The sequence below is a fragment of the Bradyrhizobium sp. USDA 3364 genome, assembly GCF_054056355.1.
This window is the reverse complement of the sequence record NZ_JBSRYG010000002.1, coordinates 110,593-165,294: the sequence shown is the minus strand read 5'-3', so window position 1 is coordinate 165,294 and position 54,702 is coordinate 110,593. Positions and strand designations below refer to the sequence as shown.

Here is a 54,702-nt window from a genome sequence, read left to right as displayed (position 1 = left end):
ACATCCGCAGCATGAACGCAGTCTTCTCGGACGCGCGCATCTGGTCACCGTCGGCGGTGTCGATCGGCACGATATCGCAGGCGATCTCGAATTCGGCTAGTTTCTCCCGGAGCGCGTGGGCGTGATCGTCGCCGCGGGCGCGGGGATAGCAGGAGGCCACGCGCAGCGGCACATCGGATCGGGAGCCCTCTTCGGGCGCGATCGGGCGCCAGGTCAGGCCGCCCCACCACATCTCGTGCGGGCCGTCGAAGCTCGGCCCGATCGTGCCGAAATCGGTGAGCTTGGACTTGAGGAAATCGAAGGCGGGGTTTTCGCCGAAGGGGACGACGACCGCGCAGTCGGCGCGCAGAGAGCGGTATAGCATTTCGGCCGCTGGGCCGCTCGGCGACTCGACGAGGATGATGACGCCGTGCTCCCGCGCCGGCACGGAACCGGCCTGATGCACGGCCACGTGCCCGAGCCGCGCGGACAGCCACGCCAGCCGGCGGCGCTGTGCAGCGCTCATCCGGATGCCGTTCGCCACCAGCAATTGGTCGAAATTCGTCGGCAAGCCGTCCGCTTGCACCGTGTCAGCCGAAATCATGCCCGCGCTACCCCTCGTTAACTTCTACGTGCGGGGCGGCCAGATCAGGCGGACAAATCAGTTGCCGTTTGCCGGCGTGCCGTTGGCGCTGCGCCAGGTCAGCGTGGCCGAGGGGACTCCGTTACCGTCGCGGTCCTCGACCGCAAGGATGCGGTCATGGTCGAGGGCGGTCAGCGCGACGGTGTAGATCGCAACATCGTCCTCGAGGCTATCGACCGGGATCAGCAACATGCCGTCGTCATTGAGGGCACGGAACTGACGGCCGCTTCTCTCGAGGCCGGCATCGATGAGCCGTCCCTCGGCGATCGCCGTCACGTTCGAACTCTCCGCTGCCTTTGCGGCGCTCTCGCCGTACTGGACCGTGATGCCGTGGAGCATCCCGTTACGGGTGAGTTTTGCCAGCGGCAGCGCGATGGTCGCGACCGCCATGCGACGCGACAGCGGGATCCGCAGACGAAGGTCGCCGAGGCCAGTATGATAGACGCTGATGGCTTGCAGCGACGCCTGACCGTCGCGCCCGAACAGGCCGGCCTGCAGCGTCCCGCATGGCGCCTCGCCGAACACGTTCGCCGGCAGCCGGTTGGCGCCGAAAAGCGTGTAGAGCCAGGCGTGCGACGGCGACAGCGCGGCAAAACTGCCGGCCAGCCACATCGGAGGCGCCGGCGCCGTGCAGGCGGTCACGAGCCCGCGTGCAACAATGCAGTCGTTGACGAAGTTGGCGTCGAGCAACGGCGCGAGCGCCTGGGTGCCGAGATTGACGTCGTGCTTGATGCCGCCGAGAAGCACGAGCTCATCATCGTCGGGCAGCAGCAGGAGACGTCCGAGGACGGCGGCTGCCCAGCGGGCGGCGACCGCGGGGTTCGCGTCAGGCTGCAGCGCATAGCGCGGGGCGAGCTCGCGGGCGCGTGACGCGTAGGCCAGCGTGCCGGATTGCACCTCGGTCGCCAGCGCCAGCTGGGCGGCCGGGCGCTGATCGTCCTCGCGCAACACCTCGTCGCCGCGATAATCGCGCACTGATCCCTCGGCTGAACAGCAAAGCTGCTCCAGCAAGGCGACGTTGCGTATCAGCATGCGTTTGACGTGCGGCGTGACCACGCGATCCGAGATCAGGCCTTCCGCGGTGTCGTCGTCGGCGATGTCGTCGAAGGCATCGTCCAACGTCAGCAGATAGGCGCCGTGCAGGCGGATGCGCATGCCCTCGCGGTCGAAGATGCGCCCGCAGCGACTTCTGCACGCTTGCGGAATAGCCGAGGTCGACCAGGATCAGGTCGGTGCAATCGTCGAAATCGCTGATTTGCGCGCGAAGGTAGGCGAGCAGGCGGGCGCGAACACCGGCAGCGATATCGGTGATCTCGCGCGGATCCATTAGGTCGGACAGGGCGTCGGCGAGCTCGCGCCCGCTCGCAATGCCGTCGGGATATTGCGCAAAGAACTTCATCACCGCGGGCGGCTGCACCTTCACAATATCGACAAAGGTTGCCGCGTCGATCTTGACGACCCGGCTCAGCAACTCGCTGAGCGTGTCGGCGGATCCGACCAGGCTGACGCGACGATTGATCTCGACATAGGCGCCGGTGTCGCCATGGTTTGCCTGCCGGACGCGATACGGCAACAGACCGTCGCGCCCGAGGAATCCAATCGCTACACGCGCACCTTCGCGAGCCAGCGCCGCACGCCGTGCTTCTAGGAATGCGTCGAACGCCGCCATCACCGGACCGAGCACGGTCACGCCGAGGTTGAAGGCAGCAGAATGCTCGGCGCTTCGTGCTGTCACCGCGCGCCGCAGCGTGCGGGCGCCGCAATCGAGCCGTGACGGCTGATGGGGACACAGCAATTCGAAGATCGATGTCTCGCGCTGAAATTTCGACGCCAGTGCCGCGCTGGCCTGCGGATAGTAGCGCGGGCGGATGCCGTGACGCTGCGCGCCCTTGATGTCGGCGTTGTGGTTGTCGCCGACATGGAACGAGCTCGCCGCATCGATGCCTTGCTCGGTGAGATAGGCCGCAAACAGCGCTTCGCTCTTGCTGCTGCCGCGGTCGCAGGATGCGTAGAGGAAATCCCAGGTCAGCCCGGGGCTGCAGGACCGCAGCAGCTGTGCGAGCTGGTCGGTGCTCCAGTAGGTGTCGGAGATGAAGCCGGTGCGAAAACCGCCGCGCTTCATGTCCAGATATTGCTCAAGCATGTCCGGATTGACGCGACACAGCTCGAGCTCAGCTTCAAATTCGATCTGTGCGAGAGCCTGAAGCGCATCGCGGCTTAGGCCGAACAGTCTGAACGGAAAGTATTTATAGATGTCGGCGATGCGCACTTCGGTGGAGCCGTTGCGCGCCTGCGCGAGCTTGCGCGCGCGCGCCTCGGCCTGGATTCGATGTTGAACGAAACTGATGGACATGTTCGGAAATTTTTCAGCAATGCGAGAAAGCTGAAAAACCCTTTCAAATACGCCATCCGGCGTCGTGCAGGCGCGCAACAGAAATGTATCGAAAACATCGAATGAACATGCAGAAACATTCTGCGCTCGACGCGTCGCGTCGATCGTCATGATCGTCATGCGCAAAATTCCCGCCAGTCCTCATGCATTGAACGCGTGCGTGAGACAGATCAGGCGCGTCGGTCCAAAAAAGTTGATGCGGGATTCGAAAACGCGCGCTTCGCGACTGACAGATTCAAAAAATCCGATAACGTCGAAATCGTGATTCGGAAAAAATTGCCTAGTCGCGATCGTCGAATGCAAGATGACGACCAACGGCAATGGATCACTCGCATGCTCCGCGCATGCATGCGTTCGCGTGGCGTTAGTTGATGTGACAACAGCGTTTTCCGGCGCGACGAACTCTCCCGCGGGAATGCGAGGCGATGCTGAACGACTGCTCCAGATTCCGTCGAACTTTTCCCTGCGCCTCCGCGCAGCGGCAGCTTTTGCCGGGCGGGCGGCAAAAAAATCCATCTAAGCATTTGAAAAACAACAAAAAAACTTCGCCTGGTTTGCTCGACCCCTCCGTTCAACGCTCAGAAGCCGCATGGGATGTGTGCCAGCGGCGCTGGTTGGAGAGCGGGGCATGAGTTACGCGCTTGAGGTGATGGCAGCGGCCGAGGTGGAGGCCACGACGGCCGCGGTTGCGCCGGTCGAAGCGGATGCTCCCTGGAGCAACGTCCCCACGGTTGCCGATGCGGGCCCGCTCGACACCGTCGAGATCCAGGACGAAGACAAGGAGCTGCTCGACCGCCTTGCCGCCGGCGACGAGGCGGCGTTTCGTGCGCTCGTCGAACGTCATGTCGATCGCGCCTACGCGATCGCGCTGCGCATCGTCGGCAACGCCGCCGACGCCGAAGACGTGGTGCAGGACACGATGCTGAAGGTGTGGACCCATCGCGGCCGCTGGCAGCACGGCCGCGCCAAGTTCTCGACCTGGCTGTATCGCGTCGTCAGCAACCGCTGCATCGATCTGCGCCGCAAGCCGCGCACCGAGAATGTCGACGTCGTGCCCGAGGTTGCCGACACGCAGCTCGACGCCTCGACCGTCATCGAGCGCAACGAAATCGGCAATCTCCTGGAGGTCGCGATGCAGCGGCTGCCCGAGCAGCAGCGCGTCGCCGTGATCCTCTCCTACCATGAGAACATGAGCAACGGCGAGATCGCCGAGGTGATGGATACGACGGTCGCCGCGGTGGAGTCGCTGCTGAAGCGCGGGCGGCAACAGCTGCGCGAAATGCTCAAGCGGCACGAGCGGGACCTGCGCGGCGCGTTTACCGACTGCTAACCATAAATTCCGGCTTCTGAAGATTTCGCGCCTGACCACCGGCGGCCGACCCGTTTGATCGGGCGGACGGGGGCTGGATCCGCGTCACCTCACGTTTTCACGATGCGGCATGCCATGCCCCATCAGCACAGGAGCTAAACATGCCGGCAATTTCCACCAACACCGCCGCGAACTCTGCGGTCCGCTACCTCAACATCAACTCGCAGCAGGAAACCAGCGCGCTGTCGAAGCTGTCGAGCGGCTCGCGCATCACCTCGGCTTCCGACGACGCGGCCGGTCTCGCGATCTCGACCCGCATCTCCTCCGACATCACGACGCTGCAGCAGGCCGCCACCAACGCGGCGCAGGCGACCTCGATCCTGCAGACCGCCGACGGCGGCGCGTCCAACATCTCCGACATCCTGGCCCGCATGAAGTCGCTGGCCTCCGAGTCCGCCTCCGGCACCGTGGCCGACTCCAGCCGCGCCTACATCAACTCGGAATTCACGCAGCTCAAGGGCGAAATCGACTCGATCGCCTCCGGCACCCGCTACAGCAGCCAGAGCCTGCTCGATGGTTCGAGCGTGTTCTCCTCGGGCGTCTCGGTGCTGGTCGGCTCGACCTCGGCCGACACCATCACCATCACACTGACCAGCCTGACCTCGTCCTCGCTCGGCGTGACTTCGCTCGACGTCTCCAGCCTGTCCAGCGCCACCAGCGCAATGTCGGCCCTCGACAGCGCGATCGACACCGTGTCGTCTGCCCGCGCCGAGATCGGTGCACAGGAATCGCGCTTCAACTTCTCGGCGGACTCGATCTCGACCCAGACCCAGAACCTGCAGTCCGCCAACTCGGCGATCAAGGACGTCGATATCGCCGCCGAGCAGGCGACGCTGTCCTCGGCCGAAGTGAAGACCCAGGCTGCGGTCTCGGCCGAAACGGCGGCCAACCAGATGCCGCAGTACCTGCTGAAGCTGCTCGGCTAATTCGAAAGACAGATCGGGCCGGCATGATGCCGGCCCGATTCTCACTGCGGCGGAAGTGTCGACATGACGGTTAGCAGCGCCACCTCGAGCACATCAAGCACGACGTCGACCAGTTCCGCCAGCACGGTGACCACGACCGGCACAACCAACTCGACCAGCATCGATTGGGATGCCCTGATCGAGGCCGAGGTCAACGCCAAGCTGGCCGCGGCCACCTCGATCACCACGACGATCACCGCGAACCAGGCCAAGATCACGGCCTACCAATCCTTGCAGACCGAGCTGTCGACCCTGGCGAGCGGGTTGTCGTCGCTCAGCACCTCGATCATCAACTCGATCGCCACCAACGCATTCGCCACCCGTTCGGCGACGATCTCGTCTACCGGCGACGTTAGCGCCTCCTCGGCGCTCGACATGAGCGTCAACAGCGGCTCGGCGACCGGCGATCACACGCTCCAGATCACCCAGCTCGCGACCGCGCAGAAGGTGATCGGCTCCGCGCAGTCGAGCACGTCGGCGGCGCTGGGCCTCGCCGGCACGTTCTCGCTGGGCCTGTCCGGCGGCACCAGCACGGCGATCTCGATCACCAGCGGCATGTCGATGCAGGATATCGTCGACACCATCAACGCCCAAACCTCGACCACCAACGTCCAGGCCTCCATCGTCCAGGTGTCGAGCGGGTCGTATCAGCTGGTGCTGACGGGAACCGAGGACGCTGCCGACATCACCTATTCGTCGACATCGGGCGACGACATCCTGAACAAGCTCGGCGTCACCGACACGACCGGCGCCTTTACCGATGTGCTGCAGAAGTCGCAATCCGCTGAATTCTCCCTCGACGGCATCGCGCTGACGCGCAACACCAACGATATCTCCGACGTTCTGTCCGGCGTCACCTTCGACCTGCTGCAGCCGACGCCGAGCGGCACCAGCCTGAACATCAGCATCGAAACCGACACCAGCCAGATCACGACGGCGCTTCAGACCTTCGTCACCAACTACAACGCGTTTCGCGACCAGGTGATCGCGCAGTCCGCGCAGAATTCCGATGGCACGGCCGCATCTAGCGCGGTGCTGTTCGGCGACAGCACGATGCGCGATATCATGACCCAGCTGCAGCAGGTGCTCAGCGGGACCGTGAACGGCATGACGATGGCGGATCTCGGCCTGTCCTTCAACGAGAACAACGAGCTGCAGCTCGATACCGGCACGCTGTCGACCGTGCTGACGCAAAGCCTTTCTGGCGTCACCAAGCTGTTGTCCGCGCAGACGACGACGTCGTCGAGCCAGCTCGGCGTGGTCAACACCGGAACGTCGCCGCAGTCATTCACGCTCGACCTCACGGTGGATTCGACGGGAACGCTGACCGGCGCCTCCGTCGGCGGCGACAGTTCCGGCTTTTCGGTGGTCGGCAATACCATCATCGGCAATTCGGGCACGATCTATGCCGGCATGGCGTTCAGCTATACCGGATCGACCTCGCAATCGATCACCGTCACGTCGACATCCGGTCTTGCGACGCAGCTTTACCAACTCGCGCACACCAGTTCCGGGACCAGCGGTCAGCTTCAGACCCTGATCACCAATTTGCAGTCGCGCGATACCGATCTGTCGTCCCAGGTCAGCGACATCCAGAGCAATGCGGCGACCTTCAAGGCGCAGCTGCAGGTCCAATACGCCAACTACCAGGCCGCTATCGAAAGCGCGAACAACACGCTGGGCTACCTGAAAGCACTCCTAGACGCAGCATCGAGTAACTGATGACACAGAACGCGACCGCCTACCTCGCCAACAATGCCTATCGATCCGCCGCGGTGGCGGTGCCGCCCCTGAAGGCGGTGGTGATGCTGTGCGACGGCGCCATCACGCTGTTGCAGAAGGCGCTGGATGCGCACGAGGCGAAGCGCTTCGAGGAAGGCCACACCTATCTGACGCGGGCGACCGCGATCCTGCGCGGACTGAGCCACCATCTCGACGTCGCCCGCGGCGGCGCGATGGCCGATCGTCTGTTCCGGACCTACAACGCGCTGATCATGGCGTGCTTGCGCTCCTACGGCCGGCCGCACGCCAGGGAGAATTTCCGGCGCATCATCGCGAGCCTGACGGAGCTCCGCGACGCCTGGAAGTTCGTCGAGACGACCGCCGGCAAGGCCGCCAAGGCCAAGGCGCTCGATAAAACGCTCGAATCAGCCACCGGGCGCTGAGCGGGCGAATCCTCCCGGCGAACCCGGTTTCGCCGGGAGGGCGGGCTGTCGTGGCGAGCCTCCTGGTGGGGAAAAAGGCCATCCGGTGAGCCCCATGTTGGATCTGGCGCACCCGCGGCGGAAATTGATTTCCGCCGTCCCGCGAATGCTTTATGACAGCCTTGGCGACGAGGCTGGATCTGCGCGCGGGATGGACGTTGCGACATTCGAAGACCTGATCGACCGGCTGGGGGAGGATCTGTCCCGCTGGCCCGACGATCAACGTCTTGCCGCCGTCCAGCTCCTCGCATCGTCAGCCGAAGCACGGACGCTCTACGAACAGGCGAGCACGGTCCGCCGGGCGCTCGCGGCGCCGCCGGTTCGCGCCCCCAAGGGCTTGGCCGACCGCATCGCGACCGCGGCCGCGAAGCTGCCCCAAGAGAAACTGCAGAAACTGCCCCAGGAGCCGGCCTCGGAGCCGGCACCGCCCAATGATCAGCCGAGCGATGCGCAGGCTGTGGGCGAATCCGCACAGCAAGGCAAGGTGCTGCCGGCGCTGTTGCTGGCGCTCTGCCTGTTGCCCGCGCTGACGCCGCCGGCGTTGTTGCTCGGCGGGTCGGATCTGCCGATCAGCCTCTTGCTCTAAGCTTTCCGCACTTTATGGCGCTCCGCGCTGTCGCGGCAGCTCGATCCGCGCGCGTTCGTGAGCTGTCGTGGCGGCGGCCGATCGGCAAATTCTGCCGATTAATCAAATGATTTCAGGCGGATGAATCCGCGCCTGAATTCGGCGCGTCGTCCGTTTTATCTGCGAACGACTTCAAGACCCCCATGTTCCACCGCGTTCCGTCGCCTAGCCCGCGGCGAAGAGAGCCTTGTCATGACCGTTTCCTCGGCAGTCTCTGCAGCAACCTCCGCCTCGAGTTCGTCGTCGAGTTCATCGACCAGCGCTTCGATGGGGATGAGCTCGACCGATTTCCTCAACCTGCTCGTCAGCGAGTTGCAGAACCAGGATCCGCTGAACGCCACCAGCACGACCGACTTCATCAACCAGCTCACCTCCTACGCCAATTTCACCGAGCAGCAGTCAACCAACGCCAGCATGACGTCGCTGGCGAGTTCGTTCTCGAGTCTCGTGACGCTCAACTCGGTCAACTACATCGGCCACACTGTCGAAGCGAAGACCAACACCGCGGAGCTGACCAACGGCTCGGCGACGTTCGGCTACTCGCTCACCTCGGCGGCCTCCAACGTCGCGATCACGATCCAGGACTCCTCGGGCAACACGGTGTGGAGCGGCAAGGGGACCGGAAACGCCGGCTCCAACAGCTTCACCTGGAATGGCCAGACCACGAGCGGCACCCAGCTCAGCAATGGCGGCCGGTACACGATCTCGGTGACCGCGACCGACTCCGCCGGAAACTCGCTGCTTAGCTACACCACGATGACGGGAACGGTGACCGGGATCGATGCCTCCGGCTCGACGCCGTCGCTGCTCGTGAACGGCGTCCCCGTCAGCGCCGCCAACATTATCGGCGTCACGTCCTGATTGCTTCCGGAGTATTATCATGAGTCTCACTGGTGCTCTTTCCTCGGCGATCTCGGCGCTCAATGCACAGAGCCAGTCGCTCGCAATGATTTCCGATAACATCTCCAACGCCGATACCACGGGTTACAAGACCACGTCGGCGATGTTCGAGGATCTGGTGACGGCGTCGAACAGCGCCACCTCCTACACGTCGGGCGGCGTCACGGTGTCCGGCCGCGCCAACATCACCCAGCAGGGCCTGTTGTCCGCGACCACCAATGCCACCGACGTCGCGATCCAGGGCAGCGGGTTCTTCGTCACCACCAACGCGACGTCCGGCGGCACCACCTCGTATACGCGCAACGGTGCTTTCACCACCGACAATCTGGGTTATCTCGTTAACAACGGCAACTACCTCGAGGGCTGGCGCACCGACGCCGACGGCAACATCGTCGGCAATGCCTCGGCCGCGAGCCTCGGGCCGATCAACACGCAGGTGGCCTCGACCAGCGGCAGCGCCACCACCAAGACGACGGTCGCGGCGAACCTGCCGGCCGATGCCGCCGTCGGTACGACCTTCAACAGCTCGATGACGGTCTACGATTCGCTTGGCACGGCGAGCACGATCCAGATCGATTGGGAGAAGACCGCCGATAATACCTGGGAGGCGAGCTTCGAGACGCCAAAGCTCGCGTCGGACTCCAGCACAGACAGCGCCAACGCGATCACCGATACGGTGGCGATCACCTTCAATAGCGACGGTTCGCTCGCCTCGACGGTACCGAGCCCGCCAACCATCTCGGTGACGGGCTGGAAGGATGGTGCGGCTGACAGCTCCGGCACCAGTGCCATCACGCTCAATCTCGGTACCGTCGGCAAGACCGACGGCCTGACGCAATACTCCTCGGGCCAGACCACGCCGGCGGTCGATCTCACGAGCATCACGTCGGACGGCCTGCCTTACGGCAAGCTGAGCAGCATTTCGATCGGGAAGGGCGGCGTGGTCGACGCGACCTATTCCAATGGTCAGACGATCGCGATCTACAAGATTGCGGTCGCGACCTTCAGCGACCCCAACGGACTGAGCGCGGCCAGCGATGGCATGTATTCCGCGACGGCAGCCTCCGGCAACGCCACGCTGCAGACCTCGGGGAGTAATGGCGCCGGCACGATCTACGGCAGCGAACTGGAATCGAGCACCACCGACACCAGCGGCCAGTTCTCCAACATGATCTCGGCGCAGCAGGCCTATTCGGCGGCGTCGCAGGTGATCACCACCGTCGACAAGATGTTCGATACCCTGATCTCGGCGGTGTCGCGATGATGGAAAACGCAAGCGGCGAAGATGCCTTGTTACGGAAGCTGCGGCGCCTGACTGGACGGGCGGGGGCCGTCAAGGCCCACGATCGGGCCCAGCTCACCGCGCTGCTCGACGATATCGGAACATTGAGAGACCAGATGATGCGCGAATGCGCACGGCTCGACCAGGAACTCAACCGGGCCACGGTCCGGGTCACGGCGATCACGGCGTACGGGCGCAGCGCACAATCGGTCCGCGCCCTGCGTCGCGGACACTAGCTTGAACGGGAGCGATGACATGACACCGGAACGCAACATCAAGATCAATCCCGCTGGCAATGACGAGCGCGCCAGGTCGTTGATCGCGCTGATCGACAATCTGACCGCGATCGTGAACGAGGAGAACGTCGAGCTCGCCAAGGGGCTGCCGGCCTCGCGGCTGAAGCAGGTCGACGAGAAGAACCGTCTCGCCACCCTGTTCGAGCAGTGCGTGGCGGAGGCAGTCGGCAAGGCCGCAAACCTCAATGTCCACGACCGCGTGCTGCGTGAGCAACTGATGGACCGCATTCTGAAGCTGCGGGTCGCGATGGACGAGAACGTGATGCGGCTGCGCGCGGCGATCGATGCCAGTAACCGCAGGATCGAGGCGATCATGCAGGCAATCCGCGAGCAGATCGCAAACGTCTCGCCTTATGGGGCCGGCGGCCGTCGCGTCACGCCCGCGATGTCCTATGGCACCAACGTGCGGGCCTGATCGGGCCGGCGCCGGAGGGAGTGGGCCGTGTCATCGCTCGATATTGCACGAAGCATCGCGTTCAGCGGGCTGTCAGCCACGCAGGTGCAGATCAGCATAGCCTCGGCGAATATCTCCAATGCCGACACCAGGGGCTATACCGAGAAGACCGCCAACCAGAGCAGCAGCGTCACCGCCGGTGTCGGTACCGGCGTCACCATCACCGGCATCACCAGCGCGGTCGACAAGCTGCTGCTGAAGTCGCTGGTCGGGGTCGATTCCGATCTTGGTGCCGCCGACACCAACAACAACTACCTGACCGAACTTCAGCAGCTCTATGGCTCAACCTCGAGCTCGGACAGCTCCACGACGGGGACTTCGCTCGCCAACACAATCGCAGCATTCGAGTCGGCGCTGTCGTCGCTGGCGAGCACGCCGAGCAGCGCGTCGCTGCAGGCGAACGCCGTCAGCGCGCTCAACGCGGTCACGGCCCAGCTGCAGCAGACCTCGAGCGGCATCCAGAAGCTGCGGGCCGACGCCGACCAGGATATCGCCTCGTCGGTCAGCGACATCAATACCGACCTGCAGCAGATCTCCGACCTCAACAAGCAGATCAAGCAGGAAGCGGCGGCGGGCCAGCAGACCGCCGATCTCGAGGATCAGCGCAACAGCGCGCTGCAGGATCTCGCGTCGCAGATGAACGTGAGCTACTTCACCAACTCGAGCGGTGACCTGCAGGTCTATACCGGCTCGGGGCAGGCGCTGGTCGACAGCACGGTGCATCCGCTGAGCTACACGGCGGCGTCCAGCGTCACGGCATCGACGACGTATGTCGCGGGATCAGCGACGAGCGGCTTCAGCGGCATCACCGTCAACGGGGTCGACATCACCTCGCAGATCTCCTCCGGTAAGGTCAGCGCGTTGATCACCCTGCGTGACCAGACGTTGCCGGCGGCGCAGTCGCAGCTCGATGAGTTGGCTCAGCAGCTGACGGCAAGCGTCAATGTGGTATCCAATCAGGGCACCTCGCTACCACCGCCGGCGAGCCTGACGGGCACCGCCACCGTGAGCGGTACAACGCCGTTGTCGGCGACCGGAACGGTGCGGATTGCAGTGACCGACAAGAGCGGCAATCTGGTGTCCTACAAGGACCTCGATCTCTCGTCTGATACGACGGTCAGTGGGCTCGTCAGCGATATCAACAGCAATGTGCCCGGCGTTACGGCGTCGGTCGATGCCAATGGCCATCTGTCGATCTCGGCGACCGGATCCGGCAACGGCGTTGCCATCAACGAGATGACGAGCTCGGTCGGTAGTTCGGGGCAGGGCTTTTCGGACTATTTCGGGCTCAATGACCTCATCACCGGCACCAACGCTTCGAATATCGCGGTGCGGAGCGACATCCTCAGCGGCACGGCGACACTGCCGACGGCGACGCTCGACGCGTCGTCCACCCTGACGGTCGGAAGCTCGGTGCTGTCGTCGGGCTCGGCGACGGTGGTGAATGCGCTCTCGAGCGCGCTGACCGGGTCGACCAATTTCGGCATGGCGGGCGGGCTCGGTGCGACCACCGGCTCCTTCACGGATTATGCGGCTGCGATCGTTGCCAACGTCGCGGGCAAGGCGACCCAGGCGTCGGCGACCTACACCGCCAAGCAAACCGCGCAGTCGACCTATGCGAGCTCACTGTCGTCGCAGTCCGGCGTCAACATTGACCAGGAAAGCGCGAATCTGAGCGCATTGCAGAACAAATACGCTGCCGCGTCCCAGATCATCACGGCCATCAACGCCATGTTCTCGGCGCTGATGACCGCGATGAGCGCAAGCTAAGCGTGAGGCCGTCGTCATGTTGATGCGTGTTGCCACCTTCGCACAATCGGATCAGATGATCACCAATGCGCTGCGCCTGCAGGCGGTGATGGCCAACGAGCAGGTGCAGGAGTCCTCCGGGCTGCAATCCGAGGATTTCGGGGGATACGGTTCCAGCGCCGGGCGCGTCATCAATCTGCAGGTCTCGGTGACGCGCGCCCAGACCTATATCGATGCTAGCAACCTCGCCGACAACAAGGTGCAGGCGATGTACTCGGCGGTCGGCTCGGTGACCGATATCATCACGCAGCTCCGGACCCAGCTCAGCGCCGCCACCACCGGCAGCAGCACGGCGACCGCATCGGTGATCAACTATGCCCAGCAGGCGATGTCGCAGATGCAGGGGTTGCTCAACACCGAGTATGACGGTGAATATGTCTTCAGCGGCGCCCGCACCGACACTGCACCTGTCGATCTGTCGAGCTTCGACACCGGCACCGGCTCGCTGACGACGTCAGACAGCAGCTACTACAAGGGCGACAGCGAAATCGCGTCGGTGCGCGTGTCGGACAGCCAATCGGTCTCCTACGGCGTCACCGCTGACAATTCGGCATTCGAGCAGGTCCTGCGGCTGTTGAAATATGTCGGCAACAGCTCGACGTTGTCGTCGAGCGATATCTCGCAGGCGCTCGGCCTCGCCAGCAGTGCGCTGGATGCAACCTCCACCGTGCAGGCCAAGCTATCGACCGCGGCGTCGCAGATCGAGACCGCCAGTACCAACCAGAGCGACTACCAGAACTTCGCCAAGACGCTGTCGACCAACCTCACCAGCGTCGACGTCGCTGCGGTGACGGCGCAGCTCGCGACCTATCAGGCGCAGCTGACCGCGTCCTACTCGGCGATTTCCAAGATCCAGAGCTTGAACCTGGCGAGCTATCTACGATAGCGGGGCTCGCGTTCCGGTCGGTGTCAGCAAGCAGACCCGAGCTCTTTCCCCGTCATTTGCGAGGAGCGTCAGCGACGAAGCAATCCATGTCTTCGCTTGCGACGCCATGGATTGCTTCGCTTCGCTGGCAATGACATGGAAAGAGCGCGCGCGATGATGTAATGGCGGTCGTCTGCCTAGCTACAATAAGTGCTAGCGGTTCAGGATCTTCAGCCAGACATCGCCGAGGATGATCGGCTCGCGCGGGGGAAGCCAGGTGAGGCCTGCGGCCTTGCCGAGCTCGGCAATGGTGCCCTTGGCTTGCAGATCGGCCAGCACGTTGTTGACCTCCTCCAGCAGCGCCTTGTCGGCTTCGAGCGCGACATAACCGCGGTTGGCGCCGATCGGATAATAATAGCCCGAGGCCGTGATCTTCGTGTCGGGATGTTCAGCGCGGTAGGCGTCGAACCGGCGCAGGTCGAGCAGCGTGGCGTCGTATTCGCCGCGCTCGAGCTCTCTCCCAGCAGGTCGCTGCGCCCGGGAACGAGGTGGGTGATGTCCTCGATCAGCTTTCCCTTGTCGAAGGTCATCAGGATCGCATCGCCCAGCGTGCCGCTTTCGATGGTCAGGCGAAGGCCGGCGAGATCGCCGATATCGGTGATCTTGCGGTCCTTGAGCTTGTCCGTGGCGTTGGGGCCGAGCACGACGCTCATCGGCGAATAGACATAGGGCCGGCTCGGCGCCAGGACCCCGATCGGGATCCGCCGGCGGCGATCCTCGCGGGTGGCGCCATCGAAGTCCGGCAGCTTGGCCGTCGTGACGCCGGGCGCCTTCAACGAGTCTGTGGTGAGCGCGTAGCTGCCGACCAGCGAGCAGCGCCCGTCCGACAGCAGCGCGTTGGCTTCGAGCGCGGGGCTCGAATCCTCGTCGAGCTTGCTCTCGAACCACTGGATCTTGAGCGGCCGTCCCAGCCGCTCGGCAATCACTTGCGCGAGCGCCACGTCGAAACCGGAATCCGGCTTGCCGCGATGATGCGCCGACAGCGGCGGGAGATCCTCGTCGAGGCATACCTTGAGCGGATCATCGGCGGCATGCGCTGCCGCCGTCATGCCAAGAAGCAGGGCCGTCGCCGCGCCGGCAAGCCGGGCCCTCATTGGGGCCTCCGGGTCGCGAGGAACGCCCAGACGTCCGCGATCTCCTGCTCGCTCAGGATGTCGGCCCAAGGCGGCATCTTGCCGTTCTTGCCTTGCTTCACTGTTGTCACGAAGCGCGTCTTGTCGCCGGCAAAGGCGCGCAGGTCCGGCGTGATGGTGCCGGAATTGACCATGTTAGGCCCATGACAATGCGAGCAGTTCTTGGCGTAGGTGACCTTGCCCTGGTCGGCCTGACCTTCAAGGTCGGTTGCGCTGGGTTGCTGCGCGGCCGCCGGGATCAGCATGATCAAGGCTGCCGCGACGGCGGCGAAGATCGCCGCCGTCAACAGGGATACTCTTTCAGTCACGTTTGCTCCGCGCTCAGTTCTTGACCGCGAAGACCCACAGCGAGCCGCCGGGTGGCACCTTGGCGAGCCGCTCGTCGCCGGAGAACAGCGAATAGACGCCGCCATAGCCCGAGTTGACGGCGACGTACTGCACGCCGTCCTGCTGCCAGGTGATGGGTTGTCCTTCGATGCCCGAGCCGGTCTGGAACTGCCAGAGCTTCTTGCCGGTGTCGGCATCGAACGCCTCGAATTCGCCGGTCAGCTGGCCGGAGAACACCACGCCGCCGGCGGTGGAGAGCACGCCGGAGAAGCGCGGAATGTCGCTCGGCGCTTCCCACTTCGCCTTGCCGGTCATCGGATCGATCGCCTTGAGATGGCCGCGCGGTCCGGTGCCCCATTCCCAGGGATCGGTGAGGTCCATGCCGAGATACCATTCGCCCTGCTTGAACGTCACCGGTTCGGCCTTGTACTTGCCGCCGAAGGCCAGCGTGTTGGCGTAGGCGAGGCCGGTCTGCGGATTGAACGACATCGGCTCCCAGTTCTTGCCGCCAAGGATCGACGGATAGACCGTGACCTTCTTGCCCTCACGCGCATCCTTGGCGATGTCGGTCTCGATCGGCCGGCCGGTCTTCATGTCGATCCCGGTCGCCCAGTTGACGTTCACATAGGGATTGGCCGCGAGCAGCTTCCCGTTGGTGCGATCGAGCACGTAGAAGAAGCCGTTGCGGTTGGCGTCCATCAGCACCTTGGTCGGCTTGCCCTCGACATTCATATCGGCAAGCACCATCTCTGCCACCGAGTCATAGTCGAACGGGTTGTTCGGCGAGAACTGGTAGTGCCACTTGATCTTGCCGGTCTTCGGATCGAGCGCGAGCACCGAGCAGGTGTAGAGGTTGTCGCCGGGACGCACCGCCGAATTGAACGGTCCGGGATTGCCGATGCCCCAATACACCGTGTTCAATTCCGCATCGTAGGAGCCGGTGATCCAGGTCGATCCGCCGCCGAGCTTCCAGGTGTCGCCCTTCCAGGTGTCGCCACCAGGCTCGTCCGGGGTTGGGATCGAGTAGGTACGCCAAAGCTTCTTGCCGGTCGTCGGATCCCAGCCGTCGATGAAGCCGCGGGTGCCGAATTCGGCGCCCGAGATGCCGGTGATCACGACGCCGTCGGCGACCAGCGGCGCCACCGTCATCGAGTAGCCTTCCTTGATGTCGGCTGCCTTCTCGCGCCACAGCTCCTTGCCGGTCTTGGCATCGAGCGCAATCACATTGGCGTCGAGGGTGGTGCGGAACACCTTGCCGTCATACAGCGCGGCGCCGCGATTGATGATGCCGCAGCAGACGATACGCGGCGTCTCGGCGGGATATTCGACCTTGGTTTTCCAGATCTGCTTGCCGGTCTTGGCGTCGATCGCGATCGTGGCGTTGTGCGTGGTGACGTAAAGGACGCCCTGGTAAACGAGCGGCTGCGATTCCTCGCTGCGGTCGTCATTCAAGCTGTAATTCCAGACCGGCACCAAATTCTTGACGGTGTCCTTGTTGATCTGGTTCAGCGGCGAGAAGCGCTGAAGATTGTAACCCATTCCGTAATTGAGAACGTTCGATGTATCAGTCGCACCCTTGACCAACTGCTCGTTGGTCTGGGCGCTTGCACCATACGATGCAAGTATTACGAGGCTTGCGGCCAGCGCAATGCGTCTCATCCTATCCTCCCAATGAACCTTTTTCCTTGCACGCCTATTCCTGACGTTGCGGATGGAACCATCCGCCTGAAACCAAAACGGGTCAATACGAAAACGTGAACGAACCCCAGCCGACCGCTGCTGACTCGTTGAGCGCGTCAGGTTTTTCGCAGATGCGGCCGTGGCTTGCCGTCGCGTGGAATACACAACACCAAGCGCGGTTGGCCGTTATCTCGCAGCGCGAACGGCTCGATCAGCTTGACGGCGTATGGGGGCAGACGCTCGAGCGCGGCTTCGTGCCCCGCTTGTCCGGCGGCACATTGCAATTGTCGATGCGCTGCTCGTCGGTCCATTTGCGGCCGAGCCGCTCCTTGCCGGTGAGCGTGCGCTGCTGGACCGCCTCCGCCGCGGGGGCGGGAGCCCGGTTCTGCGCTGACACGGGCGCGATCAGACCGAGCGCAAGGAGGCAGCCCAACGTGGTCCTGCAAATATCGCTCATGAGATCACCTCGCTCGTTCCGGTGCAATGCAATCGACCGAACGCCACAGATGATCCGTGAGGCAGTCCCTTGCCACCCGAATCCCGACAGGGTCTCGCCGGTTGCATGAACTGTAGGAAGCTCCGCCGAAGCTGCTATGATGGGCTTCGATTGCCCGAGCGGCATCAAGGGAGATGAATGATGATTTCGCGCCGATCGGTTGCTCTGACTTTGGCCATGGCCGTCCTGTCGGGCCCCGCTTGGGCTGCATCCGGTGGTCGCAATGTGCTCAAGATGCTCGACCCGGACAATGACGGCACCGTCGACCTTGCCGAAGCGAAGAAGGCTGCGGCCGACCTGTTCGCGAAGCTCGATCCCGATCATGACGGGACGCTCGACGCGCGCGAATTGCGCGGACGGCTGACCGCGAAAGAGCTCAAGATGGCGGACCCGGATCACGACGGCACCTTGACGCTCGACGAGTACCTCGCGGTCGTCGAGCAGCGCTTCAAGGCCGCGGATCCCGACAATGACGGAACGCTGGATGCGAAAGAGCTGAAATCGCGCGCCGGCCAGGCGCTGCTGCGCCTGCTCAAATAGCTGCGCGCAGGCGAATTTGGCCGGGCGGAATCCCGGTATTGGCGCGGAATTCCGCACATAACAAAAAAAGTTGCGATTTCGCTCTTGGGCAAGACGTGGCTGGCGCGATCAGGTCTGCTTATCGGTGCGTCGCTGCCCGGCAACTGGAAAATGCCTGACAGATCAGTGTCGGAGTTTCCCAGCCCTTTCGAAACCGGGCAGATGCCGGCGAGCAGTCGTCCGTTTCGGCATGTCCAGCAGCGAAGTCGGGTCCTGACCACCCCAGCTTGCGCCCTGGAAAAGCCAGCCCTAGCTTGCCGCGCGGCGCGAGGCTTGCGCCAACTTTACCTTGGGAGAAGGAAATGGCCTGGAAAACACCGAAGATCGTCGAAGTGCCGGTCGGCATGGAAATCAACATGTACGCCTGCGCGGCGCGCAAGTAAGACCAACTCACGGCCTGCCGCGGCTTCGACGGCAAACGCCGTCGGAGCCGTGGCAGTGTCGGCGAGCCTTTCGATCGCGGGTCTTTCGATGTCCGCGCGCCCGTCGAATTGACCGCTCCGGCGCCGCCGCGCGCAGCCGCCTCCGAACCGGCTTGGACAATCCTCCCCAAAATCTCAAACCGTCCATTGTCCGATTGTGCTGCGCCGATTCTTGGTCGGCGCCGTTGCCTGGCTGTGAAACGAACCGGATTCAGATCGTCACGTGCCCTGCACGTGTTCAGGGGCGGCTCTTGAAGCGCGCATATCGAAGCGCGAGGGTCGGCAGCACCAGCAGACTGAGCGCCATCGAGGTCATCAGGCCGCCAAGGATGACGATCGCCATCGGGCCCTCGATTTCACGTCCCGGTTCCCCTGCGCCGATCGCGAGCGGCAGCAATCCCAGGCCGGTGACGAGAGATGTCATCAGGATCGGGACGAGACGGTCGGCCGCACCCTCGATCACGGTATCCAGTACCCACACGCGACCATCGACGAGGACGAGGTGCTCGTAATGCGAGATCATCAGGATCGAGTTGCGCAGCGTAATTCCGAACAGCGTGACGAAGCCGACCATCGATCCGAGCGATAGCAGGCCACCGGTCAACGCCAATGCGAATACGCCGCCGACAAAGGCGAACGGCAGGTTGATCATGACCAGCAATAGGTTTCGCCAGTGGCCGGTCACCATCGCGAGCAGAACGACGATGCCCGTCGCGGCCAGCAAGGAGTTGACGATGAGATCGTGCCGCGACCGGGCTTGCGCCTCGGCCGCTCCGGCAAATTCCACATGTGCGCCGGGCGGCAGCGTGACCTCGCGGGCCAGCTTGCGTTTGGCGGCGGCCACGAAGGATTCGAGATCGCGTCCGCTGACGTTCGCCGTTACGGTCTGAACGCGCTGCGCATTCAGGTGCTGAATCTGATAACGGCCAGAGGTCTCGTAGACGTCGGCGATTTGCTTCAGCAGAATGTAGGCGCCGCTCGGCGTGCGCACCGGTAGGTCACCGATCTGGGTGATTCGGGCGCGGGCATGCGCGTCGAGGATCACGATGACATTGAAGATGGCATTGCCTTCATATCCCTGGCCGACGACATCGCCCTGATAGGCGGTACGAATCAGTTCCAGCACTTCGACCGCATCGAGCCCCCAGCGCTGCAGATCCGTCGGGCGAAGCGTCACATTGACCTGCGGCATCCCGGGCGGGGATCGTTGCTGCACGTCGGCGGCTCCCCCGACTTCATCCAGTTCGCGCGCGACGTCGCGCGCAGCGTGCTCGAGCAAGTCGAGATCGGGTCCGTAGATGTTCACGACCACCGCCGCGGTGAAGCCGGAGACGGTCTCCTCGACGCGTTCCGTCAGGTAGGTCTTGCTCGAGAAGGAAACCCCGGGGAAGCCGGCAAGGGCGGCCCTGATGCGCGCTTCTGCCGTGGATTGTGCCTTACCCGAGAGCCCCGGCTCCAGGTCGACCTCGAACTCGCTGGAATGCGGACCCACCGTGTCGATACCGGCCTCGGCACGGCCCGCATGCTGCGCCACCCTGCGCACACCCGGGATTTGCCGGAGCGTATCCGTCATCAACTTGCCGATACGAAGCGATTCGTCGAGCGAGGTGCCGGGGATCGCAGAGACGTGCAGGATCAGATGGCCTTCCCGCAGATCCGGCAGGAAGGTCCCGCCGAAGAAAGGCAGCATTGCCGCGCCGGCGATCGTCAGGGCGGCGGCCGCCGTCATCACCAGCTTCGGGTAACGGCCGATGCGACGCAGCAAGGCCTGGTAGTAGCGGCGGGACCACCGCACCGCAGGCGGTTCGTGCAGGCGCTGTCCGCTGGTCCTCCCGACAAGGAGCAGCATGGAGAGCGCCGGCGTCACCGTGAGGGCGACCGCGAGCGAGGCGAGCACGGCCAGGATGTAGGCGATACCCAGGGGGCCGAACAGGCGGCCGGCGATGCCGGAGAGCGTCAGGATCGGGAGGAAGACCAGCAGCACGGCGAACGTCGCATAAGCAACGGCGGTGCGCACTTCGAGGAAGGCGTCAAGCACGACTCGTGCTTCGGGGCGCGGTGCCGTTGCCCGGCGGTTCTCGCGCAATCGACGCACGACATTCTCGACGCCGATCACGGCGTCATCGACGACTTCGCCGATCGCGATCGCAAGACCGCCCAGCGTCATCGTGTTGAGCGTTTCACCCATCCATCGCAACGCGAGCACGGCCGCGATCAATGAGAGCGGGATGGCGGTGCAACTGATGATCGAGGTGCGCCAGTCGAATAAAAATAGAAACAGAACAACGACCACGAGTGCGCCGCCGATCAGCAAGGCGGTGAGCACGTTCTCGGTTGCCGCGTCGATGAAATTGGCCGGGCGGAAGATGTCCGCATGGAGCTGAACGCCGTCGGCTTCAAGGCCGGGCCGCAGTTCTTGCAGGGCCGCTTCCGCCCGCGTCGTGACCTCTCGCGTATTCGCGCCGTATTGCTGGCTGACCATGAGCATGATGCCGGGCACGCCATCGATGAGGGCGGCCCCGATCGGCGGCTCGGGAGCGGTCACGACGGTGGCGACGTCGCCGAGAACCACGCTTGCGCCGCCTTCGTGCCGAAGAACGGTGCGGGCAAGCTGGTCGGGCGTCAGGGACTGCCCCTGGGTTTGCAGTGTGACGCGCTGATTGGCGGTGTCGATGAAGCCCGCGCCCCGCACGCCGGTGGCCTTGCGCGCGGCGGCCAGCACATCGTTCAGGCCGACCCGAAAACGGATCAGGTCGCCCGGGCGGACCTGCACTTGCAGAGACCTGACGTCTTTGCCGTAAGTGGAGACTTGTGCCACGCCGGTCACCGCCAGAAGCCGCCTTGCCACGGTCCAGTCCGCAATGGTGCGCAAATCCATCAGCGAGAGGTGTTCGGACGTCAGGCCGATAACCAGCACCGTGCCGGCCAGCGGAGTCAATGGCGTCATCGACGGCGCCTGCACGCCCTGCGGCAGTCGCGCGGCCACGGCCGTGAGACGCTCCGTCACCAATTGGCGGGCACGATAGATGTCGCTGCCCGGCTGGAAGACGACCGTCACCACGGAGAGGCCCTGGATCGATGACGAGCGCAGGCTTTCGACGCCGGCCAGACCGTTGATCGACGTTTCGATCGGTTGCGTGACCAGGATCTCGACATGCTCCGGGCTGAGGCCGGGAGCTTCGGTCTGAATCGTGACCTGGGGCGGTGCGAATTCGGGGAATACGCCGTATTTGGCCTCGCCGAGCGTGAACAGGCCATAACCCAGCAGCGCAAACGAAAGCGCGAGCACGATGCCGCGGAAGCGGATGGAGAACGCGACGAGAGCGGCTTGCGGCCCTGACCGGTCGAAGCCGGTGCCGTCAGTCATTGTCATCGCCGCCCCGAAGCTCGCTCCTGGCCTCCTCGGACAGCAAGACCTGGGCACCCCGGATGACGATTTCGGACCCCAATGGGATGTCCCGGACGACGTAATCGTCGTCGGAGACCGGCTGATCCGTGCTGATCGGATACCGTCGGAAGCTGTCGGGACCCGCGCGCAGGTAAACCCACGATCGGCCCTGCCATCGCACGATCGCGGTGTCTTCGATGAACACGCCCTCATAGGTGTTGCCCGACGGCACATAGACAGTGGTGTTCATGCCGGGCAGCAGGCCGCTGTCACCGGGCGCCGAGAAGAAATAGCTCAGCCCCTGAATGCGCGGGTCGGTGCGGGTTGCTGGCGAGATGTACTGCAGATCGATATTCGCATTTCGCGTCGGTGCCTGGGCCAGAGCCGTTCCCGGAGTCCCGCTGACACTCACGCCAGGCGGCAGCGTCACCTGAACCAGAAATTGATCGCGCTCGATCAGCCTGACAACGGCGGGTGAGCGCTCGACGATGCCGCGGCCGATCACCGGCCCCCACTCCTGCTGTGCTGTTGCCGCGAGAGTCCTGAGTTGCGATTCCGCAGCCGTAAGCGCGGCCTTGTCGGTCCGCAACGTTCCCTCCGCGGCTTCGGCTTCCTTTCTCGGGAGTGCGGCGGAGTCGACGAGGTTCTTGGTTCGGTCGAATGCGCTCTTGGCGACTTCGAGCTTGGCCTGCGCCGTCTGGAGTTGAGCCTGCGCGTTGGCGTAGCTGTTGGCGAGCTCCGTAATGCGGGAGATGTCCAGCACTGCACCGTATGCGCGGAATTGCTCGGGATGCGGAGCAGCTTCCACGACCGCGGTTTCGAGTCCAATCTGTCCTTGCTGACTGGGCGTAAGCTTGACCGGCGTCTGGCCGCTGTTTGCACTGCGGGAAGGCTCGGCGCGGCCCGAATCCGACTTGTCCGGCTGCGGCTCTGCCGCGGCGCGCCGGATCTGACCCGTGAGAGCCCAAGCGCAGGTGGCGAGCGCCAGCAAGCACACAGCGACCGCAACGCCGCGCCGGGAGGTTTCCGTAAGAGCCATCAGCCTGTTAGCAGTTGTGGGGAACCAGCTTATTGACGAAATGAACTGGCGGCAAGGCGCCGGTTTCACTGTGGCTGGCTCTGTGCGCTTGCCGAGCCGAGACCGCCAGGTTCCGCCTGATCGCGCACGAAACTGAAACTTCCGGCTGCTGTGGGCGTAGCGCTTATGTTATCTTTTGACGACGCCCGCGAGAGGTTTCATGCATGAACCCGATTGATCTGATCGTCACTGTATGTGCCGTGCTGTCGCCTGCCACCTGCGAGGAGCAGCATCTGGTGTTCAACTGGAACGGCTCACTGCAGCAATGCGCCATGGCGGCACCGCCTTACATCGCGCAATGGGTCGGCGAACATCCGAAATGGACCGCAGTGCGATGGCGTTGTGAATATCCGCACAGCAACGATCACGCGAGCACGGACGGCAAGCCGCCCGCCGGCTAGCCTCGTTCATTTATTGCAGTCCTTCAGATCCTTGTCGGATACCGAAAACACGGCATCGGCCTTGATCTCGATGTCGCGGGCGATGCACTGCTTGCCTCCGCTGTAGCCGACCTTGGCATCGTAGCGGCCGGGCTCGACGCCAGTGATGCGCAGGCGCTCGTCGTGGTCGACTTCCTTGTCCTTGTCGTTGAGCGTCTGGTTGGGGCCCCATTCGTTCTTGCCGGCCGGTGACAACTCGAAGCTCGAAATCGTGGCGCTGGTCAGATTCCACAGCCGGATGCCTTTGCCCTTGCCCTGGGCGAGTGCCGTGGCCGGCAGCACAAGCAACGCGACACCAACAGCGATCAACGCACGCGACATCCAATCTCTCCCTTAGCGCTTTTGTCTGAGGATGACGGCGTCTCACATATTTGCAAGGTCCAACCGTGAGAGCTGCCGCTTGATTTCATCGATCTCTGGCTCACCTCGCGTCGCGCGCGGCGCGGCGATGGTTTCGACATGAAGGATCCGGGCCGGCCGCGGCGACAGGAAGAACAGGCGGTCGCCAAGGCGGACGGCGTCGTCGAGATCGTGGGTGACCAGCAGCGTCATCATCTTCCGGCTGGCCACCAGGGTTGCGATCTGGTCGCGCAGCCGCCCGGCGAGTGCGTTGTCGAGCGAGGCCAGCGGCTCGTCGAGGATCAGGAAATCAGGCTCGATGGCAAAGGCGCGGGCGAGCGCGACGCGCCGGGCGAGGCCGAGCGACAGCTCGGTAGGAAAATGGCTGCGGTGCGCGGCGAGGTCGAGCACCTCGAACAGCGCCGACAGCGTGGCATCGCCGGCATGCGGTGCGGCGAGCCGCACATTCTCCTCGACAGTGCGCCAGGGCAGCAGCCGCGGCTCCTGAAACACCATGCCAAGGCGCATGCCGGGGGAGCGCACAACACGGCCCCGGTAGTTGCCGTCGAGCCCGGCGAGAATCCGGAGCAGGGTGCTCTTGCCGCAGCCCGACGGGCCGAACAGCACGCCGACCTCGCCGGCATTCAATGTGAAAGTGACGTTGTCGAGCACGTCGTGCCGCTTCCCGGCCGCGCTCTCGAAGCTCTTGCCCGTGATATTGACCTCAAGCTGCACGGAGCCGCCACCGCGTTAGCCTGGTTTCAAACGGCTGCACCAGCAGGGTCTCGATGACGAGCACGACACCGGCAAAGCTCAGCGAGTAGGCGAGCAGCAAGGGAATGTCGAACAGCTGGAAGGCGACGCCGATCTCGAAGCCGACGCCGTTCGGCCGGCCCAGATATTCGGCAACGAGAACGATCTTCCAGACCAGCGAGAGCCCGGAGCGCGCTGCGGCCGCAATATAGGGCGCAAGCTGCGGCAGGATCACGTGCCGGAAGGCGCGGCCGCGCGGCAACGCAAACGCTGTCGCCATCTCGTCGAGCGCAGGATCGAGCGCGCGGGCGCCCTCGCGCAGCGTAACCACCGCGGTCGGCAGCTTGTTGATGGCGATGGCCGCGATCGCCGCGACCTCGGTCAGCCCGGCCCAGATATAGGCCAGCACGATGACGACCAGTGCCGGCAAATTGAGCAGCAGGATCAGCCAGGGGTCGCCAAGGCGATTGGCGAGTGAGACGCGGCCCATCAGATAGCCGATCGCCGAGCCGAGCGCCATTGCAAGCGTGAAGGCCAGCGCGACGCGGGCCAGCGTCGCGCCGAGATTGATGAACAAGGCGCCCGATCGCGCTTCCGCGACCAGCACCGATAGCACCGCCGGCGGTGCCGGCAGCTTGGCATCGCCGATCACGAGCGAGGCAATCCACCAGGTCGCGATGAACAGCGCGAATGACAGCAGACGCAGCACCGCTAGTCTCCCGGGATCGCTTGATAGAACGTGCCGGGATCGAGCTCCGTTGCCGTGCCGACCAGATCGCGGCCGCCGAGCTGTGCCAGCACCCGGTAGAGCACGCGTGCATCAGCCTCTTCGTCGGCGATCGGACGGCGCGGGATGCCTTCGCGGTAGCGGTCGCGATAGGCCTGAAGGGTTGCGGCATCCGGCGCGCCGGTCAGCGGCGCGATCGCGTCCCACTCGGCGTCAGACGTCGCGAGGATGTCCTTCGCGGCGCGCGTCACGCCGATGAAGCGGGCCACCAGATCCTTGTTGGCGTTGGCCCAGGCCTCGTCGAACACATAACCGATCATCGCGATGCGGCCCTTGCTGCCGAGCATTTTCAGGACCTCTTCCATGCCGGCCAGACGGCGAAAGCCCTTGGCCTCGAGCGCGGCACAGAAATTCCAGTAATTGAGCGTCGCATCCATCTCGCCGCCGAGCGTCTTGGCGGCGAGCAGCGGCGGCGCGCCGTAGACGATGGTCGCCTGCGACTTCAGGTCGACGCCGTCCTGCTTCAACGCGGCCTGCAGCAGCAGCCAGCTCTTGTCGATCGGGCCGCCGGCAACGGCAAGCTTGCGTCCCTTCAAATCCGCGAGCGTCTTGACCGGTGAGGCGGCCGGCACCATCACGGCCCCCAGCGCGCTCGAATAGGGATAGAATTGCAGCTTGGCGCCGAGCGAGCGTTCGCGCGACACCCAGGGCCAGTCGGACACCATCACGTCGGCGGTGCCTGAGCGCAGCGCGATCTTGCCGGCCTCGGGGCTGGCGAGCTCGACGACGTCGATCGACAGATTGGCCTTCTTGTCGAGACCATGGGAGCGAATGACGGCCAGTTCCCAGGCCAGCGTTCCGGTCTTCTGCGCTGCAACGCGGACGGTCTCCGCATTGCACGAGGTGCCGAACTGCATGACCGCCAGAACTGCCGCAGCCAACACCGTGCGTACAGAGATGATCATCGTTTCTTGAGCCACTTCCCCGACTGTTTTCTTTTCTGATCAACATCCATAGCATAGCTTGCGGGAAGAGAAGAGGAAGCAGGACCATGGCAGGAGCTGACATGCTACGACCGATTGTCGCCGTCCTGGCGGTGGTCCTGGCCGGGCTCGCCGGGATGTCCATGGCCGCGCGGGCCCAGGAGATCAACGACTATCCGACCTCGGCGCGGGCGGAATACGTGTTCGGCTGCATGAAGGCCAATGGCGAATCCCGGCAGGCGATCGAGCAATGTTCCTGCTCGATCGACGTGGTCGCCTCGATCATCCCCTATGATCGCTACGTCACCGCCGAAACCGTCCTGAGCATGTCGCAGGTGCGCGGCAATCTCGGCGGCCAGTTCCGCTCGTCCGAGCAGGCCGCGAACGCGCTCAACGACCTCAGACGCGCCCAGGCCGAAGCCGAAGTCAGGTGCTTCTGATCTTGCTGCGGTATCAGCCCCTCATGGTGAGGAGCGCGGAACGCGCGTCTCGAACCATGAGGCCCTGTCTGTGGCCCACATCCTTCGAGACGCCCGCTTCGCGGCACCTCAGGATGAGGGGCGAGGTGAGATTTCGCGGGGCTGGCGACACCGTCAGGTCCCGGGATTCTCGACCTTCCATTCGCGCTCGAAGACGTGTCCGTCGGTGTCCTTGGCTTCGGCACGGAAACGCTTGGCGCCGTTCGACACGTAGGTGAAGCGGATATTGGGATCCTCCGAAATCGAGATTCCTCCCTCCATCGCGAGCACCGGACTGTCGTCCTGCCAGATATGCAGCTCGTTGACGAAGAACGCCGGGATATAGAGCTGCGTGACCTGGTCCATCTGCAGGCCTGAATTGTTCGGATGCCCGATCATGATCTGGGCTTCGCGCGTGCTGGTCGCCGGCCCCTGTTCGGACTTTGTGAATTGCCGGTAGCGCATCTGGCCGAGGTGGTTCTTCGCTTCCTCGACGTTCTTGCCGGCCGGTGCCGAGCAGCCGCCGGATGCCTTGACGTAGACCCTGCTCACATAGAGCTTGCCGTCGCTGAGCTCCGCCACGGCGTGCACGTTGGTGTAATTGTTGACGCGGACGCGGGTCGAGATCTCGGTCACGTTGGCGTCCGGCCCCAGCGTGAATTTTGCCGCCATCGGCGCGGGATTCTCGTCAATGACAAGCGTGATCGCGACGACGCGGCGGCTGTCGCCTGGCTGCAGCTTGGTGCGCAGCGTCACCGGAACGATCGCGGCGTCTTCCGCGCGCACCGGCATCTCGATGCCGATGACGTCGTTGCCGTCATTCATCGGACGATTGCTGAAGATGTCCTGCACGAGGCCCGGCCAGGGATCATAGGTCTCGGCCGCTGGCGCAGCTGGCGTGCCCAGCGCGAGCGCAAGGAGGCTGGCGATGCAGAGCAGGCGGGCGCGATGTCCGGTCATGTTCGCGAAAATCCTATGCAGCCGCGCCATTATAGGACCAAGCACTATTCCCATTCAATTTCCGAGAATGCTGCAGTTGCGTTGCGGGCGTTGTAATCGTCGAACAATTGCCAGCGTGGCCGCTCGGCTGCCGCGGCATGCTCCGCCGCAGCCGTGATCGGCTTGCCGCTCGCGACCAGCGCCCGCACGTCCGCGGCTAATGTCTGAAGATAACGCCGCTCGTCGGCGAGCGCCGCAGGCCACGCGCTCACGGGTCCGTGACCGGGAACCACGCGCTCGGCCGGAATGGCGGCGAGGGCGTCGAGCGCGCGCAGCCAGCCCTTGAGGCTGCCGTCCACGACAGGAATATGGTTGATAAACACCATATCGCCGGCGAACAGGGTCCCGGTGCGCTCATCGAAGACGGTGAGGTCGTTGTCGCTGTGGGCGGGCGGCCATGCCTTCAGGCTGAGGGTCCGTCCGCCGAGGTCGAGCTTCAGCGTGTCATCGACCAGCATGGTTGGGGGAATGATCCGGACCTCGTCGATCAACGCATCGCCCATGGTCCGGCGAAACCCGTCGAGATAGAATTGTCCGCGTGCGGCGAGTGCGCGGGGCAGGTTCTTGTGGCCAACGAACTTGGTGCCGTCGCCGACGAGAGCCGCGTTGCCGAAGCTGTGGTCGGGATGCGCGTGGGTGTTGATCACGTAGCGGATCGGCCTGTCGCTATGGCCGCGGACCGCGGCGAGCAATTGCCGCGCTTCGCGAACGCTGCCGCCGGTATCGATGACGGCGACGGCGGTGTCGCCAATCACGAAGCCTACATTGGCGATGGCGCCTTCGTTCTCGCGCGTCATCAATGCGGTGACCCCGGTGTAAACGAATATTCCGGGGGCGACTTCACTCACAGGCAATTCCGCCTCTTGCGCCCGCGCTATGGTCGGCGCCCAGAGCATCAGGAGCAGCGCAAGCATCGAACCGCCATGAGCCATGTTTCCGCCTCAGTTTTTCCGGGGCGCGCGATCGATGTCGTCGCGCGCCAGTTTGCGCTGCAACAAGCAACGCGGCGCCGTTGCGATCATTATCCCTGTTGCACGTCATGTTGCGCCGGGCAATTGGTGGCTGATGGTGACCCGTCCGATCAAGAGGAGACCGCGTAATGAGAGTTATCGGATGCCGTCCTGTTCTGCTCGCGCTTGCCGGCTTGATTGCCTGTCTTGCCGGTCGCGATATCGCGCGCGCGCAGGTCAACGATCAGGGCGAACTCTCCATCGAGCTGGTCGATCCCAAGGTGCTGCGCATCTGCGCCGATCCGCGCAACCTGCCATTCTCGAACGACAAGGGTGAGGGTTTTGAGAACAAGATCGGCGAGCTGTTGGCCGGGAAGCTGCAGAAGAAGCTCGACTACATGTACTTTCCGCAGGCGACCGGCTTCGTGCGAATGACGCTCGGCTCGCATCGCTGCGACGTCATCATGGGTTTTCCGCAAGGCGATGACCTGGCGCAGGGCACCAATCCCTATTACCGTACGTCCTATGCGATCGTCGCGAAACCGGGCAGTGGGTTAGATGAGGTCACGACGCTCGAGGATGAGCGGCTGAAGGGCAAGCATATCGGAATCGTGGCGGGAACGCCGCCGGCGACCAACATGGCCATCAACGGCTTGATGAGCAACGCGAAGCCTTATCCGCTGATGATCGACACGCGCTATGATTCCTCGGCCGAGGCGATGATGAACGATCTCGAAAAGGGCGAGATCGACGCCGGCATCCTGTGGGGACCGATGGCGGGCTTCTATGCCAAGAAGGCGAACCCGCCGCTGCACATCGCGCCGCTGGTCAAGGAGACCACCGGACCGAAGCTGGTCTATCGCATCGGCATGGGCGTGCGCGCGTCCGACCAGAACTGGAAGCGGCAGCTCAATCGCCTGATCCAGGAGAACCAGCCGGCGATCAACAAGATCCTGCTCGATTACGGCGTTCCGCTGCTCGACGAGAACGACCGCCCGATCGGTCCGGAGACCGCGACCAAGTCGCCATGACGTCGCCATGATCAGGCTCGCGGCCATGCTCGCGGTGATGTTTGTCGCCGCTTCGCCGGTCCGTGCGCAGGACAAGCCCGCAGAGCCCGAAGGTTATCGCACCGAGGATTATCGCGCGCCGGTGCCGGCTACGCTTGCCGGCGCACGGGTGCTCTCGACCGCGGAAGCAGAAGCGATCTGGCGCGACAAGTCCGGGGCCTTCATCGACGTGTTGCCGCGCGCGCCGAAGCCGGCGAACCTGCCCGCCGGTACGGTGTGGCGCGATCGGCCGCATTCCAACATTCCCGGCAGCATCTGGCTGCCCGACACCGGTTACGGCAAGCTCGCTGCGGCGACGGAGGACTATCTGAGGCGCGGGCTTGCCCACGCCTCCGATGGAGACACCGCGAGGTTGCTGGTGATCTATTGCCAGGAGGACTGCTGGATGTCCTGGAACGCCGCCAAGCGGGTAATGTCCTACGGCTATCGCAATGTCGCGTGGTATCCGGATGGAATCGATGGCTGGGAGCGTGACCTGCTTCCGCTCGCAGCCGCTGAACCCGAGCCGCGCCCAACGGAGGGAAGCGAGGAGAAATGATCCTCCTCGCGTTCACGCGCGTCCGCGAGCAATCACGGTTTCTGCTTCTCGAGCTTGTCGACCGTCTTGCTGCCATTGCCCTCGGTGGCGGAGAAGGACACCTTGTCCCCAGCGTGGAGCTCTTCGAGCGACTGTCCCTTGGGCACCTTGTATTCCTGAATCGCGCCGCCGGCCGCGCCCACCGTGCCGCCTTGCGTCTGCTGGATGGAGATGGTTCCACTCAATCGGTCAATCTTGGTGACTGTTCCCGACATGGGTTGCTGGGCCAAAGCCGCTGTGGTGATCAGGCTCGCGGCGGCGAGGCTGGTCATGACGATCTTGGCTGCTCTCATCGTGGTCTCCCAACTTCAGATATAGTTTGAGTCAACGAGCGGGCAGCGCAGTTTGTTCCGGATCGGCTCGGCCCTGGCGGTAGGTTATTCATCCCGGGGCGATCGGTCGCAGGCCTCAATCCAGCTCCTGCTGGATGGTGCGGCCCAGCGCGAACAGGCGCTGGTCGATCGCGGTCGGCACCTCGCAGACGAATTTCACCACGCGCCCGCGGTCCTCGAAGATCCGCGTCTCCCAGACTAGCTGGTTGCCGAGTTCATCGACCTTGGCCTGGTCCGGGGGCGTGGCGTCCTGCAGCGCCTGCAGTTTGATCGTGTCGTCGCGGATCTTTTCCGCCGCCTCGCGCTGCTTGCGCATCACGCGCTCGAGCCCGTTCATGACCGAGGCGCGCTGCCCGTTGAGCGTATCGAACAGGCCCGCGAACAGCAGTTTTCCCGCATTGGCCTTGTCGGCCGCGGCAGCGGACAGGAATTCGGTGATCTGCTTCTGGGCATCCTCCAGCGGCACGCGGCGCGCCGCGAGCCTGGTGGCGAGGGCGCTGATCTTCGGATCGTCCTTCCATCTGGTCTCGGCATCGCCGAGCGGCGGCCCGGCCCAGACCGCGGCAAGCGAGATTTCCGGCACCTTGGCCTGCTGGCACGGCCAGTCGGGATAGCGCGGGTCGGCGCCGAACGCGACCTGGTTCGACAGAACCATCGCGAGCAGCGTGCCCAGTCCTGAACGCCAGCCTGTCATGCCTCGCCTCCGCCGGGTCCGCGGCGCACCAAGCCGCGCGATGGATCGTAAGCCAGGATCGCGCCGATCATGAACACCACCGTGCAGCCGCCGACCACCGCGAGCGAAACCCAGTTCATCTTGCCATACAGCGCAAATCGGATCAGCTCCACCGCATGCGTGAACGGATTGCACTGGCAGACATAGTACAGCATCGGGCTGCCTTCCTGCACCCGCCAGAGCGGGTAGAGGGCCGACGATGCAAAGAACATCGGGAAGATCACAAAGTTCATCACGCCGGCGAAATTCTCGAGCTGCTTGATGCTGGCCGAGATCAGCATGCCCAACGCGCCGAGCATCAGGCCCGACAGCACCAGCGCCGGGAGCACGGTGAGGTAGCCGACGGTCGGCGGCGTGATGTCCCAGAACCACGCTATCAGCAGGAACGCGTAGACCTGGAGCAGCGACACTGCTGTGCCGGCGAGCAGCTTGCAGAACAGGAGATATCCGCGCGGCAACGGGCTGACCAGCAGCGTGCGCATGTTGCCCATCTCGCGGTCATAGACCATCGACAGCGAGGATTGCATGCCGTTGAACAGCTGGATCATCGCCATCAGGCCGGGCGCGATATAGACCTCGTAGAGGATGTAGGTCTCATAGGGCGGGATGATCGAGATACCGAGCACCTGACGGAAGCCGGCCGCGAAGATGAACAGCCAGACCAGCGGCCTGACCAGCGCCGATACGAATCGCTCGCGCTGATGCAGGAAGCGCAGCGCCTCGCGCCATACGATGCCGTTCAGGCAGACGATGTATTCCGACAGCGAGAAGCCGCTTCGCTCGGGCGTGACCGTCGTGCTGCTCATGTTGGCGGTTTTCCGGTGAGGGTTGCCGTTCCGGTCAGGCGCATGAACGCGGTGTTGACGTCCTGGGCGCCGGCGTCGGCGATCACGCGCGACATCGGGCCGTGCGCCAGCATCCGGCCCTGATGCAGCACGACGAGGTCGTCGCCCGGCATGATCTCGTCGAACAGATGCGTCGCCCAGAGCACGCCGATGCCCTGTTCGGTGACGAGCTGGCGGACATGGTCGAGGATGTCGGCGCGCGCCTTGACGTCGAGCCCAACGGTCGCCTCGTCGAGCAGCAACAGCCGCGGACGGTGCAGCAGCGCACGGGCGATCTCGAGCCGTCGCATCTGGCCGCCCGAGAGGTCGCGGACCTTGCTGCCGGCGCGGTCGGCAAGGCCGATGCGGCCGAGCACCTCGGCACTGCGCAGCCGTGCTTCGCGCCTGGAGATGCCGTGCAGCGCGGCGTGATAGAGCAGGTTCTGCGTCAGCGAGAGATCGAGATCAAGCGTTCGCGGCTGGAACACGACGCCCATCAGCCGCAGCGCTTCACCGGGCGTCCGGCTGATGTCGTGACCGAAGATCTTGATCTGGCCGTTCTGGATGCCGAACAGCCGCGTCACCAGCGAGAACAGCGTGCTCTTGCCGGCGCCGTTAAGGCCCAGCAATGCGGTGAAGCTCGCAGGCTGAACCGTGAAGTTGACATCGATCAGGGCGCGCCGCGGACCGTAGCTGTGGCTGACATTGCCGATCGACAGTGCCGGTTGCACGGCCGCGACAGGGCCTGCATTTGGCGACGGCTGGTTCGCGATATGGGCGTCGGTTGCGGTCATGGCTGCGCGATCGTGATCCCCCAGGGCAGTTCGCCGACCTGAATGGTCTTGATCACCTTCTGGGACGCAACGTCGATCACCGACACATCGTTCGAGACGCCGTTGGTCACCATCAGATATTTTTCGTCCGGGGTGAAATCCATGTGCCAGACCCGCTGGCCGACCAATAGATATTTGAGCACCTTGTGGGTCGCGCCATCGACCACCGCGACGCGGTTGGCGGGCCCGAGCGCGATGAACGCGGTCTTGCCGTCCTTGGTCATACCGATGCCGACCGGCTGGATCGCCTCGTTGCGCAGGCCCGGGATTTCGAAGGTGATCTTGCCGGTCACCTCGCGCTTGGCCGGATCGATGATCGATACCGTGCCGCCGATCTCGGAGGAGACCCACAATTCAGAGCCATCGCGCTTGAACTGGGCGAAGCGCGGCCGCGAATCGACCAGCACATTGGCGACGATCTGGCGCGTCGTGGTGTCGATGAAATGCGCCATGTTGGTGGTTTCGGACGTGTTGATCAGGGTCTTGCCGTCCGGGCTGATCGTCATGCCCTCGGGCTCGACGCCGACCTGAATGTCGCCAATCCGGGCGCGCTTCTCGAGATCGATCACGGTGACCGTGTTGTCGTTCTCGTTGGCGACATACATGGTCTTGCCGGCGGCGTCCTGGGTGAACAATTCGGGGTCGGGGCCGGAGGGTAGGGTGTCGACGATCTCCTGGGTCTTGGTGTCGATCACCTGGATCGTGTCGTCGTCGCCGACCGCGACCATTACGAACTTGCCGTCGCGCGAGAATTCGATGCCGCGCGGCCGCTGGCCGACCTTGATGGTTTTCGTCACCGTCCAGCTATTGGTGTCGATCACGGTGACAGTGTTGCCCTTCTCGTTGGAGACGTAGGCAACGAAGGCGGACGCCGGTGTCGCGGCAAGCCAAATGAGCATCCCGGTCAACAGACAGCGGCGCCACATGCGTTTCATCTCCCTCACTGCAGCTTGCACTTCGTTTCGGGCCGGTCAACTCCGAGGGTGTCGAGTTCGGATACCTGATGCAGGAAACCTTCCTGCGGCGAGACCGAAACGACCATACGACCATCGGCCAGCAGGATCGGCTGGCGGAGCTGCCAATTCCAGTCGCGCAGGGTCAATCGCGTGCCCTTGAAGGCGGCGATCGAGAAATCCTTGCTCTTGAGGAAGGCGATGACCTTCTTGGGATCCCCCGAATTGGTGCGTGACGTGGCTTCCCCGATCATCCGCGCCGCGGTCCAGGCCTGCATGTCGAGCGCGGTCATGCGGCGCATGTTCAGCTTGACGAAGCGATTCTGGATCTGGACGGCGCCCCATTGGTCATGCGCGGCGTCCCAGCTGGTCGGCACCAGGCCCGCCGAACCCGCCACCGGGCGCGGATCCCAGGTCCGGTAGGGCAGATAGTTCGCGAACACCTCGCTCTCGTCGGCGGCGACGAGCACGTCGTAGGCCGGCGCCTGCTGCGTGAACACCGGCATCTGGCGCTGGATCAGCGTCACGCCTGAGTCGGTGCGGCGCGCGCCGCCGGTATCCTCGAATGTGCGTTCCTGGACGATCTTGGCGCCGAACCGCGTGGCGGCGCGGCGCAGCGCGTCGGCGTAGAGCTTGTCCTGATCATGCGAGCCGGTCACCAGCAGCCAGCGCTTCCACTGCTTCCACACCAGGTACTGGCCGAGGGCGTCCGCCAGCATCGAGCGGGTCGGCGCGACATGGATGACATTGGCGCGGCAATCCTGCTCGCGCAGCCGGTCGTCGATCGCGCCCGCGTTCAGTAGCACCGTGCCGCGCTCGCGCAGCGCATCGGCGACCTTGAGCAGGGCGTCGGCGGGCAGGTCGGTGATGATGTAATCGTTGCGGCCGGCGAGATCGGTCGCGATCTTGGCGACATCGTCGCTATCCTTGACCTTGACCTCGTCGAGTGCGAAGCGCTGGTTGAGGAATTTTCCGGTCGTGTTGTTGTCCTCGATCGCAAGGCGCGCGCCGGCGATGCCGTCGTTGTCGGCAGGTTGCTCGACCAGCGAGAGCGTCGATTTGACGCCGGCACGGCCGAGATAGCCGATATGGATCTCGATGGGATCAGCTGCCAGCGCTCCGGTCGCCATCATACTGAGCGCGATCGTGCCGATCAGCCATCGGAACATAACTCCTCCCGCAGTCTTTCTTCACTCGGCATGGCTTTTGTCGAAAGCCGGTTTCCATGCTGGTGACTTGCAAGATGCCGGAATTGGCCTAGCTTGCAACCCCGCTTTTTGTCGTTGCGAGATTACAATTTCGATTGGTTCACAATCATGAGATCAGCTTTTGTCTTCGCCGTATCTTTGCTGGTGGTTTCTGCGGCGGCGGGCGCCGAACCGCCCACGCTTGCGGTATTCGATCTCGAGATGATCGACACCAGCCTGCAGGGCGAGGTGAACGGGCCGCGGACCGACGAGCAGGCGCGGCTGCTCCGAGCCGCCGATCAGGTGCGCAAGGCGCTCGCTGATTCAGGCAAGTTCCGCGTGCTCGACATCGCACCCGTCAATGTTGCGGCGCACGGCAGCAATCTTCAGGCCTGCGGCGGATGCGACGTGAAACTGGCCGGCGAGCTCGGCGCTGACCTTGCGATGACCGGCGTCGTGCAGAAGGTTTCCAACCTCATCCTCAACATCAATCTCTATCTGCGCGACGTACATAGCGGGCAGTTGGTGGCTGCGGCGAGCGCCGACATGCGCGGCAATACCAACGAATCCTGGTCGCGTGCCACCGACTACCTCGTGCGCAACCGCCTGCTGGCGCCGAACTACGGCGCGCCGCAGGCGCGGTAGCTCGCACGCACAAATGTGTGTCCGTCACCCTGAGGAGCGTGCACTTGCGCGCGTCTCGAAGGGTCGACGGCCACCGACCGGGCCGTGCATCCTTCGAGGCTCGCTTCGCTCGCGCCTCAGGATGACGGAGATGGACCGGGGCCGTCCTAAATTGTCGCTCACGCCTTCAGCCGTGCGGCGTGCCAGCGCAGGTGGTCGGCCATGAAGGTCGAGATGAAGTAGTAGCTGTGGTCGTAGCCGGGTTGACGTCGCAGGGTGAGGGGAATGTTGGCCTTCTCGCACGCCGCCTTCAACAGCTCAGGCCGCAGCTGTTCGGCGAGAAAATTATCGGCATCGCCGTAATCGACCAGCAGGTCGGAGAAGCGGGCGCCATCCTCGATCAGCGCGACGGCGTCGTGCTTGCGCCACGCCCGCTTGTTGCTGCCGAGATAGCCGCCAAGCGCCTTGGTGCCCCACGGCACCTGCGACGGCGCCACGATCGGCGCAAACGCGCTCGCCGCGCGATAACGATCGGGATGCCGCAACGCCACCGTCAGCGCGCCATGGCCGCCCATGGAGTGACCGAGGATCGACTGCCGCGCCGTGTCGACCGGGAATTGCTCGGCGATCAGTTTCGGCAATTCCTCCGTGACATAGCTCCACATCCGGTAATTGTTCGCGAACGGCTGCTCAGTCGCATCGACATAGAAGCCGGCGCCGAGGCCGAAATCGTAGGAATTGGCGGGATCGCCGGGGACGCCTTCGCCGCGCGGACTGGTGTCGGGCGCGACGAAGATCAGGCCGAGCTCGGCGCATGCCTGGCGGAATTCACCCTTCTCGGTGACGTTGGTGTGGGTGCAGGTCAGGCCCGACAGATAGGTGACGACAGGCAATCTGGCGCCGGCTGCATGTTCGGGGACAAACACCGAGAAGGTCATGTCGGTCTTGGTCTCGCGGCTCGGATGCCGATAGACACCTTGCGTGCCGCCATGCGACTTGTTCTGGGAAACCGTCTGCATTGCCATATTCCTTTGTGTTGGAGTGCTGCGTCAGGCGACGCCACTCTCGATCGCGAGGCGTACGAGCTCTGCCGAGGTGCGCACGCCAAGCTTCTGACGCATGATCGATGACGTGTTCGCGACCGTCTTGTATGACGAATGCACCAGCCAGGCGATCTCTGACAGGCTCTTGCCGGAACTGAGCAGGCGCAGGATCTCCATCTCGCGCGAGGTGAGCTTCGAAAGCGGATTCTGCGCGAAGCCCGGTCGCGCAAAGGCGACGTTGCGTGCGATTGCCGGCGGCAGATAGACGCCGCCATTGCCGACTTCGCGCACCGCCTCGACCAGATCGTTGGGATCGCCGGTCTTCGAAACGTAGCCCTTGGCGCCGATGTCGATGGCGCGGGCGGCGAACACCGGGTCGTCGTTCATGCTGAACATGATGAGGCGCGCCGATGCATCGCGGGTCAGGATCCGGCGCGCCAGTTCGAAGCCGGAGACGGTCGGCAGGTTGATGTCGATCACGCAGAGATCGGGTTTTTCCGCGACGAAAGCCCGCTCGCCGCTTTCGGCATCCGCCGCTTCGAGCAGGGTGATCTCGGGATCGTCGGCGAACACGGTGCGACAACCGGAGGCAACGATGGGATGATCATCAACGATCAGAATGCGCATGGCGTTGTTCCGCGGCCCGCTTTGATTCACTCATCGTCACATCAGTTTGCACGAAGAACACCTCGGTTCCGACCGGTTATGCACCTCGCACCGGATTGCGATAGGGTGCGATTAGATAGCCGGGCAAATTTGGCTGTCAACGATCCTCTCGGAGGAGGGATCGCGGTCGGGGGCAACGTCATGTGGCAAAAGCTATCCTTGCGCGCACGGATCAACCTGCTGCTGGCGCTGATATTGGCGCTTGGATTGGGCATCAACATCGCGCGGCTGGTGCTGGAGGCGGGACCTCGCGTTCAGGCAGAAGATCAAAGTGTTATCCGGCTGGCGCGTGAATTCGTTGCGACGATCGTGGCCGGTCTGGACGAAGCGCCGGATCCCGATGCGCGGCTCGACCAGATCGTCCAGGACCTGAGCCGGCTGCGCCACGTCAGCATCACCCGGCAGGATGGCGCGACCGCCAAATCTCCCGAGCGCGCCGAGGCCACCGGCGATTTGCGCGCCGCGCCGGAGTGGTTCGTCGCGCTGGTGCATCCCGAGCAGACCTCGGTGCGGGTGCCGATCTCGGTTCATGGCAAGGCGCAATCGCTCGTCATCACGTCGCATCCGGACGATGAGATCGCCGAGATCTGGGACGGCATCGTCACCCAGCTCGAGGTCGGCTCCGCGATCGCGGTGGTGCTGCTTCTCGTGACGATGCTGGTGGTCGGCCGCGCGCTGGCACCGCTGGAGGCGCTGTCGCAGGCGATGATCGGTATCGAGGGCGGGGACTACGAGGCACGCGTCGAGCCCGGCGGATCGCCGGAATTAGCCGCGATCTGTGCCAAACTGAACCATCTGGCGGCGACCCTGGGTGAGGCCGTGGACAGCAAGCGGCAGCTCGCCGAACGTGCCGTGTCGCTGCAGGATTCCGAACGCAAGGAGATCGCGCGCGAATTGCACGACGAGTTCGGGCCCTATCTGTTTGCGCTGCGCGCGCATGCCGGCGCGCTGACCCGGCTGTCCGAGATCGACAAGCCTGATCCCCTGGCGCTACGCAAGCATGGCAACGCCATCCTCGAACAGGTCAACGCGCTGCAGCAGTTCACCCGCCGGATCCTCGAGCGATTGCGGCCTGTGGGACTGGCCGAACTCGGACTCGCGGAGGCGCTTGGCGCGCTGGTGCGGCTGTGGAGCGAGTCGCACCCGGAGGTGGAGATCGAGAGCAGGATATCGCAGGCGCTGGGCGACACCGGCGAGATGGCCGACCTGACGATCTATCGCATCGTCCAGGAAGCGCTCACCAACGTGTTCCGCCACGCCGGCGCCACGGCGGTCGACATCACGATCGAACCTGCGGAGCGGCAGACCGGCGTGCGCGGCAACCGCGGCTGCGCGCTGGTGCGGGTTCGCGACAACGGCCGCGGCCTGCTCAGGGATCACCGGCTTGGTCGCGGTTTGACCGGCATGCAGGAACGCATCCTCGCGCTCGGAGGCTCGCTCAAGATCGACTCCAGCGACGATGGCGTGACGGTCGAGGCGCTGGTGCCGAAGGCGGCTACCGCGGCCAGTATGTGAAAGCGGCCCACGCCAGCGCGCACGCACCGGCGATCCAGAGCACGATGATCGCGATCATACCGGCCCTGCTGATCGGACGCTGCAATACGGTGCTGGCCTTGGCACGGCATTCTGCCATCACCTCGTCCGGAACGAGCGAGATGGCGAGCCAGATGCCGAGCGGCAGCAGGATCAGATCGTCGAGATAGCCGATGACCGGGATGAAATCCGGGATCAGGTCGATGGGGGACAGCGCATAGGCCGCGACGGCAACGGCGAGCGCCTTGGCGTACCAAGGTACGCGCAAATCACGCGATGCGAGATAGAGTGCGACGCTGTCCCGTTTGAGGTTGCGCGCCCAGGTCTGGATCGACGACAGCTTGATGGCGGACAGCATGGTGTGGCGCCCGCACGCTGGGCGGAAGTGTTATTCCAGCACCACGTCCACCGGTATACCACCATGCTGACCCTTGTGGACGGAGGAGGGCGCGATACCGAAATACTTCCGGAAGACGCGGCTGAAATGCGACGAGCTCGAGAAGCCCCACGAGAATGCGACATCGGTGATGGTCTTGCCGTTCTGGGATTCCAGCTCCTGCCGGCAGTTCTGCAGCCGGGCCTTCCAGATGTAGTCGCTGACCGTCATGCCGCGATCGCTGAACAGCATGTGCAGATAGCGCTTCGAGCAGCCGAGCGCCGCCGAAATGCGGTCGATGCACAGGTCGGGATCGCGCAGATGCTCGCGGATGAAGCCCTGCGCCCGCACATAGGTTGCCTCGGCGCTGCCGCGGTCGAACATCGCACCGGTCTCGCGCAGCGGCAGCAGCAAGAGGTCGATCAGCGCGTCGGCGACGCCGACCGCGTTCACCGGCGTCAGCGTCGGCGCCTCGCCGAACGCGGCGTGGACGAAATCATAGGCGATGCGTCCAGTGCCGTTGCGCGCCGACAGCTTGCACGGTGCCATCTTGGAGAGTTGGAAGCCGCGCTCCTTGAGCAGGTCCTTCGGCACGATGACAACTTCGTGACGCGTCAGGGATGGGCTGATGATCGTATGCGGACACGACACGTCGTAGGCGAAGCAGTCGCCCGGCATGATGTCGAAGTGCAGACCGTCCTGCTCGAAATGCGAGACGCCGTGGGTCTGGAAGACGATTTTGATGTAGGGATGCTCGCTCAGTTTGATGCGCGAGATGGTATGGGCGATGCGATGCTGGCTTGCCTCGATCTGGCACAATTTCAATCGCGATACCGTCGTGAAGTTGATCCGGCCCTCGAGTGAGGATCCTTCCAGCGCATCGACATCGAACTGACCGCAGAGGTCAGTGAGCGCATCCGACCAGCGCTGGATCTGCCGCTTGGGCGTCAATCCGTTCGTGCTGAGTGAATGGACTGTATCGGACATCTTTCCAGCCACCGATTCGATCCCCAACGTGACTGCTCACCGAGCTAAATCTGGCCCGGAATGATGCGCCTTCTCCCTGATTCTGAACAGCTTAGGGAGGCGGCGGGATTTCTTCCCGGTAATGTCGGGTGATCCTCCGACTTAGTTCTGGGCTCGTCAAGCGCAACCTTAGAACGCGTGATCTGGCGCTCGATATGCGCCGACCGCGATTGATGCCCTGCAACATGAAGCAGGCTTTCCTGCCCATTCGGGGCCGGGCCGCAAAAATCTGACGAAGCTTCGCTTTTGAGCAAACGGCTCTTCTCTTTTGGGCAAGTCAACAGGGTTCGAGAGGACTACGACTGAGGGACCAAAATGGAAGAAGTGGGGCCGTTTCGGCGGAAACCCTTGAGCTCTTGAACCTGGGAGGAAATCCACGATGCGCAAGCTGCTTTACGCGACTGGTCTTGGGGCCATGGCGGTGTTCGCCGTCGGAGCTGCCAATGCCAATGAAGAACTCCACAAGATGGCGCAGAACCCGAAAGACTGGGTGATGCCGACCGGCGACTACGGCAATCAGCGTTACTCGAAGCTGAATCAAATCAACGCCCAGAACGTCGGAAAGTTGCAGGTCGCCTGGACGTTTTCGACCGGCGTGCTCCGCGGCCACGAAGGCGGTCCGCTGATCATCGGCAACATGATGTACGTGCACACCCCGTTCCCAAACAAGGTCTATGCTCTTGACCTTTCCAAGGACAATCAGATCGTCTGGAAGTACGAGCCGAAGCAGGACCCGAACGTCATCCCGGTGATGTGCTGCGATACGGTCAACCGTGGTCTCGCCTATGGTGACGGCAAGATATTCCTGCACCAGGCCGACACCACGCTGGTCGCGCTCGATGCCAAGACCGGCAAGGTGGAATGGACGGCGAAGAACGGCGATCCCGGCAAGGGTGCGACCGGCACCTCCGCCCCGATGGTGATCAAGGACAAGGTCCTGATCGGTATCTCCGGCGGCGAGTTCGGCGTTCAGGCGCACATGAGCGCCTACGACATCAAGACCGGCAAGCTGGTCTGGCGCGGCTTCTCGGAAGGTCCGGATGACCAGATCCTGGTCGACGACAAGACCACCGAACTCGGCAAACCGGTCGGCAAGGATTCGAGCCTGAAGACGTGGCAAGGCGATCAGTGGAAGATCGGCGGCGGCGCGACCTGGGGCTGGATCTCCTACGACCCCGAGTTGAACCTCATCTATTACGGATCGGGCAACCCCTCGACCTGGAATCCGAAGCAGCGTCCCGGCGACAACAAGTGGTCGATGACGATCTGGGCGCGTAACCCCGATACCGGCGTCGCCAAGTGGGTCTACCAGATGACGCCGCATGACGAATGGGACTATGACGGCGTCAACGAGATGATCCTCTCGGATCAGACGGTCGACGGCAAGGCGCGCAAGCTGCTGACGCACTTCGATCGTAACGGCCTCGGTTACACCCTCGATCGCGCCACCGGCGAACTGCTGGTCGCCGAAAAGTATGATCCGAAGGTGAACTGGACCTCCGGCGTCGACATGAAGAAGGACTCTCCGACCTATGGTCGTCCGAAGGTTCTTGACGCAGCGTCGACCGACAAGGCCGGTGAGGACCACAACGTCAAGGGCATCTGCCCGGCGGCGCTGGGTTCAAAGGACGAGCAGCCGGCGGCCTACTCGCCGGATACCCAGCTGTTCTACGTACCGACCAACCACGTCTGCATGGACTACGAGCCGTTCAAGGTGAGCTACACCGCAGGTCAGCCCTATGTCGGCGCGACGCTGTCGATGTATCCGCCTCCCGGTGAGACCAACATGGGCAACTTCATTGCCTGGGACGGCAAGACCGGCAAGATCGTGTGGTCGAACAAGGAGCAGTTCTCGGTCTGGTCGGGTGCGCTCGCGACCGCCGGCGGCGTGGTGTTCTACGGCACGCTGGAAGGCTACCTGAAGGCTGTCGACGCCAAGACGGGCAAGGAGCTCTACAAGTTCAAGACCCCGTCCGGCATCATCGGCAACGTCACCACCTATGAACATGGTGGCAAGCAGTACGTCGCCATTCTGTCGGGTGTTGGCGGTTGGGCAGGCATCGGCCTCGCGGCTGGTCTGACTGATCCGACGGCCGGTCTCGGTGCAGTCGGTGGCTATGCCGCGCTGAGCAACTACACCGCACTCGGTGGAACGCTCACCGTGTTCTCGCTGCCGCAGCAGTGAGCTGAACGAACCTCGTTCCGGCGCATGGACCAACTCCATGCGCCGGTCCGTCTTCAATCGCACGCGAGGATATGCTTTTGCGTAAGATCTGGTTTGTGACTGCTGCGATCTTTGTCGTGGCAATGGGCGGAGTTGCCTTCGCCGAGGACGTGGGTGATCCAACCGCCGTCAAATCCGAGGACGGCAAGTATCTCGACAAGGATGGAAACCCGACGTTCAAGGTTGCGTCCGACGGCACGGTGGACTGGTACACCTACTCCGGCTACCGCCGCTATCACTCGGAGTGCCACGTCTGCCACGGACCCGATGGAATGGGATCGACATATGCACCGGCGTTGAAGGATTCGCTGAAGTCCATGAGCTACGCGGATTTCATGGGTGTGGTCGCGAGCGGGCGCAAGAACGTGTCTACGTCGCAGGAAAACGTGATGCCGGCGTTCGGCGATAACCCGAACGTTGCCTGCTACATGGACGACCTCTATGTGTACCTGCGCGCCCGCGCCAATGACGCGGTTGGGCGTGTTCGGCCGGCCAAGCACGAAGACAAGTCGGAAGCTTACGGCAAGGCCGAAGATGCCTGCATGGGCACCAACGACAAGAAGTGAGCGTGTCCGGCGCGAACGACAAACCTGTTTGATGTTAGTGGAGACCAAGATGAAGACCCGCGCCGCAGTCGCATTCGAAGCAAAGAAGCCGCTTGAGATCGTCGAGCTCGATCTGGAAGGCCCCAAGGCCGGCGAGGTCCTTGTCGAGATCAAGGCGACGGGCATCTGCCACACCGACGCCTACACGCTCGACGGCTTCGACAGCGAAGGCATCTTCCCCTCGATCCTGGGTCACGAAGGGGCCGGCATCGTTCGCGAGGTCGGCGCCGGCGTGACGTCGGTGAAGCCGGGCGATCATGTGATCCCGCTCTACACGCCCGAATGCCGGCAGTGCAAAAGCTGCCTCAGCCAGAAGACCAATCTCTGCACCGCGATCCGCGCGACGCAAGGCAAGGGCGTGATGCCCGATGGCACCTCGCGCTTCAGCTACAAGGGCAAGACGGTGTTCCACTACATGGGCTGCTCGACCTTCTCGAACTTCACCGTGCTGCCCGAGATCGCGGTGGCGAAGATTCGCGAGGACGCGCCGTTCGACAAGAGCTGCTACATCGGCTGCGGCGTCACCACCGGCGTCGGTGCGGTCGTCAACACCGCCAAGGTGACGCCGGGCGCCAACGTCGTCGTGTTCGGCCTCGGCGGCATCGGCCTCAACGTGATCCAGGGCGCCAAGATGGTCGGTGCCGACAAGATCATCGGCGTCGACATCAACGACTCCAAGGAAGCGTGGGGCAAACAGTTCGGCATGACCCATTTCGTCAACCCGACCAAGGTTTCCGGTGACATCGTCCAGCACCTGGTCGGCCTGACCGACGGCGGCGCCGACTATACGTTCGACTGCACCGGCAACACCAACGTGATGCGCCAGGCGCTGGAAGCCTGCCACCGCGGTTGGGGCGTCTCGGTCGTGATCGGCGTCGCGGAATCCGGCAAGGAGATCGCGACCCGGCCGTTCCAGCTCGTCACCGGACGTGTCTGGAAGGGCACCGCCTTCGGCGGCGCGCGCGGCCGCACCGACGTGCCGAAGATCGTCGACTGGTACATGAACGGAAAGATCCAGATCGATCCGATGATCACCCATGTGCTGAAGCTCGACGAGATCAACAAGGGCTTCGACCTGATGCACGAGGGAAAATCGATCCGTTCGGTCGTCGTATTCTGAAACCAAAACACCAAGCACTAGGAGGATAGGTCAATGACTGTTCATATCCACCCGTCAGTCGACAATGGCGTCAAACAAGGCTCCGGCGCCTTTGCCGGCGGCACGCTGGTCTGCAAATGCGCGGACAAGAAGGTCAAGGTCGGTATCAAGGGCGACGTCGCCCACAACCACGCCTGCGGCTGCACCAAATGCTGGAAGCCTTCGGGCGCCACCTTCTCGGTGGTCGCGGTCGTTCCGCGCGAGAACGTGACCGTGCTGGAGAACGGCGACAAGCTGAAGATCGTCGATGCCGCCGCCGTGATCCAGCGCCATGCCTGCACGGGATGCGGGACGCACATGTACGGCCGGATCGAGAACAAGGGCCACCCGTTCTATGGCCTCGACTTCATCCATCCCGAGCTGTTCCAGGAGTCCGGCTCGGCCGCTCCGGGATTTGCCGCATTCGTGTCCTCGGTGATCGAGTCCGGCGTCAAGCCGGCGGACATGGCCGGGATCAGGTCGCGGCTGAAGGAGCTTGGGCTCGAGCCCTATGACTGCCTGTCGCCGCCGCTGATGGACGCGATCGCCACCCACGTGGCGAAGTCCAAAGCGGCCTGACACGGACGGCCTGACAAAGGCGGGCTGACCGGTTCGCCTGACGAGATCCTGCGCCGGCAGAGGGCCTGCCGGCGACGGATAGCTGGTAGTACCCGTGACCTTGAACCTTGCATGCCCTGCGGGCGACCACAGGGCATGCATTTTATTGTCCGCCTTGTTCTCATCCTGTCCCCGATCCTGCTCCCTTCGCAGGCGCGCGCCGCGTCGCCGGAAGACCGCTACATCGCGACGCGTGACGCCGCGATCGCCAAGTTCGCCAAGCTGTCGAACGACAACAAGATCAACGAGGCCGTCGACAAGGCCGAGGCGGCGGCGCGCGACGAGCTGAAGGGGCAACTCACCGTGATCCTGTCCCAGCCAGTCCGGCCGGGCTTCGCGCCCCGCCCAGCTCAACCTCGACACTCTATATAAAGGCGATATGGGGTTCGGCATGCTGGATGGCCTGCGCTTCGATGCCGGTACCGGCAGGGATGGCGCCAAGATCGGCGAGAAGCGCGCCGACGGGAGCTTCGTCGAGCCGAAGGCCCATATCATCGTCACCACCGAATCGCTGTTCGCGCGCTGGCTGCATGAGCACAAGACCTGGTGGGACAAGGGCAGCAAGAACGTGCCGCAACAGATCGATGCGGCGCTGAAGTTCGAGGGCCTCTACACCCAGGCGATCTCGACCGATGCGGCGGTGATCAACTTCAACGAGCTTCCGGTCGTCAAACCGGTGTCGGCCACTCTGACGTATGGTTTCCTGGCCGGCCGCACCCAGGATTCGTTCCCCGAGGCGGCCGACGAGGTGTTCGTGGCGGTGCTCGCCGGCGGCAAGATGTACATCGCCTATGGCGAGATCGAGCCCACCGTGCAGGTGCCAGGGTGCACGGCGATCCGCACCGACTACAACAAGAAGGCCGACGCGGCGGCCGAGAAGCTCGAGCGCAAGCAGTTTACCAGGGCGGCCTATGACAAGCTCGGCGACCTGCGACAGCAGGGCGAGGACGCCTTCAAGCGCTGCTTCGTTCAGCACGCCCCGGAGCAACCGGCATTCGCCGCGGCCACCAAGCAGGCCCAGGCGCTGCTGGAGGCGGCGATCGGCAGGTAGCGCCGTAGGGCGGTTTGATCGCCGACCCGTCCGCCCCTATCTTCGCCGGAAAGTTCTGCATCCCGGGGAGACGCCATGAACACCGCCATCCGCCCGTTTCGCATCGCCGTCGGCGACGATGTCCTCGAGGATCTCCGTGTCAGGCTGCGCCGGACCCGCTGGCCGGAAGCCGAACTGGTCGACGACTGGAGCCAGGGCGCGCCGCTGAAATGGATCAAGGATATCTGCCACCATTGGGCCGAGACGTATGACTGGCGGCAGCGCGAGGCGCGGCTCAACCGTTTCAGCCAGTTCACGACCGAGATCGACGGGCTCGACATTCACTTCATCCATGTCCGCTCAAACCATCCCGAAGCGCGGCCCCTGATCATCACCCATGGTTGGCCGGGCTCGGTGGTCGAATTCCATAAGGTGATCGAACCGCTGACCGATCCGACCGCGCATGGCGGAAGCGCGGCCGATGCCTTCCATGTAGTGTGTCCGTCACTGCCGGGCTTCGGCTTCTCGGCCAAGCCGGCCGCGACCGGTTGGGGTGTCGATCGGATCGCCAGGGCCTGGGCGGTGCTGATGGAGCGGCTCGGCTACACCAGCTATTTTGCGCAAGGCGGCGATTGGGGCTCCGCGGTCACCACCGCGATCGGCGGACAAGACGCGGCGCACTGCGCCGGCATCCACATCACGCTTGCGATGTCGACCCGGCCCAATGTCGAGGGGCAGCCGACGCCGGAGGAAACCCGCGCGCTCAACGGCATCAAATACTATGCCGACTGGGATTCCGGCTATTCCAAGCAGCAGTCCACCCGGCCGCAGACGCTCGGCTATGCCCTGACGGATTCGCCGAGCGGGCAGGCGGCCTGGATACTGGAGAAGTTCTGGGCCTGGACCGACTGCGACGGCCATCCGGAAAACATCCTCAGCCGCGATGAGATGCTCGACAACGTCATGCTGTACTGGGTGACCGAGACGGCGGCATCGTCGGCGCGGCTCTACTGGGAAAGCTTCGGGCCCGGCAAGCGAATTCCGCACAAGGTAAGTGTGCCGACCGGCGTCGCCGTCTTTCCAAAGGAGATCGTCACGCCGGTCCGCAAATGGATGGAACCGAACTTCACCAACATCCAGCACTGGAACGAGATGCCGAAAGGCGGGCATTTCTCGGCGTTCGAACAGCCCGAGCTGTTCGTCCGCGAGGTGCGGGAGTTCTTCAGGACGCTACGCTAGCTGCGTTTGTGTCAATACGCTGCGCAACGGAGGGACGTCGGCGTGCTGCTTGATCCCCGCGATGGCGACTTCGAGGACAATGCCGCCAGTCCCGAACAACGTTCGTTGTTCGCGATCGTGGGCAGCCTCCTGGTTGAGATAAGCCCGGCGAAGCTGTTATTCGCCTGGACGGTTTCACTTCTGCTTCCGGGCCTGCTGCTCGGTCTTGCGCCGCTGGTCGCGTCCGCCTGGATCTCGAGCCTTTCGCAACAAGTTCTGGCGTTGTCCGAAGTGGGGGCCGTGCTGGCGCTGGTTGTGATCGCAGCGTTAGGGTGGCTCGGCGGGCGACCGCTGCTTCAAATCGCAGAAACAAACTTCTGGTCATTGAACGCGCTCGCGGTGCAACCGAGCTACACCTTCACGCGCGAGGCGCTGGGCCATCTGGCGGAACTGCTCTGGCGAACCGGCGCAACTCCTGCGTCTCGCATAAGGCTGCGCCGCAATTGCTCAATCGGCGCCGGCATGCTGCTCTCTGCAGGTGCGGCATTGATCGCGGTCCTGTCCTGGCCTGCTTCGCAATGGACTGCGACCGTCAATGACCTTGTTCTGGTCCATCGTCTTGTGGTGCCGACGTTCGCGAACGCCGTGGTGCTGGTGTCCAGCTATCTTGCGGTCGCATCACTGGCCTGGAGTGTGGCCGACGCCAGCATGGATCAACCGGCCGACCTTGCCGCCTTCGACGCGACGCCGCCCGGCGGCCGCTGTTGGCGCCTTGCGCATTTGTCTGATCTTCACGTGGTCGGCGAGCGATACGGCTTCCGCATCGAAAGCGGGACGGCCGGTCCGCGGGGAAACCAGCGCTTCCATCGCGTGCTGGCTCGCCTCGCCGAAATTCACGCCGTCGATCCGCTCGACCATGTGCTGATCAGCGGCGATATGACGGATGCTGGCCGGCCCGGCGAATGGGCGGAATTTCTCGATGCATTGGCAGGTCATCCTGAGCTTGCAGCACGCATCATCATGCTCCCGGGCAATCATGACGTTAACGTCGTGGATCGCGCCAATCCCGCGCGCCTCGACCTGCCGTTCAGCCCAGGCAAGCGGCTACGGCAGATGCGTACCCTGTCGGCGATTGCGGCGGTCCAGGGCGATCGCGTGCATGTCATCGACGGTTCCGGCAAAACATCGGCTACGCTGAACCAGGCGCTGGCACCTTACCAAGACCGGATCGTCCAATTTGCGCAGCACGGGGGGGTGCGCCGTGCAGTGGCGGTCCGCGGCCTGTTCGATGATCAATTCCCAATGATCCTGCCGCCGGACCGGGATGGTGGCCTCGGGATCGCCATTCTCAACTCCAACGCAGAAACCCACTTTTCCTTCACCAACGCGCTCGGTTTGGTTTCGGAAGCGCAAACCCGGCGATTGGAGGCTGCGATCCGTCATTTCCCGACGGCATGCTGGATCATCGCGCTGCATCATCACTTGATGGAGTATCCGATGCCGGTCAAGACGTTCGCCGAACGCGTCGGGACGGCCCTGATCAACGGCAGTTGGTTTGTACGCAGGTTGCAAAAGTTTTCCGATCGCTCGGTCGTGATGCACGGTCACCGGCATATCGATTGGATCGGTACATGCGGTGCGTCGAAGATCGTCTCTGCCCCGTCGCCGGTGATGGGGGCGACCGATGATGCGGTCAGCTATTTCTATATCCACAGAATGGTGGTCGGGCCGGACCGGAAGCTCTGCCTCGCCGAGCCCGAGCGGGTGGAAATTGCCGGAAGCTAGGACGTTTCCGGCCTGTCTTGGGGCGTTCCGCCGAACAAATCGGCGATCCATGCGGCCGACGGACTCTCGGCACAGAAGGTCAGAATAGCGAGCGTGATCGGCACGCCGATGAAAGTCCCGAACAGGCCCCAAAGCGAGCTCCAGAAGAAGATCGCAAACAGCACCAGGAATGGCGAGATCGACAACGTCGAGCCGGCCACCCGCGGTTCGATATAGCTACCGACCACGAACTGGATGACGTTGAGACAGGCGAACACACCGAACACCGCGGGCCAACTCTCGAACTGCGTCATGGCGAGCAGCGTGGGGAACAACGTCGCGATGAAAGGGCCGATGAACGGAATGTAGTTGAGGACAAAGGCGATGACGCCCCATTCGAACGCGAATGGCAGTCCGGTCACGGCGGCGAACAGGCCGACCAGGAGACCCGTGACCGCGCTCATCTGCGTCCGCACCAGCATATACTTGCGAAACTTGGCGGCCGTGGCCGTGCTGCCCTTGAGCAAGATGCGCGCGGCCGTGCGATTCTCCAATCGCTGGATGCGTCGACCAGCATCTTCGACTTCGAGAAGTCCCAGCACGACATAGACCAGCACGATGAGCCAGAAACTCAGCGTCGTGTTGACGCGGCCGGTGACGTATTGCGCGACGCGCAGCAGCCAGCCGACATTGAAATGCTCCGCCCAAAGGCCTGCGAACGAGACGCCGTGGCCGTCCAGCCATATCACGGCGGTGTCGTAGAAGGCTTGATATCGCGCCGCATCCGCAATCAAGGAGCGCCCGACACGGCCGAAACCCCACGCCGCGAGCGAGGCAAATGCGACGCAGGCAGAGGTCGTAACGACGACGGTGATGGCGAGCGCGAGGAGTTTCGGCAGCCACGACTGCAGCCGCTCCTGAACGGGCCAGACGATCGCAATGATGAACAGGGCGGCTGCAAGCGGGGCCAGCACGCTGCGCGCCTGAGCCACCGCCGCACTGACCAGCACCGCGGCAATGATGCCGGTCGTGATCTTCAACCCGCCTGTCATCCTTGGGTCATCCGATCTCCTGCGAGTTGGCTCGATCCAGCGGCGCAGCTACAGCAATCCGCGATAGATCCCCGGCGCGGAGTCTTCGATGGCCACCGCGCCCACAGCCTTCGTATAGAATTCCGCCGGCCCGGTCCCGCCAATGATGGCGTAGCCGAAGCCCTGGTGTCTCATGTCCTCAAGACAGGCGAACAGCATCCGGCGACCTTAGTGGAAAATGCGCCCCGCAGGCAAATCGCGCGAGATGCGGGATGGCGGCCACCTGTCGTGACCGTACCATCGGCAAGGCCAAGACGCTCCCCGTTGCCGTGCAGAACATCAGCAACGGGCAGGCTGTCGTCTTCAACGTCCCGCTCGACGGTTTCGCCGCGGCACTCGTGCGCACCATTCAGCTTGCAAGCTGACCGGCAATCTCGTCGGCCCGCCAGCACCGCACCGCGTGCCCGTCCGCACGCGTTTCAAGCGAGGGCGCGGGGTCGCGCTGGCACACCGCTTCCGCGTAACGACAGCGCGGACTGAATGCACATCCGTCCGGCGGATCGAGGGGATTGGGGAGCTCGCCCCTTGTCGTCGCGAGCGGTGCGCGGCGTAGCGGATCGGGAATCGCGGCGATCAGGGTTTGCGTATACGGGTGGGCCGGCCGTTCGAAGATGTCGCGCCAGCCGCCGGTCTCCACAATGCGGCCGAGATACATCACCGCGACCCGGTCGCTCATATGCTCGACGACGCCGAGGTCGTGGCTGATCATGATGTAGGAGAGGCCGAGACTCTCCTTCAATTCCAGCAGCAGGTTGATGATCTGGGCACGGATCGAGACGTCGAGCGCCGATACGGGTTCGTCGCAGATGACGATCCTGGGATTGAGGATCAGCGCGCGGGCGATGCCGATGCGCTGGCGCTGGCCGCCCGAAAATTCATGCGGGTAGCGGCCGGCCTGTTCGGGCCGCAGCCCGACATGCCTGAGCATCTCCGCAACGCGTCCGTCGATCTCGCTTTGGGCCGTGACGCCATGCAGCCGCAACGGGTCCTCGAGCGTGCGGCGAACGGTCTGGCGCGGATTGAGCGAGGCGTAGGGATCCTGAAACACCATCTGGGCAATACGGGCCAGTTGCTTTCGATCGACTGATCGCCGGTCGGTCACGACGTGCCCGTCCAGCACGATCCTGCCTCGCGTCGGCGTCAGCAGCCCAAGCAGCGAAAGGGCGACGGTCGATTTGCCGCAGCCGGATTCGCCGACGAGACCGAGGCACTCACCGCGCTTCAGCTTGAGATCGACGCCGTCGACCGCTCGCAACAGCCGCCGGCCGCCGCCCAGCAGGCCGCCGCCAAGCGGAAAATGAACCGCGAGATCCTCCACGCTGAGGATGACATCGTCGCCGGGTCTCACCGCGGGTTCAGGCATGGTGGTGGCACCTGACGAGCCCGCCTGCATCGAGCCATGTCGTCTCCGGTACGGTGGTCCGGCAGATATCGGTCGCCTGCGCGCAACGCGGATTGAAGCGGCAACCGCTCGGAAAGTCCGCGATCGCCGGTACGACGCCGGCGATCTCCCGGAGCCGCGACCGGCCAAGTGCCGCGCGGCTGCCGAGCCGCGGCAGCGAGTCGACCAGGCCCTGCGTGTAGGGATGTGCGCAGGCGCGGAAGATGTCATCCGAGCTGCGTTCCTCGACGATGCGGCCGGCATACATGACGCCGACGCGGCGGCAGACATTGGCGACCAGGCCCAGATCGTGGCTGATCATCAGGATCGCCGTGCCCCTCTCGGCGCATAGATTGCGCATCAGTTCGATGATTTCCGCCTGCACCGTCACGTCGAGCGCGGTAGTCGGCTCGTCGGCGATCAGAAGATCCGGATCGCATGCGAGCGCGATGGCGATCATCACGCGCTGGCGCATGCCGCCCGAGAGCTGGTGCGGATAATCCTTCACCCGTCGCTCCGGCGCGGGGACCCGGACATTCGCCAGCGCCTCGACGGCGAGCTGGTTTGCCTGGCGCCAGCTCTTGCCCTTGTGCAGGACGAACATTTCCGCGATCTGCCGGCCAACCGGCGAGACCGGATTGAGCGCCGTCATCGGTTCCTGGAAGATCATGGCGATGCGGTTGCCGCGCAGCGCGCGTTGGTGGGCCGCGGAAAGTCCCTGGATCTCGCGGCCCTCAAAACGTATGGCGCCGGCGGCGATCGAGAGCGGCCGGCGCAGCAGGCCGATCAGGGCGAGCGCCGTGATGCTCTTGCCGCAGCCGGACTCGCCGACCAGGCCGAATGTCTCGCCGCGATCGATGCGGAATGAAACGTCCTCGACCGCGGCAACATGCTTGGCGCCGTCGTCGAGATCGATGCGCAGGTCCACGACTTCGATCAGCGGGGGAGCCGTCATGCGCGCCGGCTCCGCGATTGGGGATCGAGCACGTCACGCAAGCCGTCGCCGAGCAGATTGAGGCCGAGCACCGTCAGGAATATTGCCAGGCCGGGGAAGACCGACAGCCACGGCGCCGTGGTGATCTGGTCGCGGGCCTCGGACAGCATGCTGCCCCAGCTTGGATACGGTGGACGGATGCCGAGGCCGAGGAACGAGAGGGAGGCTTCGGCCAGCACCGCGCCGCCCATGCCCAGCGTGCCGATGACGATGATGGGGCCGACCATGTTCGGCAGCAACTGCGTGATCATGATGCGCAAGTCGCCATAGCCGAGCACCCTTGCGGCCTGCACATAGCCCTGGCTCTTCAGCGCCAGCGTCGAGGCTCGTGCGATCCGGCAAGTGAACGACCAGTTGGTCAATCCGAGCGCGATCAGGAGGCTGGTCAGGCCGGGCCCAAGCACCGCCATGATGGCGAGTGCGAAGATCAGCGAGGGGATAGCGAGCATGAGATTGGTCAGCCCGTTGACGAAGTCGTCCCACCAGCCGCCCCAATAGCCAGCGGTCAGGCCCAGCGTCACGCCGATCACGCTGTTGACGAGCTGCGAGACGATGCCGACCGTCAGCGAGATGCGCGCGCCGTGCACGACGCGAGAATAGATATCGCGTCCCTGCGCATCGGTACCGAACCACCACAGCCAGCTCGGCGGTTCTTCCGCATTCATGAGGTTGGCGCCCATCACCGGATCCGTATGCGCCAGCCACGGCGCGAACAGGCCGACGAAGATCGCAAGCGCGAACAGCACCCCACCGATGATCGCGCTGGTTCCGAGCTTCATCGCGGCCGCTCCGCCGTGGCGGGCTGCACGGCCGATCGCGTGCAGGCGTGATGAAAGCGAGCACCGCTCATGCGTACCTGATCCTCGGATCGATCACGCCGTAGAGCAGGTCGACCAGCGTGTTGACGGCAAGGAAGAACAGCACCACCACGAGAATGGTGCCCTGCACGGCGGGAATGTCGCGTTGCAGGACGCTGTCGACCAGCAGCGAGCCGATGCCCGGCCAGGAAAACAGCTTCTCGACGACGACCGCTTGTCCCATCACGACGCCGAATTGCAGGCCGATCGCCGTGAGAATGATGACCAGCGCATTGCGCATCACGTGCCACGTCACGACCCGGGTCTCGCTCATGCCCTTCGAGCGCGCCGTGCGGACGAAATCCGCGGTCATGATCTCGAGCACGGCTGCACGCGTCGTCCGCGCCAGCAGCGCCATCGGCGAGACACCGAGCGTCACGGCAGGCAGCAGCAGATATTTGAGCCCGCCATTGCCATAGCCAAAGCTCGGCAGCCAGCCGAGCTGCAATGCAAACAGATACATCAGCAGCAGCCCGAGCCAGAACTTGGCCATCGAGAGGCCGGAGACCGCCAGCACCATCGAGATCGTGTCGACGATGCTGCCCGGCCTCAGCGCGGCGATGAAGCCGAGCGGCACGCCGACCGCGACCGCAAACGCCAGTGCCGCGAATATCAATTGCAGCGTTGGCCACATCCGCTTGACAATCATGGTCGTGACCGGCTCACGGGTGCGGAACGAGGTCCCGAAATCGCCGGTCGTGAGCTTGGCGACATAGGAGCCGAACCGCACGTAAACCGGCTCGTCGAGGCCGAGCTGCTTCTTCATGCGCTCCACGACCTGAGGGTCCGTCGGGCCCCGGCCGTCATCGCCCATGCTCGACGCGATGCTGCCCGGAACGACGCTGAACAGCACGAAGATCAGCAGCACGACGGCCAGCACGGTCGGGATGGTTTGCAGGACTCGACGGATCGCGAAGGACAGCATTGGACGTTTTCCTCACTCCCTCCGTCATGTCTCACGATGGAGGGAGAGCGATGGCACCTGTCACTTCGCGGGCGAGCTCTCGTCGACCCAGAGGTCTTCGACGTTCTGATGGGTCAGTTCGGTCGCGTCCAACTGAATTCCCTTGAGCCAGGGCTGCACGGCCATGACAGCCTTGTTGTAGTTGAAGAACCAGACCGGCGCTTCGTCATGGAGCAGCGCATTGGCCTTTTGCAGCAGCTGGACGCGCTTTGCGGCGTCGTCGGTCTGCCCGGCATCGTCGATGATCTTGTCGAACTCGGCGTTCTTGAAGTTGGTGTAGTTGCACGCCGATTGCGGCGTCGCCGAATGGAAGCATTTGAGCGCGGCTTGCGGGTCCGGGCCGGTCGCCTGGGAATAGATGAAGGCCTGGAAGTCGCCCTTGCGGATGACCTCCGCCAGCACCGCGGTCTCGACCTGCTTGACCTTTATCTTGATGCCCACCTTGT

59 protein-coding genes and 1 pseudogene (2 of these 60 cut by a window edge) are annotated in these 54,702 nt (G+C 63.9%); 28 read left to right on the top strand and 32 right to left on the bottom strand.

The window, feature by feature from the left end; translation table 11 throughout:
* The 3 genes from ACVILL_RS01020 to ACVILL_RS01010 all read right to left on the bottom strand — a co-directional run.
* Window positions 1–583 carry the start of a hypothetical protein gene (locus ACVILL_RS01020; protein WP_456727432.1) on the bottom strand. It extends 776 nt beyond the left edge of the window, so the window shows 583 of its 1,359 coding nt (coding positions 1–583); its start codon is at window positions 581–583; the stop codon falls past the left edge of the window.
* Between the two features lie 865 nt (window positions 584–1,448).
* Window positions 1,449–3,134 (bottom strand): hypothetical protein, encoded by a 1,686-nt coding sequence (locus tag ACVILL_RS01015; RefSeq protein WP_456727431.1) that lies wholly within the window; start codon window positions 3,132–3,134, stop codon window positions 1,449–1,451.
* Between the two features lie 21 nt (window positions 3,135–3,155).
* A complete protein-coding gene (locus ACVILL_RS01010) occupies window positions 3,156–3,530 on the bottom strand; it encodes a hypothetical protein (protein WP_456727430.1) in 375 nt (124 codons plus the stop codon).
* Between the two features lie 112 nt (window positions 3,531–3,642).
* Here ACVILL_RS01010 and ACVILL_RS01005 point away from each other — a divergent pair, with 112 nt between their 5' ends.
* From ACVILL_RS01005 to ACVILL_RS00955, 11 genes are all read left to right on the top strand, one after another.
* The gene (locus ACVILL_RS01005) at window positions 3,643–4,344 is read left to right on the top strand and encodes an RNA polymerase sigma factor (RefSeq protein WP_456727429.1); all 702 of its coding nucleotides are present in this window, start codon (window positions 3,643–3,645) and stop codon (window positions 4,342–4,344) included.
* A 140-nt stretch (window positions 4,345–4,484) separates the two neighbouring features.
* Complete coding sequence (locus ACVILL_RS01000) at window positions 4,485–5,309, top strand: flagellin (RefSeq protein WP_456727428.1); 825 nt, start codon at window positions 4,485–4,487, stop codon at window positions 5,307–5,309.
* Between the two features lie 63 nt (window positions 5,310–5,372).
* Entirely contained in the window at window positions 5,373–7,070 is a 1,698-nt protein-coding gene (gene fliD, locus ACVILL_RS00995) for a flagellar filament capping protein FliD (protein WP_456727427.1), read from the top strand.
* On the top strand, window positions 7,070–7,513 hold the full coding sequence (locus ACVILL_RS00990) for a flagellar export chaperone FliS (RefSeq protein WP_456727426.1): 444 nt from the start codon (window positions 7,070–7,072) through the stop codon (window positions 7,511–7,513). Before fliD ends, ACVILL_RS00990 begins: the two co-directional genes overlap by 1 nt.
* A 94-nt stretch (window positions 7,514–7,607) precedes the next feature.
* Entirely contained in the window at window positions 7,608–8,138 is a 531-nt protein-coding gene (locus ACVILL_RS00985) for a hypothetical protein (RefSeq protein WP_456727425.1), read from the top strand.
* A gap of 231 nt (window positions 8,139–8,369) precedes the next feature.
* A complete protein-coding gene (locus ACVILL_RS00980) occupies window positions 8,370–9,038 on the top strand; it encodes a flagellar hook assembly protein FlgD (RefSeq protein WP_456727424.1) in 669 nt (222 codons plus the stop codon).
* A 19-nt stretch (window positions 9,039–9,057) separates the two neighbouring features.
* A complete protein-coding gene (flgE, locus tag ACVILL_RS00975; protein ID WP_456727423.1) occupies window positions 9,058–10,341 on the top strand; it encodes a flagellar hook protein FlgE in 1,284 nt (427 codons plus the stop codon).
* Window positions 10,338–10,595 carry a hypothetical protein gene (locus tag ACVILL_RS00970; protein ID WP_456727422.1) on the top strand — a complete coding sequence of 86 codons (258 nt, stop codon included), beginning with the start codon at window positions 10,338–10,340 and terminating at the stop codon, window positions 10,593–10,595. The genes flgE and ACVILL_RS00970 overlap by 4 nt, the downstream gene beginning before the upstream one ends.
* A gap of 19 nt (window positions 10,596–10,614) precedes the next feature.
* Window positions 10,615–11,070 carry a flagellar protein FlgN gene (locus ACVILL_RS00965; RefSeq protein ID WP_456727421.1) on the top strand — a complete coding sequence of 152 codons (456 nt, stop codon included), beginning with the start codon at window positions 10,615–10,617 and terminating at the stop codon, window positions 11,068–11,070.
* A 27-nt stretch (window positions 11,071–11,097) separates the two neighbouring features.
* On the top strand, window positions 11,098–12,879 hold the full coding sequence (gene flgK, locus ACVILL_RS00960) for a flagellar hook-associated protein FlgK (RefSeq protein ID WP_456727420.1): 1,782 nt from the start codon (window positions 11,098–11,100) through the stop codon (window positions 12,877–12,879).
* 16 nt (window positions 12,880–12,895) lie between these two features.
* Window positions 12,896–13,804, top strand: coding sequence for a flagellin (locus ACVILL_RS00955; protein ID WP_456727419.1), 909 nt, complete (start codon window positions 12,896–12,898; stop codon window positions 13,802–13,804).
* Between the two features lie 192 nt (window positions 13,805–13,996).
* Here the strand turns inward: ACVILL_RS00955 and ACVILL_RS00950 are convergent.
* The 4 genes and pseudogenes from ACVILL_RS00950 to ACVILL_RS00935 form a co-directional block, all read right to left on the bottom strand.
* Window positions 13,997–14,937: pseudogene (locus tag ACVILL_RS00950) on the bottom strand (substrate-binding periplasmic protein).
* Window positions 14,934–15,284 (bottom strand): c-type cytochrome, encoded by a 351-nt coding sequence (locus ACVILL_RS00945; protein ID WP_456727418.1) that lies wholly within the window; start codon window positions 15,282–15,284, stop codon window positions 14,934–14,936. Before ACVILL_RS00945 ends, ACVILL_RS00950 begins: the two are co-directional and overlap by 4 nt.
* Window positions 15,285–15,297: 13 nt before the next feature.
* Window positions 15,298–16,962, bottom strand: coding sequence for a methanol/ethanol family PQQ-dependent dehydrogenase (locus ACVILL_RS00940; protein WP_456727417.1), 1,665 nt, complete (start codon window positions 16,960–16,962; stop codon window positions 15,298–15,300).
* A 232-nt stretch (window positions 16,963–17,194) separates the two neighbouring features.
* A complete protein-coding gene (locus ACVILL_RS00935) occupies window positions 17,195–17,440 on the bottom strand; it encodes a hypothetical protein (protein ID WP_456727416.1) in 246 nt (81 codons plus the stop codon).
* A 180-nt stretch (window positions 17,441–17,620) separates the two neighbouring features.
* Between ACVILL_RS00935 and ACVILL_RS00930 the strand changes: the two genes are divergently transcribed.
* Window positions 17,621–18,019, top strand: a complete 399-nt coding sequence (locus tag ACVILL_RS00930; RefSeq protein WP_456727415.1) for an EF-hand domain-containing protein — start codon at window positions 17,621–17,623, stop codon at window positions 18,017–18,019.
* Window positions 18,020–18,360: 341 nt separating this feature from the next.
* Window positions 18,361–18,441 (top strand): pyrroloquinoline quinone precursor peptide PqqA, encoded by an 81-nt coding sequence (gene pqqA, locus ACVILL_RS00925; protein ID WP_009031067.1) that lies wholly within the window; start codon window positions 18,361–18,363, stop codon window positions 18,439–18,441.
* Between the two features lie 277 nt (window positions 18,442–18,718).
* Here pqqA and ACVILL_RS00920 read toward each other — a convergent pair whose 3' ends face one another.
* On the bottom strand, window positions 18,719–21,847 hold the full coding sequence (locus ACVILL_RS00920) for an efflux RND transporter permease subunit (protein WP_456727414.1): 3,129 nt from the start codon (window positions 21,845–21,847) through the stop codon (window positions 18,719–18,721).
* Window positions 21,840–22,907, bottom strand: coding sequence for an efflux RND transporter periplasmic adaptor subunit (locus ACVILL_RS00915; protein ID WP_456727413.1), 1,068 nt, complete (start codon window positions 22,905–22,907; stop codon window positions 21,840–21,842). The genes ACVILL_RS00920 and ACVILL_RS00915 overlap by 8 nt, the downstream gene beginning before the upstream one ends.
* 203 nt (window positions 22,908–23,110) lie before the next feature.
* Here ACVILL_RS00915 and ACVILL_RS00910 point away from each other — a divergent pair, with 203 nt between their 5' ends.
* Complete coding sequence (locus tag ACVILL_RS00910) at window positions 23,111–23,347, top strand: hypothetical protein (RefSeq protein ID WP_456727412.1); 237 nt, start codon at window positions 23,111–23,113, stop codon at window positions 23,345–23,347.
* Between the two features lie 6 nt (window positions 23,348–23,353).
* On the opposite strand, the gene ACVILL_RS00905 is transcribed toward ACVILL_RS00910, so the two are convergent.
* From ACVILL_RS00905 to ACVILL_RS00890, 4 genes are read right to left on the bottom strand one after another with little or no spacing between them, the layout of a single operon-like run.
* Window positions 23,354–23,707, bottom strand: coding sequence for a hypothetical protein (locus tag ACVILL_RS00905; RefSeq protein WP_456727411.1), 354 nt, complete (start codon window positions 23,705–23,707; stop codon window positions 23,354–23,356).
* Between the two features lie 42 nt (window positions 23,708–23,749).
* On the bottom strand, window positions 23,750–24,460 hold the full coding sequence (locus tag ACVILL_RS00900; protein WP_456727410.1) for an ABC transporter ATP-binding protein: 711 nt from the start codon (window positions 24,458–24,460) through the stop codon (window positions 23,750–23,752).
* Window positions 24,450–25,187, bottom strand: a complete 738-nt coding sequence (locus ACVILL_RS00895) for an ABC transporter permease (RefSeq protein WP_456727409.1) — start codon at window positions 25,185–25,187, stop codon at window positions 24,450–24,452. Before ACVILL_RS00895 ends, ACVILL_RS00900 begins: the two co-directional genes overlap by 11 nt.
* A 2-nt stretch (window positions 25,188–25,189) precedes the next feature.
* On the bottom strand, window positions 25,190–26,170 hold the full coding sequence (locus ACVILL_RS00890; RefSeq protein ID WP_456727408.1) for an ABC transporter substrate-binding protein: 981 nt from the start codon (window positions 26,168–26,170) through the stop codon (window positions 25,190–25,192).
* 101 nt (window positions 26,171–26,271) lie between these two features.
* Between ACVILL_RS00890 and ACVILL_RS00885 the strand changes: the two genes are divergently transcribed.
* Complete coding sequence (locus ACVILL_RS00885; RefSeq protein ID WP_456727407.1) at window positions 26,272–26,628, top strand: hypothetical protein; 357 nt, start codon at window positions 26,272–26,274, stop codon at window positions 26,626–26,628.
* A 153-nt stretch (window positions 26,629–26,781) separates the two neighbouring features.
* Here ACVILL_RS00885 and ACVILL_RS00880 read toward each other — a convergent pair whose 3' ends face one another.
* Window positions 26,782–27,606, bottom strand: a complete 825-nt coding sequence (locus ACVILL_RS00880; RefSeq protein ID WP_456727406.1) for a quinoprotein dehydrogenase-associated SoxYZ-like carrier — start codon at window positions 27,604–27,606, stop codon at window positions 26,782–26,784.
* A 44-nt stretch (window positions 27,607–27,650) separates the two neighbouring features.
* A complete protein-coding gene (locus ACVILL_RS00875; RefSeq protein WP_456727405.1) occupies window positions 27,651–28,559 on the bottom strand; it encodes a quinoprotein relay system zinc metallohydrolase 2 in 909 nt (302 codons plus the stop codon).
* 185 nt (window positions 28,560–28,744) lie between these two features.
* Here ACVILL_RS00875 and ACVILL_RS00870 point away from each other — a divergent pair, with 185 nt between their 5' ends.
* Together ACVILL_RS00870 and ACVILL_RS00865 are read left to right on the top strand one after the other, a co-directional pair.
* Complete coding sequence (locus tag ACVILL_RS00870) at window positions 28,745–29,626, top strand: substrate-binding domain-containing protein (RefSeq protein ID WP_456727404.1); 882 nt, start codon at window positions 28,745–28,747, stop codon at window positions 29,624–29,626.
* Window positions 29,627–29,633: 7 nt separating this feature from the next.
* Window positions 29,634–30,203: a PQQ-dependent catabolism-associated CXXCW motif protein gene (locus ACVILL_RS00865; RefSeq protein ID WP_456727403.1), complete on the top strand. Its 570-nt coding sequence runs from the start codon at window positions 29,634–29,636 to the stop codon at window positions 30,201–30,203.
* A gap of 32 nt (window positions 30,204–30,235) precedes the next feature.
* Here ACVILL_RS00865 and ACVILL_RS00860 read toward each other — a convergent pair whose 3' ends face one another.
* From ACVILL_RS00860 to ACVILL_RS00835, 6 genes are all read right to left on the bottom strand, one after another.
* Window positions 30,236–30,535, bottom strand: coding sequence for a copper-binding protein (locus ACVILL_RS00860; RefSeq protein WP_456727402.1), 300 nt, complete (start codon window positions 30,533–30,535; stop codon window positions 30,236–30,238).
* Between the two features lie 115 nt (window positions 30,536–30,650).
* Window positions 30,651–31,268: a hypothetical protein gene (locus tag ACVILL_RS00855; protein ID WP_456727401.1), complete on the bottom strand. Its 618-nt coding sequence runs from the start codon at window positions 31,266–31,268 to the stop codon at window positions 30,651–30,653.
* Window positions 31,265–32,113, bottom strand: a complete 849-nt coding sequence (locus tag ACVILL_RS00850) for an ABC transporter permease (protein WP_456727400.1) — start codon at window positions 32,111–32,113, stop codon at window positions 31,265–31,267. The genes ACVILL_RS00855 and ACVILL_RS00850 overlap by 4 nt, the downstream gene beginning before the upstream one ends.
* Window positions 32,110–32,925 (bottom strand): ABC transporter ATP-binding protein, encoded by an 816-nt coding sequence (locus tag ACVILL_RS00845; RefSeq protein ID WP_456727399.1) that lies wholly within the window; start codon window positions 32,923–32,925, stop codon window positions 32,110–32,112. The genes ACVILL_RS00850 and ACVILL_RS00845 overlap by 4 nt, the downstream gene beginning before the upstream one ends.
* Entirely contained in the window at window positions 32,922–33,899 is a 978-nt protein-coding gene (locus tag ACVILL_RS00840; RefSeq protein ID WP_456727398.1) for a YVTN family beta-propeller repeat protein, read from the bottom strand. The genes ACVILL_RS00845 and ACVILL_RS00840 overlap by 4 nt, the downstream gene beginning before the upstream one ends.
* A gap of 5 nt (window positions 33,900–33,904) precedes the next feature.
* Entirely contained in the window at window positions 33,905–35,086 is a 1,182-nt protein-coding gene (locus ACVILL_RS00835) for an ABC transporter substrate-binding protein (RefSeq protein ID WP_456727397.1), read from the bottom strand.
* Window positions 35,087–35,233: 147 nt separating this feature from the next.
* Between ACVILL_RS00835 and ACVILL_RS00830 the strand changes: the two genes are divergently transcribed.
* Window positions 35,234–35,749 (top strand): DUF3280 domain-containing protein, encoded by a 516-nt coding sequence (locus ACVILL_RS00830; protein WP_456727396.1) that lies wholly within the window; start codon window positions 35,234–35,236, stop codon window positions 35,747–35,749.
* A gap of 158 nt (window positions 35,750–35,907) precedes the next feature.
* Here ACVILL_RS00830 and fghA read toward each other — a convergent pair whose 3' ends face one another.
* Together fghA and ACVILL_RS00820 are read right to left on the bottom strand one after the other, a co-directional pair.
* Window positions 35,908–36,753 carry an S-formylglutathione hydrolase gene (gene fghA / locus ACVILL_RS00825; protein ID WP_456727395.1) on the bottom strand — a complete coding sequence of 282 codons (846 nt, stop codon included), beginning with the start codon at window positions 36,751–36,753 and terminating at the stop codon, window positions 35,908–35,910.
* A gap of 24 nt (window positions 36,754–36,777) precedes the next feature.
* Window positions 36,778–37,398: a response regulator transcription factor gene (locus tag ACVILL_RS00820; protein ID WP_146987533.1), complete on the bottom strand. Its 621-nt coding sequence runs from the start codon at window positions 37,396–37,398 to the stop codon at window positions 36,778–36,780.
* Between the two features lie 180 nt (window positions 37,399–37,578).
* Here ACVILL_RS00820 and ACVILL_RS00815 point away from each other — a divergent pair, with 180 nt between their 5' ends.
* On the top strand, window positions 37,579–38,952 hold the full coding sequence (locus ACVILL_RS00815) for a histidine kinase (RefSeq protein ID WP_456727394.1): 1,374 nt from the start codon (window positions 37,579–37,581) through the stop codon (window positions 38,950–38,952).
* Here ACVILL_RS00815 and ACVILL_RS00810 read toward each other — a convergent pair.
* Both ACVILL_RS00810 and ACVILL_RS00805 read right to left on the bottom strand, forming a co-directional pair.
* Entirely contained in the window at window positions 38,933–39,328 is a 396-nt protein-coding gene (locus tag ACVILL_RS00810; RefSeq protein ID WP_456727393.1) for a YkvA family protein, read from the bottom strand. The two genes, ACVILL_RS00815 and ACVILL_RS00810, sit on opposite strands and share 20 nt — an antisense overlap.
* A gap of 30 nt (window positions 39,329–39,358) precedes the next feature.
* Window positions 39,359–40,333 (bottom strand): helix-turn-helix domain-containing protein, encoded by a 975-nt coding sequence (locus ACVILL_RS00805; protein WP_456727392.1) that lies wholly within the window; start codon window positions 40,331–40,333, stop codon window positions 39,359–39,361.
* Between the two features lie 418 nt (window positions 40,334–40,751).
* Here ACVILL_RS00805 and xoxF5 point away from each other — a divergent pair, with 418 nt between their 5' ends.
* The 8 genes from xoxF5 (at window position 40,752) to ACVILL_RS00765 (ending at window position 48,990) form a co-directional block, all read left to right on the top strand.
* Complete coding sequence (xoxF5, locus tag ACVILL_RS00800) at window positions 40,752–42,557, top strand: lanthanide-dependent methanol dehydrogenase XoxF5 (protein WP_456727391.1); 1,806 nt, start codon at window positions 40,752–40,754, stop codon at window positions 42,555–42,557.
* Between the two features lie 122 nt (window positions 42,558–42,679).
* On the top strand, window positions 42,680–43,162 hold the full coding sequence (locus ACVILL_RS00795) for a c-type cytochrome, methanol metabolism-related (RefSeq protein WP_456734136.1): 483 nt from the start codon (window positions 42,680–42,682) through the stop codon (window positions 43,160–43,162).
* 49 nt (window positions 43,163–43,211) lie between these two features.
* Window positions 43,212–44,321: an S-(hydroxymethyl)glutathione dehydrogenase/class III alcohol dehydrogenase gene (locus ACVILL_RS00790; RefSeq protein WP_074125487.1), complete on the top strand. Its 1,110-nt coding sequence runs from the start codon at window positions 43,212–43,214 to the stop codon at window positions 44,319–44,321.
* A 33-nt stretch (window positions 44,322–44,354) separates the two neighbouring features.
* A complete protein-coding gene (gene gfa / locus ACVILL_RS00785; RefSeq protein WP_456727390.1) occupies window positions 44,355–44,918 on the top strand; it encodes an S-(hydroxymethyl)glutathione synthase in 564 nt (187 codons plus the stop codon).
* 135 nt (window positions 44,919–45,053) lie between these two features.
* Window positions 45,054–45,329 carry a hypothetical protein gene (locus tag ACVILL_RS00780; protein WP_456727389.1) on the top strand — a complete coding sequence of 92 codons (276 nt, stop codon included), beginning with the start codon at window positions 45,054–45,056 and terminating at the stop codon, window positions 45,327–45,329.
* A gap of 19 nt (window positions 45,330–45,348) precedes the next feature.
* Window positions 45,349–46,008, top strand: coding sequence for a hypothetical protein (locus ACVILL_RS00775; protein WP_456727388.1), 660 nt, complete (start codon window positions 45,349–45,351; stop codon window positions 46,006–46,008).
* Between the two features lie 75 nt (window positions 46,009–46,083).
* The gene (locus ACVILL_RS00770) at window positions 46,084–47,226 is read left to right on the top strand and encodes an epoxide hydrolase family protein (RefSeq protein ID WP_456727387.1); all 1,143 of its coding nucleotides are present in this window, start codon (window positions 46,084–46,086) and stop codon (window positions 47,224–47,226) included.
* 42 nt (window positions 47,227–47,268) lie between these two features.
* Window positions 47,269–48,990, top strand: coding sequence for a metallophosphoesterase family protein (locus ACVILL_RS00765; protein ID WP_456727386.1), 1,722 nt, complete (start codon window positions 47,269–47,271; stop codon window positions 48,988–48,990).
* Here ACVILL_RS00765 and ACVILL_RS00760 read toward each other — a convergent pair.
* Both ACVILL_RS00760 and ACVILL_RS00755 read right to left on the bottom strand, forming a co-directional pair.
* A complete protein-coding gene (locus tag ACVILL_RS00760; protein ID WP_456727385.1) occupies window positions 48,987–50,021 on the bottom strand; it encodes an AI-2E family transporter in 1,035 nt (344 codons plus the stop codon). The genes ACVILL_RS00765 and ACVILL_RS00760 overlap by 4 nt on opposite strands.
* 48 nt (window positions 50,022–50,069) lie before the next feature.
* The gene (locus tag ACVILL_RS00755; protein ID WP_456727384.1) at window positions 50,070–50,219 is read right to left on the bottom strand and encodes a hypothetical protein; all 150 of its coding nucleotides are present in this window, start codon (window positions 50,217–50,219) and stop codon (window positions 50,070–50,072) included.
* A gap of 53 nt (window positions 50,220–50,272) precedes the next feature.
* On the opposite strand from ACVILL_RS00755, the gene ACVILL_RS00750 reads away from it, so the two are divergent.
* Window positions 50,273–50,425, top strand: coding sequence for a hypothetical protein (locus tag ACVILL_RS00750; protein WP_456727383.1), 153 nt, complete (start codon window positions 50,273–50,275; stop codon window positions 50,423–50,425).
* Here ACVILL_RS00750 and ACVILL_RS00745 read toward each other — a convergent pair.
* From ACVILL_RS00745 to ACVILL_RS00725, 5 genes are all read right to left on the bottom strand, one after another.
* On the bottom strand, window positions 50,410–51,423 hold the full coding sequence (locus ACVILL_RS00745) for an ABC transporter ATP-binding protein (RefSeq protein WP_456727382.1): 1,014 nt from the start codon (window positions 51,421–51,423) through the stop codon (window positions 50,410–50,412). The two genes, ACVILL_RS00750 and ACVILL_RS00745, sit on opposite strands and share 16 nt — an antisense overlap.
* Window positions 51,416–52,396: an ABC transporter ATP-binding protein gene (locus ACVILL_RS00740; RefSeq protein WP_456727381.1), complete on the bottom strand. Its 981-nt coding sequence runs from the start codon at window positions 52,394–52,396 to the stop codon at window positions 51,416–51,418. Before ACVILL_RS00740 ends, ACVILL_RS00745 begins: the two co-directional genes overlap by 8 nt.
* On the bottom strand, window positions 52,393–53,214 hold the full coding sequence (locus tag ACVILL_RS00735; RefSeq protein WP_456727380.1) for an ABC transporter permease: 822 nt from the start codon (window positions 53,212–53,214) through the stop codon (window positions 52,393–52,395). The genes ACVILL_RS00740 and ACVILL_RS00735 overlap by 4 nt, the downstream gene beginning before the upstream one ends.
* Window positions 53,215–53,281: 67 nt before the next feature.
* Entirely contained in the window at window positions 53,282–54,217 is a 936-nt protein-coding gene (locus tag ACVILL_RS00730) for an ABC transporter permease (RefSeq protein ID WP_456727379.1), read from the bottom strand.
* Window positions 54,218–54,277: 60 nt separating this feature from the next.
* A protein-coding gene (locus tag ACVILL_RS00725) for an ABC transporter substrate-binding protein (RefSeq protein ID WP_456734135.1) crosses the window boundary here: on the bottom strand, window positions 54,278–54,702 show its final stretch. 1,165 nt of this gene lie beyond the right edge of the window; 425 of the gene's 1,590 nt are visible here — the last part of the coding sequence; its start codon lies off the right edge, out of view; the stop codon is at window positions 54,278–54,280.

What these genes read in the sequence shown, in the direction of transcription:
- ACVILL_RS01015 (WP_456727431.1), bottom strand. Translation starts at nt 3,134, where the DNA reads ATGACGATCATGACGATCGACGCGACGCGTCGAGCGCAGAATGTTTCT.
- ACVILL_RS01010 (WP_456727430.1), bottom strand. Translation starts at nt 3,530, where the DNA reads ATGGATTTTTTTGCCGCCCGCCCGGCAAAAGCTGCCGCTGCGCGGAGG.
- ACVILL_RS01005 (WP_456727429.1), top strand. Translation starts at nt 3,643, where the DNA reads ATGAGTTACGCGCTTGAGGTGATGGCAGCGGCCGAGGTGGAGGCCACG.
- ACVILL_RS01000 (WP_456727428.1), top strand. Translation starts at nt 4,485, where the DNA reads ATGCCGGCAATTTCCACCAACACCGCCGCGAACTCTGCGGTCCGCTAC.
- fliD (WP_456727427.1), top strand. Translation starts at nt 5,373, where the DNA reads ATGACGGTTAGCAGCGCCACCTCGAGCACATCAAGCACGACGTCGACC.
- ACVILL_RS00990 (WP_456727426.1), top strand. Translation starts at nt 7,070, where the DNA reads ATGACACAGAACGCGACCGCCTACCTCGCCAACAATGCCTATCGATCC.
- ACVILL_RS00985 (WP_456727425.1), top strand. Translation starts at nt 7,608, where the DNA reads ATGTTGGATCTGGCGCACCCGCGGCGGAAATTGATTTCCGCCGTCCCG.
- ACVILL_RS00980 (WP_456727424.1), top strand. Translation starts at nt 8,370, where the DNA reads ATGACCGTTTCCTCGGCAGTCTCTGCAGCAACCTCCGCCTCGAGTTCG.
- flgE (WP_456727423.1), top strand. Translation starts at nt 9,058, where the DNA reads ATGAGTCTCACTGGTGCTCTTTCCTCGGCGATCTCGGCGCTCAATGCA.
- ACVILL_RS00970 (WP_456727422.1), top strand. Translation starts at nt 10,338, where the DNA reads ATGATGGAAAACGCAAGCGGCGAAGATGCCTTGTTACGGAAGCTGCGG.
- ACVILL_RS00965 (WP_456727421.1), top strand. Translation starts at nt 10,615, where the DNA reads ATGACACCGGAACGCAACATCAAGATCAATCCCGCTGGCAATGACGAG.
- ACVILL_RS00955 (WP_456727419.1), top strand. Translation starts at nt 12,896, where the DNA reads ATGTTGATGCGTGTTGCCACCTTCGCACAATCGGATCAGATGATCACC.
- ACVILL_RS00940 (WP_456727417.1), bottom strand. Translation starts at nt 16,962, where the DNA reads ATGAGACGCATTGCGCTGGCCGCAAGCCTCGTAATACTTGCATCGTAT.
- ACVILL_RS00935 (WP_456727416.1), bottom strand. Translation starts at nt 17,440, where the DNA reads ATGAGCGATATTTGCAGGACCACGTTGGGCTGCCTCCTTGCGCTCGGT.
- ACVILL_RS00930 (WP_456727415.1), top strand. Translation starts at nt 17,621, where the DNA reads ATGATTTCGCGCCGATCGGTTGCTCTGACTTTGGCCATGGCCGTCCTG.
- pqqA (WP_009031067.1), top strand. Translation starts at nt 18,361, where the DNA reads ATGGCCTGGAAAACACCGAAGATCGTCGAAGTGCCGGTCGGCATGGAA.
- ACVILL_RS00920 (WP_456727414.1), bottom strand. Translation starts at nt 21,847, where the DNA reads ATGACTGACGGCACCGGCTTCGACCGGTCAGGGCCGCAAGCCGCTCTC.
- ACVILL_RS00915 (WP_456727413.1), bottom strand. Translation starts at nt 22,907, where the DNA reads ATGGCTCTTACGGAAACCTCCCGGCGCGGCGTTGCGGTCGCTGTGTGC.
- ACVILL_RS00910 (WP_456727412.1), top strand. Translation starts at nt 23,111, where the DNA reads ATGAACCCGATTGATCTGATCGTCACTGTATGTGCCGTGCTGTCGCCT.
- ACVILL_RS00905 (WP_456727411.1), bottom strand. Translation starts at nt 23,707, where the DNA reads ATGTCGCGTGCGTTGATCGCTGTTGGTGTCGCGTTGCTTGTGCTGCCG.
- ACVILL_RS00890 (WP_456727408.1), bottom strand. Translation starts at nt 26,170, where the DNA reads ATGATCATCTCTGTACGCACGGTGTTGGCTGCGGCAGTTCTGGCGGTC.
- ACVILL_RS00885 (WP_456727407.1), top strand. Translation starts at nt 26,272, where the DNA reads ATGCTACGACCGATTGTCGCCGTCCTGGCGGTGGTCCTGGCCGGGCTC.
- ACVILL_RS00880 (WP_456727406.1), bottom strand. Translation starts at nt 27,606, where the DNA reads ATGACCGGACATCGCGCCCGCCTGCTCTGCATCGCCAGCCTCCTTGCG.
- ACVILL_RS00875 (WP_456727405.1), bottom strand. Translation starts at nt 28,559, where the DNA reads ATGCTTGCGCTGCTCCTGATGCTCTGGGCGCCGACCATAGCGCGGGCG.
- ACVILL_RS00870 (WP_456727404.1), top strand. Translation starts at nt 28,745, where the DNA reads ATGAGAGTTATCGGATGCCGTCCTGTTCTGCTCGCGCTTGCCGGCTTG.
- ACVILL_RS00865 (WP_456727403.1), top strand. Translation starts at nt 29,634, where the DNA reads ATGATCAGGCTCGCGGCCATGCTCGCGGTGATGTTTGTCGCCGCTTCG.
- ACVILL_RS00860 (WP_456727402.1), bottom strand. Translation starts at nt 30,535, where the DNA reads ATGAGAGCAGCCAAGATCGTCATGACCAGCCTCGCCGCCGCGAGCCTG.
- ACVILL_RS00855 (WP_456727401.1), bottom strand. Translation starts at nt 31,268, where the DNA reads ATGACAGGCTGGCGTTCAGGACTGGGCACGCTGCTCGCGATGGTTCTG.
- ACVILL_RS00850 (WP_456727400.1), bottom strand. Translation starts at nt 32,113, where the DNA reads ATGAGCAGCACGACGGTCACGCCCGAGCGAAGCGGCTTCTCGCTGTCG.
- ACVILL_RS00845 (WP_456727399.1), bottom strand. Translation starts at nt 32,925, where the DNA reads ATGACCGCAACCGACGCCCATATCGCGAACCAGCCGTCGCCAAATGCA.
- ACVILL_RS00840 (WP_456727398.1), bottom strand. Translation starts at nt 33,899, where the DNA reads ATGAAACGCATGTGGCGCCGCTGTCTGTTGACCGGGATGCTCATTTGG.
- ACVILL_RS00835 (WP_456727397.1), bottom strand. Translation starts at nt 35,086, where the DNA reads ATGTTCCGATGGCTGATCGGCACGATCGCGCTCAGTATGATGGCGACC.
- ACVILL_RS00830 (WP_456727396.1), top strand. Translation starts at nt 35,234, where the DNA reads ATGAGATCAGCTTTTGTCTTCGCCGTATCTTTGCTGGTGGTTTCTGCG.
- fghA (WP_456727395.1), bottom strand. Translation starts at nt 36,753, where the DNA reads ATGGCAATGCAGACGGTTTCCCAGAACAAGTCGCATGGCGGCACGCAA.
- ACVILL_RS00820 (WP_146987533.1), bottom strand. Translation starts at nt 37,398, where the DNA reads ATGCGCATTCTGATCGTTGATGATCATCCCATCGTTGCCTCCGGTTGT.
- ACVILL_RS00815 (WP_456727394.1), top strand. Translation starts at nt 37,579, where the DNA reads ATGTGGCAAAAGCTATCCTTGCGCGCACGGATCAACCTGCTGCTGGCG.
- ACVILL_RS00810 (WP_456727393.1), bottom strand. Translation starts at nt 39,328, where the DNA reads ATGCTGTCCGCCATCAAGCTGTCGTCGATCCAGACCTGGGCGCGCAAC.
- ACVILL_RS00805 (WP_456727392.1), bottom strand. Translation starts at nt 40,333, where the DNA reads ATGTCCGATACAGTCCATTCACTCAGCACGAACGGATTGACGCCCAAG.
- xoxF5 (WP_456727391.1), top strand. Translation starts at nt 40,752, where the DNA reads ATGCGCAAGCTGCTTTACGCGACTGGTCTTGGGGCCATGGCGGTGTTC.
- ACVILL_RS00795 (WP_456734136.1), top strand. Translation starts at nt 42,680, where the DNA reads ATGGGCGGAGTTGCCTTCGCCGAGGACGTGGGTGATCCAACCGCCGTC.
- ACVILL_RS00790 (WP_074125487.1), top strand. Translation starts at nt 43,212, where the DNA reads ATGAAGACCCGCGCCGCAGTCGCATTCGAAGCAAAGAAGCCGCTTGAG.
- gfa (WP_456727390.1), top strand. Translation starts at nt 44,355, where the DNA reads ATGACTGTTCATATCCACCCGTCAGTCGACAATGGCGTCAAACAAGGC.
- ACVILL_RS00780 (WP_456727389.1), top strand. Translation starts at nt 45,054, where the DNA reads ATGCATTTTATTGTCCGCCTTGTTCTCATCCTGTCCCCGATCCTGCTC.
- ACVILL_RS00775 (WP_456727388.1), top strand. Translation starts at nt 45,349, where the DNA reads ATGCTGGATGGCCTGCGCTTCGATGCCGGTACCGGCAGGGATGGCGCC.
- ACVILL_RS00770 (WP_456727387.1), top strand. Translation starts at nt 46,084, where the DNA reads ATGAACACCGCCATCCGCCCGTTTCGCATCGCCGTCGGCGACGATGTC.
- ACVILL_RS00760 (WP_456727385.1), bottom strand. Translation starts at nt 50,021, where the DNA reads ATGACAGGCGGGTTGAAGATCACGACCGGCATCATTGCCGCGGTGCTG.
- ACVILL_RS00755 (WP_456727384.1), bottom strand. Translation starts at nt 50,219, where the DNA reads ATGCTGTTCGCCTGTCTTGAGGACATGAGACACCAGGGCTTCGGCTAC.
- ACVILL_RS00750 (WP_456727383.1), top strand. Translation starts at nt 50,273, where the DNA reads ATGGCGGCCACCTGTCGTGACCGTACCATCGGCAAGGCCAAGACGCTC.
- ACVILL_RS00745 (WP_456727382.1), bottom strand. Translation starts at nt 51,423, where the DNA reads ATGCCTGAACCCGCGGTGAGACCCGGCGACGATGTCATCCTCAGCGTG.
- ACVILL_RS00740 (WP_456727381.1), bottom strand. Translation starts at nt 52,396, where the DNA reads ATGACGGCTCCCCCGCTGATCGAAGTCGTGGACCTGCGCATCGATCTC.
- ACVILL_RS00735 (WP_456727380.1), bottom strand. Translation starts at nt 53,214, where the DNA reads ATGAAGCTCGGAACCAGCGCGATCATCGGTGGGGTGCTGTTCGCGCTT.
- ACVILL_RS00730 (WP_456727379.1), bottom strand. Translation starts at nt 54,217, where the DNA reads ATGCTGTCCTTCGCGATCCGTCGAGTCCTGCAAACCATCCCGACCGTG.